Annotated in this window: 52 protein-coding genes (1 of these 52 running past the window's edge); 14 read left to right on the forward strand and 38 right to left on the reverse strand. The window is 66.7% G+C overall.

All coding sequences use genetic code 11. The annotated features are described in order from the left end of the window. Positions 1–202: 202 nt before the first annotated feature. The 13 genes from C1877_RS13745 to C1877_RS13800 form a co-directional block, all read right to left on the reverse strand. Positions 203–442 carry a 4Fe-4S binding protein gene (locus C1877_RS13745; RefSeq protein ID WP_147274563.1) on the reverse strand — a complete coding sequence of 80 codons (240 nt, stop codon included), beginning with the start codon at positions 440–442 and terminating at the stop codon, positions 203–205. A gap of 141 nt (positions 443–583) precedes the next feature. Further along, positions 584–3247: a molybdopterin-containing oxidoreductase family protein gene (locus tag C1877_RS13750; protein WP_114569425.1), complete on the reverse strand. Its 2664-nt coding sequence runs from the start codon at positions 3245–3247 to the stop codon at positions 584–586. Positions 3248–3483: 236 nt separating this feature from the next. Beyond that, entirely contained in the window at positions 3484–3687 is a 204-nt protein-coding gene (locus C1877_RS15200) for a zinc-ribbon domain-containing protein (protein WP_147274564.1), read from the reverse strand. A 146-nt stretch (positions 3688–3833) separates the two neighbouring features. Then, positions 3834–6599: a winged helix-turn-helix domain-containing protein gene (locus C1877_RS13755; protein WP_181813857.1), complete on the reverse strand. Its 2766-nt coding sequence runs from the start codon at positions 6597–6599 to the stop codon at positions 3834–3836. Between the two features lie 414 nt (positions 6600–7013). Beyond that, a complete protein-coding gene (locus tag C1877_RS13760) occupies positions 7014–7445 on the reverse strand; it encodes a GNAT family N-acetyltransferase (protein WP_114569427.1) in 432 nt (143 codons plus the stop codon). Between the two features lie 13 nt (positions 7446–7458). Next, the gene (locus tag C1877_RS13765) at positions 7459–8433 is read right to left on the reverse strand and encodes a DUF169 domain-containing protein (protein WP_114569428.1); all 975 of its coding nucleotides are present in this window, start codon (positions 8431–8433) and stop codon (positions 7459–7461) included. Beyond that, the gene (locus tag C1877_RS13770; RefSeq protein ID WP_015539681.1) at positions 8433–9791 is read right to left on the reverse strand and encodes a radical SAM protein; all 1359 of its coding nucleotides are present in this window, start codon (positions 9789–9791) and stop codon (positions 8433–8435) included. The genes C1877_RS13765 and C1877_RS13770 overlap by 1 nt, the downstream gene beginning before the upstream one ends. Positions 9792–9804: 13 nt before the next feature. Beyond that, entirely contained in the window at positions 9805–10671 is an 867-nt protein-coding gene (locus C1877_RS13775; protein ID WP_015539682.1) for a TIGR04282 family arsenosugar biosynthesis glycosyltransferase, read from the reverse strand. Positions 10672–10742: 71 nt separating this feature from the next. Beyond that, the gene (locus C1877_RS13780) at positions 10743–12974 is read right to left on the reverse strand and encodes a molybdopterin-containing oxidoreductase family protein (protein WP_114569429.1); all 2232 of its coding nucleotides are present in this window, start codon (positions 12972–12974) and stop codon (positions 10743–10745) included. Continuing rightward, positions 12971–13954, reverse strand: a complete 984-nt coding sequence (locus C1877_RS13785) for a heterodisulfide reductase-related iron-sulfur binding cluster (RefSeq protein WP_114569430.1) — start codon at positions 13952–13954, stop codon at positions 12971–12973. Before C1877_RS13785 ends, C1877_RS13780 begins: the two co-directional genes overlap by 4 nt. Positions 13955–14068: 114 nt before the next feature. Then, positions 14069–15049 (reverse strand): NrfD/PsrC family molybdoenzyme membrane anchor subunit, encoded by a 981-nt coding sequence (gene nrfD / locus C1877_RS13790; protein WP_015539683.1) that lies wholly within the window; start codon positions 15047–15049, stop codon positions 14069–14071. After that, on the reverse strand, positions 15049–15627 hold the full coding sequence (locus C1877_RS13795) for a 4Fe-4S dicluster domain-containing protein (protein ID WP_041239379.1): 579 nt from the start codon (positions 15625–15627) through the stop codon (positions 15049–15051). Before C1877_RS13795 ends, nrfD begins: the two co-directional genes overlap by 1 nt. A gap of 28 nt (positions 15628–15655) precedes the next feature. Then, positions 15656–18553: a molybdopterin-dependent oxidoreductase gene (locus tag C1877_RS13800; protein WP_015539685.1), complete on the reverse strand. Its 2898-nt coding sequence runs from the start codon at positions 18551–18553 to the stop codon at positions 15656–15658. A gap of 772 nt (positions 18554–19325) precedes the next feature. Between C1877_RS13800 and C1877_RS13805 the strand changes: the two genes are divergently transcribed. The 3 genes from C1877_RS13805 to C1877_RS13815 all read left to right on the forward strand — a co-directional run bounded on the left by C1877_RS13805 (position 19326) and on the right by C1877_RS13815 (position 21904). Continuing rightward, entirely contained in the window at positions 19326–21080 is a 1755-nt protein-coding gene (locus C1877_RS13805; protein WP_114569431.1) for an MSCRAMM family protein, read from the forward strand. 135 nt (positions 21081–21215) lie between these two features. After that, the gene (locus tag C1877_RS13810) at positions 21216–21398 is read left to right on the forward strand and encodes a type II toxin-antitoxin system HicA family toxin (protein ID WP_015539686.1); all 183 of its coding nucleotides are present in this window, start codon (positions 21216–21218) and stop codon (positions 21396–21398) included. A gap of 29 nt (positions 21399–21427) precedes the next feature. Then, positions 21428–21904 (forward strand): type II toxin-antitoxin system HicB family antitoxin, encoded by a 477-nt coding sequence (locus C1877_RS13815; RefSeq protein ID WP_114569432.1) that lies wholly within the window; start codon positions 21428–21430, stop codon positions 21902–21904. Between the two features lie 168 nt (positions 21905–22072). Here the strand turns inward: C1877_RS13815 and C1877_RS15370 are convergent, their stop codons facing one another. Then, complete coding sequence (locus C1877_RS15370; protein WP_181813858.1) at positions 22073–22219, reverse strand: hypothetical protein; 147 nt, start codon at positions 22217–22219, stop codon at positions 22073–22075. 120 nt (positions 22220–22339) lie between these two features. Here C1877_RS15370 and C1877_RS15375 point away from each other — a divergent pair, with 120 nt between their 5' ends. Further along, positions 22340–22489 (forward strand): hypothetical protein, encoded by a 150-nt coding sequence (locus C1877_RS15375; RefSeq protein WP_181813859.1) that lies wholly within the window; start codon positions 22340–22342, stop codon positions 22487–22489. Between the two features lie 255 nt (positions 22490–22744). Here the strand turns inward: C1877_RS15375 and C1877_RS13820 are convergent, their stop codons facing one another. From C1877_RS13820 to rpoN, 4 genes are all read right to left on the reverse strand, one after another. Next, complete coding sequence (locus C1877_RS13820) at positions 22745–23464, reverse strand: methyltransferase domain-containing protein (protein ID WP_015539689.1); 720 nt, start codon at positions 23462–23464, stop codon at positions 22745–22747. A 28-nt stretch (positions 23465–23492) separates the two neighbouring features. Then, positions 23493–24332, reverse strand: coding sequence for a trigger factor (locus C1877_RS13825; RefSeq protein WP_015539690.1), 840 nt, complete (start codon positions 24330–24332; stop codon positions 23493–23495). A gap of 55 nt (positions 24333–24387) precedes the next feature. Continuing rightward, positions 24388–25116 (reverse strand): hypothetical protein, encoded by a 729-nt coding sequence (locus C1877_RS13830; protein WP_114569433.1) that lies wholly within the window; start codon positions 25114–25116, stop codon positions 24388–24390. 435 nt (positions 25117–25551) lie between these two features. Beyond that, entirely contained in the window at positions 25552–26937 is a 1386-nt protein-coding gene (gene rpoN, locus C1877_RS13835) for an RNA polymerase factor sigma-54 (RefSeq protein WP_041239383.1), read from the reverse strand. A 276-nt stretch (positions 26938–27213) separates the two neighbouring features. Here rpoN and C1877_RS13840 point away from each other — a divergent pair, with 276 nt between their 5' ends. After that, positions 27214–28032 carry an MBL fold metallo-hydrolase gene (locus C1877_RS13840; protein ID WP_173014912.1) on the forward strand — a complete coding sequence of 273 codons (819 nt, stop codon included), beginning with the start codon at positions 27214–27216 and terminating at the stop codon, positions 28030–28032. Between the two features lie 286 nt (positions 28033–28318). Here C1877_RS13840 and arsS read toward each other — a convergent pair whose 3' ends face one another. Both arsS and C1877_RS13850 read right to left on the reverse strand, forming a co-directional pair. Then, a complete protein-coding gene (gene arsS / locus C1877_RS13845) occupies positions 28319–29305 on the reverse strand; it encodes an arsenosugar biosynthesis radical SAM (seleno)protein ArsS (protein ID WP_015539691.1) in 987 nt (328 codons plus the stop codon). 2 nt (positions 29306–29307) lie between these two features. Continuing rightward, positions 29308–29640 carry an arsenosugar biosynthesis-associated peroxidase-like protein gene (locus tag C1877_RS13850; protein ID WP_041239384.1) on the reverse strand — a complete coding sequence of 111 codons (333 nt, stop codon included), beginning with the start codon at positions 29638–29640 and terminating at the stop codon, positions 29308–29310. Between the two features lie 557 nt (positions 29641–30197). Here C1877_RS13850 and C1877_RS13855 point away from each other — a divergent pair. The 4 genes from C1877_RS13855 to C1877_RS13870 all read left to right on the forward strand — a co-directional run bounded on the left by C1877_RS13855 (position 30198) and on the right by C1877_RS13870 (position 33527). Beyond that, on the forward strand, positions 30198–30809 hold the full coding sequence (locus tag C1877_RS13855; protein WP_114569435.1) for a DUF2798 domain-containing protein: 612 nt from the start codon (positions 30198–30200) through the stop codon (positions 30807–30809). 606 nt (positions 30810–31415) lie between these two features. Beyond that, positions 31416–32369: a SpoVA/SpoVAEb family sporulation membrane protein gene (locus tag C1877_RS13860; RefSeq protein WP_181813860.1), complete on the forward strand. Its 954-nt coding sequence runs from the start codon at positions 31416–31418 to the stop codon at positions 32367–32369. A 61-nt stretch (positions 32370–32430) separates the two neighbouring features. Further along, positions 32431–32727, forward strand: coding sequence for a hypothetical protein (locus C1877_RS13865; protein ID WP_015539695.1), 297 nt, complete (start codon positions 32431–32433; stop codon positions 32725–32727). A gap of 140 nt (positions 32728–32867) precedes the next feature. Beyond that, positions 32868–33527 (forward strand): LemA family protein, encoded by a 660-nt coding sequence (locus C1877_RS13870; protein WP_015539696.1) that lies wholly within the window; start codon positions 32868–32870, stop codon positions 33525–33527. Between the two features lie 60 nt (positions 33528–33587). On the opposite strand, the gene rimI is transcribed toward C1877_RS13870, so the two are convergent. Then, complete coding sequence (gene rimI / locus C1877_RS13875; protein ID WP_114569437.1) at positions 33588–34985, reverse strand: ribosomal protein S18-alanine N-acetyltransferase; 1398 nt, start codon at positions 34983–34985, stop codon at positions 33588–33590. Next, positions 34933–36258 (reverse strand): MFS transporter, encoded by a 1326-nt coding sequence (locus C1877_RS13880; RefSeq protein WP_181813861.1) that lies wholly within the window; start codon positions 36256–36258, stop codon positions 34933–34935. Before C1877_RS13880 ends, rimI begins: the two co-directional genes overlap by 53 nt. Before the next feature lie 264 nt (positions 36259–36522). On the opposite strand from C1877_RS13880, the gene C1877_RS13885 reads away from it, so the two are divergent. Further along, positions 36523–37830, forward strand: a complete 1308-nt coding sequence (locus C1877_RS13885; RefSeq protein WP_114569439.1) for an MFS transporter — start codon at positions 36523–36525, stop codon at positions 37828–37830. A gap of 132 nt (positions 37831–37962) precedes the next feature. Beyond that, positions 37963–38301 (forward strand): hypothetical protein, encoded by a 339-nt coding sequence (locus C1877_RS13890; protein ID WP_015539699.1) that lies wholly within the window; start codon positions 37963–37965, stop codon positions 38299–38301. 174 nt (positions 38302–38475) lie between these two features. On the opposite strand, the gene C1877_RS13895 is transcribed toward C1877_RS13890, so the two are convergent. The 9 genes from C1877_RS13895 to C1877_RS13935 all read right to left on the reverse strand — a co-directional run bounded on the left by C1877_RS13895 (position 38476) and on the right by C1877_RS13935 (position 46854). Continuing rightward, the gene (locus tag C1877_RS13895; protein WP_015539700.1) at positions 38476–38727 is read right to left on the reverse strand and encodes a hypothetical protein; all 252 of its coding nucleotides are present in this window, start codon (positions 38725–38727) and stop codon (positions 38476–38478) included. A 234-nt stretch (positions 38728–38961) separates the two neighbouring features. Then, positions 38962–40371 carry an MFS transporter gene (locus C1877_RS13900; protein WP_041239386.1) on the reverse strand — a complete coding sequence of 470 codons (1410 nt, stop codon included), beginning with the start codon at positions 40369–40371 and terminating at the stop codon, positions 38962–38964. A gap of 272 nt (positions 40372–40643) precedes the next feature. Then, complete coding sequence (locus C1877_RS13905) at positions 40644–40880, reverse strand: zinc finger protein (RefSeq protein WP_015539702.1); 237 nt, start codon at positions 40878–40880, stop codon at positions 40644–40646. Positions 40881–40904: 24 nt separating this feature from the next. Further along, positions 40905–41162, reverse strand: a complete 258-nt coding sequence (locus C1877_RS13910) for a 4Fe-4S dicluster domain-containing protein (protein ID WP_334099493.1) — start codon at positions 41160–41162, stop codon at positions 40905–40907. A gap of 64 nt (positions 41163–41226) precedes the next feature. Beyond that, positions 41227–43593 (reverse strand): molybdopterin-dependent oxidoreductase, encoded by a 2367-nt coding sequence (locus tag C1877_RS13915; protein ID WP_041239388.1) that lies wholly within the window; start codon positions 43591–43593, stop codon positions 41227–41229. A gap of 243 nt (positions 43594–43836) precedes the next feature. Beyond that, positions 43837–44073 carry a hypothetical protein gene (locus tag C1877_RS13920; RefSeq protein ID WP_087191888.1) on the reverse strand — a complete coding sequence of 79 codons (237 nt, stop codon included), beginning with the start codon at positions 44071–44073 and terminating at the stop codon, positions 43837–43839. 333 nt (positions 44074–44406) lie between these two features. Then, positions 44407–45132: a trigger factor gene (locus C1877_RS13925; protein WP_114569440.1), complete on the reverse strand. Its 726-nt coding sequence runs from the start codon at positions 45130–45132 to the stop codon at positions 44407–44409. A gap of 82 nt (positions 45133–45214) precedes the next feature. Then, positions 45215–46009 (reverse strand): helix-turn-helix transcriptional regulator, encoded by a 795-nt coding sequence (locus C1877_RS15510; protein ID WP_244909863.1) that lies wholly within the window; start codon positions 46007–46009, stop codon positions 45215–45217. Beyond that, on the reverse strand, positions 45946–46854 hold the full coding sequence (locus C1877_RS13935) for a hypothetical protein (RefSeq protein ID WP_114569441.1): 909 nt from the start codon (positions 46852–46854) through the stop codon (positions 45946–45948). The genes C1877_RS15510 and C1877_RS13935 overlap by 64 nt, the downstream gene beginning before the upstream one ends. A 393-nt stretch (positions 46855–47247) precedes the next feature. On the opposite strand from C1877_RS13935, the gene C1877_RS13940 reads away from it, so the two are divergent. After that, a complete protein-coding gene (locus C1877_RS13940) occupies positions 47248–47574 on the forward strand; it encodes a hypothetical protein (protein ID WP_015539705.1) in 327 nt (108 codons plus the stop codon). Between the two features lie 85 nt (positions 47575–47659). Here the strand turns inward: C1877_RS13940 and C1877_RS13945 are convergent, their stop codons facing one another. After that, positions 47660–49732 (reverse strand): elongation factor G, encoded by a 2073-nt coding sequence (locus C1877_RS13945; RefSeq protein WP_041240332.1) that lies wholly within the window; start codon positions 49730–49732, stop codon positions 47660–47662. 359 nt (positions 49733–50091) lie between these two features. Between C1877_RS13945 and C1877_RS13950 the strand changes: the two genes are divergently transcribed. Beyond that, a complete protein-coding gene (locus tag C1877_RS13950) occupies positions 50092–50424 on the forward strand; it encodes a hypothetical protein (RefSeq protein ID WP_114569442.1) in 333 nt (110 codons plus the stop codon). On the opposite strand, the gene C1877_RS13955 is transcribed toward C1877_RS13950, so the two are convergent. The 6 genes from C1877_RS13955 to C1877_RS13980 form a co-directional block, all read right to left on the reverse strand. Continuing rightward, positions 50384–51151, reverse strand: coding sequence for an ABC transporter ATP-binding protein (locus C1877_RS13955; RefSeq protein WP_114569443.1), 768 nt, complete (start codon positions 51149–51151; stop codon positions 50384–50386). The genes C1877_RS13950 and C1877_RS13955 overlap by 41 nt on opposite strands. Beyond that, complete coding sequence (locus C1877_RS13960) at positions 51135–52046, reverse strand: ABC transporter permease (RefSeq protein ID WP_015539707.1); 912 nt, start codon at positions 52044–52046, stop codon at positions 51135–51137. Before C1877_RS13960 ends, C1877_RS13955 begins: the two co-directional genes overlap by 17 nt. A gap of 4 nt (positions 52047–52050) precedes the next feature. Further along, positions 52051–52887 (reverse strand): molybdate ABC transporter substrate-binding protein, encoded by an 837-nt coding sequence (modA, locus tag C1877_RS13965; protein ID WP_041239392.1) that lies wholly within the window; start codon positions 52885–52887, stop codon positions 52051–52053. A 188-nt stretch (positions 52888–53075) separates the two neighbouring features. Next, positions 53076–53285 (reverse strand): heavy-metal-associated domain-containing protein, encoded by a 210-nt coding sequence (locus C1877_RS13970; RefSeq protein ID WP_114569444.1) that lies wholly within the window; start codon positions 53283–53285, stop codon positions 53076–53078. A gap of 177 nt (positions 53286–53462) precedes the next feature. After that, positions 53463–54305 (reverse strand): ModD protein, encoded by an 843-nt coding sequence (gene modD, locus C1877_RS13975; RefSeq protein WP_114569445.1) that lies wholly within the window; start codon positions 54303–54305, stop codon positions 53463–53465. 155 nt (positions 54306–54460) lie between these two features. Further along, positions 54461–55762, reverse strand: a complete 1302-nt coding sequence (locus C1877_RS13980; RefSeq protein WP_114569446.1) for an amidohydrolase — start codon at positions 55760–55762, stop codon at positions 54461–54463. A gap of 240 nt (positions 55763–56002) precedes the next feature. Here C1877_RS13980 and C1877_RS13985 point away from each other — a divergent pair, with 240 nt between their 5' ends. Beyond that, a protein-coding gene (locus tag C1877_RS13985) for an Mrp/NBP35 family ATP-binding protein (RefSeq protein ID WP_015539711.1) crosses the window boundary here: on the forward strand, positions 56003–56753 show its 5' portion. Its footprint extends 107 nt past the window's final position; 751 of the gene's 858 nt are visible here — the first part of the coding sequence; the start codon lies at positions 56003–56005; its stop codon lies beyond the right edge, outside the window.

Here is a 56753-nt window from a genome sequence, read left to right on the forward strand (position 1 = left end):
GCATCTTGCCCTCGAACGCGAGGCCCTCCGGGTTGGGGACGAGGAACGTCGCGGCCACGATCAGCACGGCGACCGCGACGACGCCGACCTTAAAGGAAGCTTTCTCTCTCATCTTTCCCCTCCTTAAAAGGGACAGTGGAATATTTGACGAAGAAACCCTTTCGAGTCCTCCAACTATCGCGCCTTACGGCGCTTTCAGCAGTCAAACAAAGTAAATGCTGATGGAGTGGGTGGGACATGCGTTCACGCAACGCCCGCAGCCAACGCAGAGCTCCGGATGCTCGGCCTTCGCGCGGATCTCCCCGCCCACCTTGCATGCACGGAGCACCTTCCCCTCCCGTGGGCACGCCGAGACGCAGTTCAGGCACCCCCGGCAGTAATCCTCGTCGACCTTCACGCGCGGCTTGTTGCGGTAGAAGCCCATCGGCGCATACGCTCCCACGAGACCCCCTTTCCAGCGTGAGGAGAGGCGCGGCGCCCCTCCTCGAAACGCGCTTGCGCTTCCCCATACCCCCCGCCCCAGGAGGAAGGAGGTTCTGCCTTTGCCCTCCTCCCTCCGGAATGCGGCGGGAAACCTCCCCTCCTACTTCTTCAACTCCCAGAAGCCCAGGTTCTCGGCGGCCTTGTCCCACACGGTTCCGTGGGTGCCGTCGTAGAGCGCGGCCGGGATGCTGTCGTCGGCGCCGTCGGACGGGTCGATGCAGGGGTACACCTTGCACAGAAGGCCGCGGCAGTTCCACGTGGCCGTCATCTGGTCGGCCTTGTCCGGGTCGTCGTCGATGAGCACGTTCGCGGCAGCCTCGAACACGCCTTGCGACCAGGGCTCCTCGGCGGGAAGCTCGGGGTACCACCAGCTGGGCGGCACCTGCACCACGCCCTCGGGGATGTCCCAGCCCAGGTGCGCCTTCTGGCGGATACGGCCCATGGGCGTCTCGATCCACACCCAGTCGCCTTCCTTGATGTGCAGGGCGCGTGCGTCGTTGAAGTGCATCCAGGTCATGGGGTACGGCGCCACCGTTCGCGTGCCGTGGCCCGGCGTGCGCATCTCGGAGTGGTACAGCGGGCTGATGCGGCCGGCCGTGGTCAGGCGCAGCGGGTACTCCTTCGCCATCTCGGGGTTGCCGAGCGGCGACTCCGGCTCGCGGTACACCGGCAGCGGGTCGTAATCAAGCTCCTCGAGCACCGACGCGTAGACCTCGGCCTTGCGCGACGGCGTGGCGAAGCCCTGGATCTGCCCGTTCTCGAGGCGCCTGGCGTACTTGTAGTACTCGGTGGGGTACGGGAAGTACGTGCCCGCGTTCACCACGTCCTCGTACTTGAGCCCGCAGCGGTCGATACGGTACTGGATGACGTCCTCGTAGGTCTCCCACGGCCACTGCTCCTGCTGGCCCATGGCGCAACCGAGGGAGCGGAAGAAGTCGTAGTCCATATGGCGCTCGGCGTAGGGCTCAACCCCGCGGTCGCCAACGGTGATGAAGTCCATGGAGTCCTCCGACGTCGTGCACATCGGGCGCTCCATCCAGTCGCACGCGGGCATGATGTAGTCCGCCAGCGCGGCCGTCGGCGTCTTCCAGTACTCGCACACCACCAGCAGCTCCAGGCTCTTCAGCGCCTTGTAGACCTTCTTCGTGTTCGGCATCCACGCCAGCGGGTTCGAGGACCACGCGATCATCGCCGTGATGGGGTACGGCTTCTTGTCGATGATGGCGTCCAGCACGAGCGACGGCGAGCACAGCATCTGATGGAGCATGGGGCGCGGCAGGCCGAACATCTTGCGGTAGCATTTGTCGATCTTCTTGAAGCCGGGCCACGCCATGACGCGGAAGCGGTCGTTGCCGATGTACTTGGCCTGGTTCTCCGGGTCCTGCAGCTCGGAGAGCTCCATCTCGGCGTCGCGCACCGGGAAGTCCTTCTCCTTGCCCACGGAGTTCGGGTCGGCCGGCTGGCCCACGAACTCGCCGCCGGGGTTGTCGATGTTGCCGGTCATGATGCGCAGGATGGTCTTTGCTATGCCGAAGCTCGCGGCGTTGTTGCCGTGCTGGTCGCCGCCGCCGAGGCCCCAGATGATGCAGGCCGGCCCGTTCGTGGCGTAGAGCTTCGCCGCCTCCTCGATCTTGCGCTTGGGCACGCCGGACACCTTCGACGCCCGCTCGGGCGTGTACTCGGCCACGCGCCGCACGATGGCGTCGAACACGGTGATGCACTCGGCCTCGCCGCCGTCGGCGAGCTTCACCCGGTAGGTGCCGCTGAGCTGCGCATCCACCTCCACGCCCTCCTCGGTGCAGTAGCGGTTCTCGTCGGAGCACCACGCCAGCACGCCGTCGCGCTTGGCGTCCCACGCCACGAAGTCCTCGAACCTGCCGTCTGCATCGATGTCGCTCGCGCGCAGCAGCTTGTTCGTGTCGGTGCGGAACAGGAACACGGCGTTGGACCAGTGCTTGAGGAAGTCCTCGTTGTACAGCTCGTGCTCCACGATGTAGTTGATCCACGCGAGGCAGATGATGCAGTCGGTGTTCGGATAGGGCTGAAGCCATTGGTCGGCCTGGCCGGACTCGGGGATGCACACCGGGTCGACCACGATCATCTGGGCGGGCCCGTTCTCGTTCACCGTCGTGCGGCCCTTGATGACGCGCCACAGCGGCGCCTCGGGGGCGTAGGACTCGGAGCAGCGCTTGCCCCAGTTGACGATCGTGTTCGACTGCTGCGGCGAGGCCGGCATCATCGATTCCACGGGCCAGCCCACCATGGCCATGTTCAGGGAGTAGTTCCAGCACCAGCAGATGGTGCCGGGGTCCACCACGTTGCCGGGGTTGCCCAGCAGGTTCGTGAAGCGGCTGCGCGCCCACAGGTGGTCAGAGCGGTAGGTGCCCTCGGACGACACGAGCGTCTCGGGGCCGTACTTGTCGATGAGCCCCTGGAGCTTCTCGGAGATCTCCTTGATGGCCTGGTCGTAGGATATCTGCTCCCACTTGTCCTCGCCGCGCTCGCCCGCGCGCTTGAGCGGGTGGTTGATGCGCTTGGGATGGTAATGGAACTTGATGGCGCGCTGGCCCCGCTCGCCCAGGCGGTTGCACAGCACCGCACCTTCGTCGTCGTTGGGCCTCAACTCCACCAAACGGCCCGTGGCCGTGTCCACCCCCGCGAAGATGCCGCAGTTCATGTGGCACATGTGGCAGCGCGTGCGGCGCCATCGGATGCCGTTCTCGTCGACGTGGTTGTTCGGCACGCCGACCATGCTCTCGGACATGGTTGTCCCCTCTCTCTTCTCTACCTGGTTGACACGAGGCGTCGTGAAGAGCGCTTCCGGAAGCCTTCCCCTTACGATGCCCTCACTCTACTGGAGGCCCCGCCTGATTACATGACCCGAATTCGTGACATCGCGCGGGTGAGGCGCGGGGTAACGGCCGGGTAGGGGACGGGGTAAGGTGGCGTGGGCGGGCGCTCCGTTCAGGGGGTTCGATGCGCCCGCCCACGCTCCCTTGTTCAGGCGCCCGGTGCGGGCGGCGGTGTGGGGGCTCCCGGAGCGCCGGGGACCTTGGACGCAGCCGGGGCGCCGGGTGCGAGCACGACCGGCACCTGCAAGGCGGCGCCGCAGCCCAGGCACTTCGCCGCCCCGGTCGGCACCTCCGCTCCGCATTTCGGGCAGTTCTTCGGCCCCTCGACGGCCACTGGCGGTCTGAAGCACATGGCGTATCCTTTCCTCTGGGTCGGTGCCACCGGACAAGGTGGCCTCTACCTGAAGAGAATACGCAGGGGAGAAGCAGGGGTCATGACCTTCACAAGACCGAACGCGAGGGTAAGGAGCGCGGGTAAGGTGCGGGGGTGAGAAGAGCTCATTCCCTAGCCGCTGCGACAGACCCCGACGCCCCGTTCCCAACGGAGCGGTTCGCCGCATACTCCCGTAGAGCCTCCTCGCGCGTGCCCACCCCCAGCTTGCTGTAGATGTTCGCAAGGTGCTTCTTCGCGGTGTTGACACTGATGCAGAGCGTTTCGGATATCTCCTTGCGCGACAAGCCCATATTGAGGAGCTTGAGGATCTCCAGCTCACGAGGGGTAAGCGGGTCGGGCCCGTCATTGGCGAACGCGCCCGGACCGTCTATGCCCGACGGCGCCTCCGGCAATTCCCGCTCGAATTCAACCAAAAGAGACTTCACGTAAGACCGAACGGATGCACCCGCCTTGCGCGTCGTCGAGTAGTCACGTAGAAGGTCGCGCAAAGGCTCGCCTGCATCGAGGAGGCTGCGCATGAAACCGTACCGGCTTGCCAACGTCAAGAGCTCTTTCAGCTGGGCGCAGGCGCGCGACCCCTCTCCTATCTCGCGCAAAACGACCGTTTCCACCGCGAGGGCTTTCACAAGCAGGCAAACGTAGCGGCCCTTACGTGCATGCACCTCGACCGACTCGAGCGTCTCGAGGACGGTCGGACCGTCGCCCTTCTCCCAAGCCGAAAGGGCGCGCACGAGAGAAAGCAGCAGCTGGCAATACACATCCCCCTCATGCACCCGCGCGGCGAACTTCCTCTCGATGAGGAGCAGGTCGCGCAGGTTCCGGCGACGTGCCGCTATCTCCGCCTGTTGGAAGTAGGCACGCAGCAGCACGGCTCGCGGAACGTCCTTCTGCTCGCCATGCAGGATGCCCTCGACGATGACCTCGTACGCCTCGGAAAGGCTTCCCCTCGCAGCGAGCAGCCCCGCTTGGGCCATCTTGGCCTCAAGGTACATGTCGATGTGCCGGTAATGCGAGGTCCGCTTGAGCGAGCGCTCCACCAAAACCGAGGCCCGCTCTTTCTCGTTGCGCTCGAGCAGCACGCGCGCCAGCAGCGCGCAGATGGCACCGTAAAGGGCGAAATCGGAAGGGCATGTTTGCAGAAGCTTCTCGCAACTCTCGCGGGCTTCGTCGAGCTCGCCGAAGCAATGCTGCACCTCGGCAAAGTTGAACGAGTTGAACAGCAGCTGGTGCATCGTGGCGTCCACACTTGCGCTTGCCTGGGCTTGCAGGTATATCTCTTGGGCCTGCGCCATGTCACCTATACGCTCGTATGCTTCGCCGAGCGACTGGTAGATCATGCTCATAAGCGAGGGTTTAATCTCATACCCGCTGTTCAGCAGCTCGTCGCATTGCGCAAGAGCCTCTTGGCCGTCGCCCTCCATGGCAACGCACTTCATTTTAAGGCACTTCGACGAGAACTCCACGATGCTCGGATCGAGACTACCCGCATGCGCTGGCTCCTGCATGCTACGCTCGAAGCGGGCGATCCAGCTCTGCGCGTCGGCGACGCGCGCATTCGTGATGCACGACCATGCCGAGAGCATGCACAGAAGCGGCGAGGAGGCGAACTCGGCCGAGGGTATGCGACAGAGCCACAAAAGGTAGTGGATCCGCTTGTCCGAGCGGGAAAGCGAGCAGGTAGCCTCGGTCAGGTTCGCCACATAGTCGAAGTCGCTCGCCAGCAGCAGGTACTTCGCTGCCTCGTCCTGCATCCCATAATCGTGGAACCACTCGCTGGCCCGCGCACACCTCTGCCTGATCTCCTCGATTCGCAGCTGCAGAAGCTCGGTGCGCAGCCAGTCGGCGAACAGCGCGTTGAAACGGAACCACGTGCCCTCCTCGTCGCAGGGCACGACGAAGAGGTTGCGCCGTATCAGCTCGTCGAGAAGGGCCTGCGTCGAACCGGAACCGAAGACCGCCTCGCAAAGGGGGCGGCTGAACGTCTCGAGCACCGATATCTCCAGCATGAACGAAAACAGGTCCCCGGTCACCAAGCGCGTGACCTGCGCCTGGAAGTAGCGCCGCACGTTCAGAAGCGAACCGTCCAACCGCACGCCGTCCGCGCTCCGCGCGCCCGACAGCGATCGCGCCGCCAGCACGAGCCCCTGGGGCCACCCTTCGACGCAGCGGTGCGCCTTCGCAAGTGCCTCGTCGGATGGGGGCTCGTTGCAGACGGCATCCGCCAACTGCCGCGCCTCGTCGAAGGTCAGGGCCAGATCCTCCGCAGCAAGGCAGCCGAATCCCAGGCGGTAGGCGTCGGTTTGCAGGGCCCACGAGAACGCGGACGAGGCGAGCACCACATGGAAATCGGGAGGCGTCAGGGAGCAGAAGCGCAGCATCTGGGCATCGAGGCTGCGCCGGCCCGCACAGCCGTACTCGTCGATCACCAGATAGCAGGGAATACCGGGGGGCAGTGCTTCGAACAGCGCGTTGCCGATGGCCACAAGGACATCGCGGTCAAGCCCCGCACCGTGCTCAAGCTGCTCGCCTACAGGCGCTAAAGGCCCGATCGTCTCGGCCGCCTCCGCGCCGAACCTGCCCAACGCCGCCACCACATGGTCGCGGAAGCGAGCGAGGTCAACGTCCTCCTCATCCATCGTCAGCCAAGAGACAAGGCGCCCCTCCTTCGCCTTCTTGCGTGCGAACTCCACCAACAGGCCGGTTTTCCCGTAACCCATCGGCGCGCTGACCAGCGTCAGCTTCTGTCGCGCAAGAAGCTCCAGCTTTTCGAGGGGCACCGTCCTGCCCACGTACCCGATCGGCAACGTCGGCTGCGTCAGCTTTGCCCGCACGACGGCATTTCGTAGCCCCTTTTCAGTCGAAGTGCCCATCTGTCCCCTTTGAACGCACTCCTGCCGCCAACCTCTTCCCCGGCGAACGGGCACCTCGCCCGCAGTTCGATCATAGTAGAACTTTTTCCGGCCAGCTTCAATCATGAGGGCTTCGGTCAACAGCCAACATGGCAAACCTCTTCTTCGCTCGCCCTTCGATAAGAGGAATTATTATCAAAGGGCAACAATATGAAAAGATTCGTACCGGCACAAAGGCGCGGGCCTTCGAAGCGAATCGGCTGCATCTCGCTTTGCATCATGACACAAGGGCATGTTAGCTCTTCGACCTCAAGTCCAGCAAAATCTGGACATCTGGCAGAATACTATTCTGATGTTCGTGCTTTTCAGATCCCTGCGACGACATCTCCCAACCGGTGCAGTGCATCCACGGGAAGTTGGCTGCCCATTCCCCGCCTAGAGCACCTTCCGCACGGGCACCGGGCCGCATTCCTCGCGCATCTCGCAGTGGTCGCAGTCGTCCACGAGGGACATCTCGATGAGGTCCCAGCCGATGCGCTCGTAGCCCAGGGCCTTGTAGAACGGCAGGCTCCCGCCGCGCGACACGAGGCGCAGCTCGCCGTGGCGCTCGAGGGCCTCCTCCATGAGCGCGCGGCCCACGCCGAACCCGCGCCACGTCTCGTGGGTGATGACGGGGTTCACGAACGCCGTGCCGTCATCGGCGAGCGCGATGCGGACGAACCCCACCACCTCGTCGTCCTCGTTCACGGCCACGCGCACGCCCTCGATGGAGGGGATGGCGTCCATGCCCTCCAGGTTGGCGTACCCGTCGAGCACGGCCTTGTCGTCCGGCCGCGCATCGCGTATGGTGAACAGCTCGTTCGTCATGGGAGCTCCTTCCCTACATGATAGGCGGAACGTAGATCTTCATGCGCGAATCCGGGATGGCCTTCTTCGCCAGCTCCGTCAGGCCCTGCGCCACGATGGGCAGCTTGTCCACGGGCAGCCCCATGAACATCATGTCCTCGGCCACATCGGTGGCCGCGCGGCAGCCGTAGCAGCCAAACGTGATGTTGGGCTCCTGCTCCGTCAGGGGATACAGCACCGCCTCCACGCACATAGAGTTGAACCCGCTCGCGTGGAAGTCGAAGCGGTGGCCCGAGTAGTAGCTCATGGACATGCACAGCCACATCATCTGCTCGGGCGTGCCGGTCACCACCACCACCTCGGGCTTGCGCACCGTCTTCGCCAGCGGTGCCACGTAGGTGGCGCGGCGGCTCTTCGGCGGCAGCGTGGGGCGCTCGGCCACCATCTGGGCGGCGGCCTCGGCGTTCACCACCTTGTGGAACAGCACGTATATCTCGCCGGTGGCCAGCTTCTCGGGCACGCCGGTCATGCCGAAGATGGACGTGCCGTCCGGGCACGAGTGCCTATGCGGCGGCATGAGAATGCTCGCGCCCCGGCGCGCGGCCATCATGGCCTGGCAGAAGCGCTGGTTCTCGGGCGGCAGGGGCACGTCGGGCAAAAGCTCGTCCTTGTCGATGAGGCTCACGGCCACCGGCTGCCACCGCAGGCCCAGCTTCTCCATGATCACGCGCTGCCATTCCTCGTACTGCTCGTGCAGCTCGCGCGCGATGGGCTCGGCCCGCGGCTCGTCGGCAAAGGGGTCGTACACCGCATCGCCCGTGGCCTCCACGGAGAGCGCGCGCTGCGGGCAGTTGCCCGCGCAGGTGGTGCACCCCACGCAGTCCTCGATGCGCGCCGCGAAGGGATGCCCCTCCTCGTCGGCCTCCAGCACCTCGCACGGGCAGAACGCGATGCACAGCCCGCACTTCACGCACCGGTTCGGGTCGTTCACGATTCGGTAGTCGGCCATCAGCGCAGCTCCTCCTTGCACCACGGCGGGTACACGCGCCGCCCGGCGGAATCGGTCAGATGGTACGAGCAGAACGGGATGGCGCGTCCGTCGGGCACCGTCACCATCATGGAGCACTCGCGCAGGCGCTGCGTGTCCATGGACACCGCGTCCATGTAGTTCATGATGACCACGGAGAGCCCGCTCGCCACCTCGACGCCCTTCTTGTCCAGGATGTCCAGGAACACCGAGCCCTGCGGGCTGTCGGGCGAGTACCCCGCGTGGTACTCCTCCATCGTCATGGCGCGCGTGGCCGGGTAGAACCCGGACGGATGCGCCGGCACGCCCGCGGGAGGCTCGCCCTTCACGAAGAACACGCCCGTGTCGCACAGCGGGTTCGAGCACCCGAGCGGCCACACGTCGCGCGGCTCGATGAGCCCGTCTGACTGCTCGGCCAGCTGGAAGATCACGTCGCCCGAGCTCATGGGCAGGGCGCGCTCGGCGTCGAAGCGGCCCGACGTGAACGCCGGCTGCAGGGCCAAGCCTGCCACCACGTCGGCGTTGTCCAGGCAGAAGCGCAAGAGGTCGCCCAGCTGCCCGTCGTTCAGGCCCGCCACCACGGCCACGGACAGCACCACCTGGATGCCCACCTCGCGGCACCGCTCGATGACGCGCATCTTCACGTCCAGGATGTCGCGCCCGCACGTGCCCTCGTACACCTCGCCCGTGAGGCCGTCGAACGACAGGTACACGCCGGTGAGCCCCGCCCACACGAGCTCTTCCAGATACCCGTCGCGCGCGGCTATGACCAGGCCGTTCGTGTTGACCTCGATGCCCCAGAAGCCCTTCTCGCGGCCCATGCGGATGATCTCGGGCAAGTCCTTGCGACACGTGGGCTCGCCGCCCGTGATCTGCACGGCGCCGTCGGTGCCCACCGCATTCGCGATGACGTCGTACATGTCGGAGATCTCGGCCAGCGTGGGGTCTCCCTCGCCCGTCTCGGCGCTCATGAAGCACACGGGGCAATGCAGGTTGCAGTTGCGCGTGACCTCGATCTCCAGCAGCGTGCCGCGCCGCTGGTGGCGGCTGCACGTGCCGCAGCCGTGCGGGCACGGGGCCGTGGCGGCAAGGGTGTTCTGCGGCGCCGTCATCGGGAACGCGAGCGAGCGCAGCCACTGGTAGTGCTCGGCGTCGGGCCACATGCGCGTGGCCAGCCTCCCGTGGTCGGGGCAGGTGCGCTCCATCCACACGACGCCCTCGGCGTCGGCGTACACCTCGGCCGGCAGCTCGTCCAGGCAATCCGGGCAGAGCGCCGTGGTCTTGTGCAGCGGCGTGCGCTGCGCGGCCGGATCGGCCGCCGTGTTCTCGTTCGCTCCCATGGCGGCGCTCCTGCTATTCCTGGTCGATGTACTGGCGCGGGTCGTGCTCGTCGTTCGGCGGGGTGATCACCTGGATGCCCATGTAATCGACCCAGTCCAGCACGCGCTGCGGCACGAACAGGTCGGTCTGGAACACGGCCGCCTGCTTGATGGCGCGCATGCACGAGATGGCGTGCGCGAGGTCGGTCTTCTCGTCGATGTCGGCAACCGGCGACAGGAACGCGGAGGGAACGTCGCGCTCCTCCAGCTTCTCCATGTAGCCGTCGAGCGCCGGGCGGCCGTCCAGGTTGTAGTAGACGCCCTGGTGGTCCATCGGCGTGTTGTGGCTGAAGCCCACGAGCGACGTGCCGCATTCCTGGCACGGCGCCTGCACGAAGCCGGGCTTGCCGATGCTCTGGAAGTAGTCGAGCCACTGGAACGCCTGCACGATGTGCGACTTCGGCATGGTGGGGATGTCGCCGCCCACGGACACGATGTGCTCGTATCCCTGCGCGAAGATCTCCTTGAACGCGTAGTCGAAGTGGTCGTCGAACGTGGCGCCCTTGTCCGTCATGTAGTGGATCTCCATGGGCCAGGGGCCGATGGCGTCGTAGGTCTCCTTCATCAGCTCCACGTTCTCGGCGGGCGTCGTGGACACGAAGAAGTCGTACGTGACCTTGTCGACGCTCGGGTCGGCCGCCACGGCCGCGTCGTTCTCCATCTGCAGCTCCATGAGCGCGTGCATGGCAAGCTCGCTCACGTCGTACAGGCTGCGCTTGAAGAACTCGGCCGCCTGCGCCGGGCTCAGGAAACCGTCGTGCTCGGTCGTCAGGCGCGTCTTCACCATGCCCGGCACCGGGGGCTTGCTGAACAGCAGCAGCGCTTGCTTTTTCTCGGCCATAGGAACTTATCTCCTTCTCGTCGTTCTTACCAGTTGTCTCCCGCGTGCGCTCTCCGCGCACGGCAATTCGTCTATTCCCAGCTCAAAGGCTCGTCGATGCGCCGGATGACGCAGTCGATGGCGTTGTACGACCACGTGCCGATCAGCGGCTCGCCCGGCTCGCACGACGTGAGGCAGTTCACGTTCGACTCCCACATGCCGCCGAGGTCGGGGCCGCCCGGCTCCCACTCGGGATGCCACCAGCCGTAGTCCACGTTCACCAGGTCGTCGCGCAGGGGCGCGGTCTCCAGTATAAAGCGTGCCGAGCCCTTGTCGGTGGCGATCTCCACGCGATCGCCCGGTTTCAGGCCGAGCCGCCCGGCCGTGGCCTCGCTCACCTCCGCCACCGGGTGCGGCGACTTCTGGCGGAAGGCCGGGTTGTTGAAGTACATCGACGCGTTGTAGGGCTGCTTGCGCGAGCCGGTGATCATCGGCAGATGAGCGCCGCCCGCGCGCTCGGCGTCCTCCACGAGCTCCGGCGAGCACAGGGGCGCCGCCGGTGCGGCCGGCTCCGGCAGGCGCGGCCCGCCGAGCGTCGGCAGGAACTCGCTCGCCAGCTCTATCTTGCCCGTGGTGGTGGCGAAGCCCTGCGGCCGGCCGTCGGGGCCCGGCAGCTCGTGCTTGGCGTGCGCCGGCGGCTGCCAGTAGATGCCCAGCTGGCAGAACGCGTCCCAGTCCATGCCCGCGCGCGCGAGCTGCGCCGCGAACGCGTCGGCGAGCGTCTCCTCCGGCCACGCGTCCTCCTGCCCCAGGCGCAGCCCCAAGCCGCGAAACACGTCGTAGTCGGTGCGCCGCTCGTAGTACGGCTCCACGGCGGCGGGGCCGCCGTAGCCCATGTTCGCCACGCCGCCGTGCACCTGCAGCACCGGGCGCTCGATGGCGCCGGCCGCGGGCAGCACGTAGTCGGCGATCATGGCCGTGGGCGTCATATAGTAGTCCAGCACCACCAGCAAGTCCAGGCCCATGAGCGCGTCGAACACGCGGTGCGTGTCGGCATAGGTGAGCAGCGGGTTCGTGGCGTTCACGATGAGCGCGCGCACGGGATACGGCTCGCCCTCCTCCATGGCACGCAGCACGAGGTGCGGCAGCGCGGAGGTCAGGTAGCGCTCCGGCAGCGTGCGGCCCAGCTTCTCGGTGAGCTTGCGGGCGCGGTCGTAGCCGTCGTAGCACTGCAGCGGCGTGAAGGGCGTGTTCAGGCAGCGCGCGCGCCTCTCGGGCGCCAGCGCGTCGGACATCTCCAGCTCCATCTCCGACACGAAGTCCGGCCCCTCGGCCAGCACGCACGAGCCGGGCTTGTCCACGTTTCCCGTCACGGCGCGCAAACAGCAGATGGCGCGGTGCGTGGGCGCCACGTTCGCGCCCACCTGGTCCACGCCGCGGCCCGACACGAGCGCCGCAGCGCCCGCCCGCCCGAACAGGCGCGCCGCCCGCACGATGTCGTCCTCCGGCAGGCCGCACACCGCGGCCACGTGCGCGGGCGTGTAGGGACGCACGTGCTCGGCCAGCTCGTCGAACCCGTGGCACCATGCGTCCACGAACGCGCGGTCAACCAGGCCCTCCCCGATGATCACGTGTAAAAGGCCCAGCGCCAGCGTGCAATCGGTTCCCGGCCGCACGGGCAGCCAGAGGTCTGCCACGGCCGCCGCCTGCGTGCGCCGCGGATCGACGACCACGAGCGCCGCATCCGAGCGCGCGAACGCCAGGATGGAGCGCCAGAACGCCGAGTTGTCGGACTGAGCCGGGTTCGTGCCCCATATGAACAGGCACTCCGTCACCCCCGGCACGATGTCGGCCTCCACGGTCCAGCCGAACGTGAGCGCGTCCATCCAGATGCGCGGGTTCCAGCAGATCTGCCCGATGCCCATGTTGTTGGGGCTGCCGAACAGGTTCATGAAGCGGTGCAGCGGCCAGAACGAGGCATGCGGGCCGCCGATGGCGCTCGCGAGCGTCTCCGGGCCGTGCTCGTCGGCCAGCGCCCGCAGGCGCGCCGCGATGTCGTCGAGCGCCTCGTCCCAGCTCACGCGCTCCCACTCGTTGCCGCCGCGCTTGCCTGCGCGGCGCAGCGGGTAGTTCACGCGGTCCGGTCCGTCCAGCGCATCCAGGTTCATGCGCCAGCGGCGGCAGCCCGCCAGGATGCGCTCGTCGTAGGGGTAGCGCGACGGGTCGGGCACGAGGTCCGTCACGCGGCCATCCTCCACGGTGGCCAGAAACGCGCAGCAGTAGCCGCAATAGTGGCAGTTCGTGGGCTTGACCTCGGCCGTCATCGCGCCTCCTCCCGGTCGTCGCCAGGCTCGGGAGCGAGCCCCTTGAACGGGCGCGCCTCGCCGCCGTCCGCCGCCGGCTCGTCGAACAGGAAGCGCAGCTTCATGTAGGCATCGGCGGCGCGCCAGTCGATGCGCCAGTCGAACAGCAGCTCCAGGTAGTGGAACACCGGCACGCGCCACTGCGAAACGGAGAGCAAAAACGAGCAGCTCACGCATGCCGCCACGATGGCCGAGCCGCCGGCCGCCACGGCCTCGGCCCCGCGCGCCTGCGACTGCTCGAGCGCCTTGTCCGCATGCCCCGCCGCCCGCACGAGCGAGCCGCAGCACTGGGAGCTCCGGCGCGCATGCGCCGGCTCCACCGCCAGCTCGGCGGGCATGAGCGCCCGCAGGCCGTCTGCGAACTCGCCCGTGGCCCGGTCGGGGCAGGAGTCGTGCACGCTGAACCGCAGCGGCGGGCGGGCGCCCTCGGCGCACACCTCATAGAAGCCCGCTCCCGCCTCCAGCTCGGCGGCCAGCAGGCGCTTTGCCACCTCGGCGTCTACCCGGTAGCCCAGCGCCTCCAGCTCCAGGGGCAGCGGCACCACCTCCACGCCGGCCGTGCGCTCGTCCTCGGCAAGGGCGCCGCGCAAGGCGGCGACGCAGTTCGGGCAGGCAGCCACGATGCGCTCCACCCCCGCCGCGGCCACGTGCGCGCACAGCTCGTCCTCGAACGCCGCGCGCACGGCCTTGCCGTCCGGCTCGAAGCTCAAGATCTTCCCGCAGCACAGAAGCGAGATACCCTCGACGCGCTCCGCCTGCGCTAGCAGGTCGTAGACCGCCTTCACGAGCGGCAGCGCGTAGTTGATAAGCGAGCAGCCGGGGAAGAACAGGGTGCGGGCGCGCCGCGGCCCGTCGGCCGCCGCCACCCGCGTGTCAAGGCCCGGGAAGCCGCACGTCACGGTGCTTCCGGCCAGCACGTCCTCGAATACGTAGTCTTCCATGTTCCCCCCTGGATACTCGGTTAAAACGGCAGGCGGGGGCCCGACCGATAAGCCGGGCCCCCCGTCAGCGTACGCGCAGCGCGAAGCCTGCGCGCTCACGGCCTCGCGGCCGCCTTAGAACTGGTTGTCGCCGTACGTCCACTTGGTGATGAACTCCGCATCGTTCTTGGCGAGGCGGTTGTAGTAGCGGTTCTCGCCCGGGATCTCGGCGCGGTCGTCGGTGTTGACCACCATGAAGCGCAGCAGGCAGCCGCCGCACAGCACCAGGATGGGCGCCACGAGCGTGGCCGCGGCAGAGTGACCGCCGCCGATGTACATGACCAGCGGCACCACGAGGCCCAGGCCCACCATGCCGACCCAGAACAGGCCAGCGTAGGAACCCTTGACCCAGCGGCGCGCCGCCGCCTTGGCGGTCTCGTTGCCGGCACCCGCGAAGGACAGCACCATGGTCAGCAGCACGATGAGCTCGGCGATGACCAGCACGATGTCCACCACGTGCAGGATCTCCAGCACGATCTCGGACACGAACAGGCTCTCCAGCGTCATGGCCGCCGGCCAGCCGCCGATGGACAGCACGATGGCCGCGCAGCCCGTGGAGATGGCCGAGATAGTGAACAGCACGGGCAGCGCCGGGGTGGCCCAGAACGCGTGCGCCTTCAGGGTGGACAGCATGATGCCGGTGTACATCATGATGCACAGGCCGAAGAAGCCGGCCACGATCAGGAAGAAGTCCGCAGCGGGCTTCAGCAGGCCGGACAGCCCCGCGAAGATCGGCCAGGCATCGCCGATGAACGCCAGCAGGAACAGCAGCGCGAACACCGCGGCGATCACGAGGAACGTAGCGCCCCACTTGATGATGGACTTCGACGTGGTCCACACGCGCCAGAACACGCCCGGCTGCCCCAGGTCGACGACCAGGAACACGCAGCCGATGGCCACGCACACCAGCGAAACGAGCACGGGCAGCGCGAACACCTCGGCGTAGCCGGGGACCACGAAGCTGTTGAAGATGGCGGCCAGGAACAGGATGCCGCCCGCCAGACCGCCCAGGAAAAGGTACAGGGCGATAGGCGGTTCCCAATAATGATGTTTCATTATGCCTTACCTCCCAAGTCAGGAATGTAGTAGATCTGCGGCTCGGTGCCGAACTCCTCGAAGAGGCGCTCGGTCTTCACGGAGCCGATAAGCTTGGAGACCTCGCTGTTCGGATCGTCGAGATCGCCGAAGATACGGGCCTTCTGATGGCAGGTCAGCACGCAGTACGGCTGGGCAGAGGGGTCCAGCTGGCGCTTGTCGCGGCAGAACGTGCACTTGCGCACGTAGCGGTGCATGCGGTCCTCCAGGTGCGAGGCGTCGCGCATGCCGTACGGGCAGGCGTTCACGCACACCTTGCAGGACAGGCACTTCTTAGGGTCGACCCACACGGTGCCGTCCTCGTCCTGCTGGCTCGCGCCGGACGGGCAGCAGGGAACGCACTCGGGGTTCTCGCAGTGCATGCACAGCAGCGGCTGCCAGGACTTGTGGACGTTCGGCCACGTGCCCTGGGCGCCCTCGGTGACCACGGGGTTGTAGACGATGTCAAGTGGAAGCTTGTTCCACGTACGACAAGCAACCGTGCAGGAGTGACAGCCGATGCAGCGACGCTGGTCGATGACCATGACGTAACGAGTCATTTATCTATCCTTTCTTCCTACTCGGCGGCTATTCTTCGACGGGAGCATACGACATGTCGTAGTGCTTGCCCGTGGCTTCGTCGACCAGATGGCCGGTGGCGGCGTCGTAGAGCCAGCCGTAGTTGGCGTCGTGGAAGGCGCCGTTGTCGGGGTCCAGCATCCAGCCGCTGTTCGGGTCGTACACGTAGGGCTTGTCGCCCAGCGTGGCATAGCCCTTCTCCTGGTTCCAGGTCAGGTTCTCGGGCACCTCGTAAGGAGCGGCCTGGCCGGGATAGCAGCGCACGCCCGCCGCGAACACGATCTCCTCGCGCTCCATGGTGTACATCTTGCCGGTCTCGTCGTCCACGAGGCACTCGTTGGCCGCGTCGTAGCGCCAGCCGGTGTGGGCGTCGTGGTAGCCCTTCGTGCGCGGGTTGATGAGCCAGCCCGACTCGTCCAGGCGGAAGTGCGTGCCCTTCTGGTACAGCGTGTTGCTCTGCCACACCCACTCGTAGCCCTCGGGCACGGCCTCGGCCGGCTCGGGCTTCTCGAACGGGATGGGCTCGCGGGCGAGCTTCTGGTCGCTCGGCATGACCGTCACGCCCGGCTCGGACGAGGAGCCCGGGATGGAGAACTGGGTGTCCTCCTTCTTGTACTCCTTGTCGTACTCGCCGCACTTGTATACCTTGCACATGAGGCCGCGGTTGGCCCACGAGCCGCCCATGGGGTCGCAGTGCTCGTCATCGACCGAGGTCAGCACGTTGACGTTGGACTCGAGGCAGCCGAACGGGTTGTCCAGGTCGGCCGAGCCGTCGCGCTCGGGGAACCACCAGCCGCGCGGCGCGAACACCACGTTGGGATGCACCTCGGGCTCCACGTTGGCACGCATCTTGATGCGGCCGCGGCGCGTCTCGATCCAGCACCAGTCGCCGTAGGCGATGTTCAGCTTCTCGGCCAGCTCCGGGTTGATGGAGAAGTACGGGTCGGGATACAGGTAGCGGATGCCCTGCATCTGGAAGTGCTCGGAGTGGTGGTACGGCATGAAGCCGCCGCCCGTGGTGAGCACGATCGGGTACTCCTCCGCGATCTCCGGCGTGTCGATCTCGTTCTCGATGCAGCCGATGTAGGTGGGCATGCCGGGGTAGCCCAGCTCGCGCAGGATGGTGGAGTTGCACTCGACCTTGCCCGAGGGGGTCCAGAAGCCGTTGGCCTTGAACTTGTTCTGGTGCAGCGGCGGATAGTACATGCGGTAGTAGTCGACGAAGTCGTTGTAGCTCTCCACGCCGCCCAGGCCCAGGGGCTCCAGGATGTGGAAGTACGCCTCTTCCTCGGTCTCCCACGGCCAGTTCGCAGGATCCTGGCCGCAGGCCAGGCCCAGCTTGCGCCAGAACGTCATGTCCGTGTGGCGGTCGTACTTGGGCTGGATGGCGCGGCGGCCGCCCATGATGGAGTCGGTGGCGCCGTAGTGCGTGACGATGGTGGGACGCTCCAGCGCGCCGGCCGCCGGGAACACGTAGTCCGCGAACAGGGCCGTCGGGGTCATCCAGTAGTCCACGACCACCAGGAACTCGCACTGCTTGAGCGCCTGCAGCGTCATCTTCGCGTCGCCGTAGGAGTTGATGGGGTTCGTGGCGTTCACGATGAGCGCGCGCACCTGGTACGGGTCGCCCGTGATGATGGCCTTGAACACGCTCGGGCCGTGGGCCTCGCAGAACCACTCGGTGGGCAGCGTCTTGCCCCACGTGCGCTTCGCGTTGTCGGAGATCATCTGGTAGCCGGGCCAGGAGGTCAGCTTGAACTTGTTGGACCCGATCTGCTTGGCCTTCTGCTCCTCGGGCAGGCACTCGTTGAGCTCCATCTCCTCGTCGGTGAGGTAGTTGAGCGCGGGGCCCGGCATGCCGTCGCCGCCGGGGACGTCGAGGTTGCCGCAGACGGCGCGCATGAGGGCGATGGCGTGGCTGCCGGTGGTGGAGGCACGGCCGATCTGGTCCCACGTGCAGCCCCACTGGATGCAGCCGGGCGTGTTCATGGCGTACAGGCGCGCGGCCTGACGGATCTGGTCGGGCTCGAGCCACGTGATGGGCGCAGCCCACTCGGGCGTGTACTCGGCCACATGCTCCTGCAGCTCCTCGAAGCCGTCGCACCACTCGCCCACGAACTCCCAGTTGACCAGGCCCTCGTAGATGATGGTGTGCAGCATGGCCAGCGCGAGCGCGGCGTCGGAGCCGGGACGCAGCGGCAGCCACAGGTCGGCCTTGGAAGCCGTCTCGGAGTAGCGCGGGTCCACGACCACGATCTTCAGGCCGTTCTTCTGCAGGTCGGTGTAGCCGTTCATGCCGCCCAGCGTGGAGGCACCGGGGTTCATGCCCCAGAGGATGAGGCACTTGGCGCCGGCGAGGTCCGTCTCGAACGGCGACCAGCCGGCCACGCAGGTCTCGGCCATGAACGTGGGGATCCAGCACAGAAGCGCGTTGTGGAAGCCGTTCGGCGTGCCGAACTGGTTCAGGAAGCGGCGGCGCGCCCAGTCGTCGGTGCGCGTCGTGCCGCCCGCAGAGGCCACGGCCTCGGCGCCGCTCTCGTCCTTGATCTGGTTGAGGCGGTCGGCAACCTCCTGGATCGCCTGGTCGTACGGGATCTTCTCCCACTTGCCCTCGCCCTTGGCACCCACGCGCTTCAACGCGTGGTTGATGCGGGCGGGGTGGTTGACGTGCAGCAGCGCGCTCGTGCCGCGGCAGCACAGTCCGCCTTGGTTCGAGTAATCGGGATCGCCTTCGATCTTGATTACGTCGCCATCCTTAACGTAGGCGAGCACGCCGCAGTTAGCATGGCAGAAATAGCAGAGCGACTTGACCATCGTGACGCCGTCTTGATGGATGTCGACCTCGGTCGACACGGTATCCGGGCTCACAAGGCCCTTGAGACCGGTCGACGTCTTGGAAATCTCCATCTACCTTCCCCTCTTCTTCTCGTCCGTTTACCTTACCGTTGAACCCTGTCGTGCCGTTCGCATGATTATGCGCGGAAGTTCCGCTTGGCCCGAACGCTCTCACTCGCGCGGATCATGCACGCCAGTGTATAAAACGCCCGTTCCATCCACATCACACCGGAAGTTCTAAATTCCGCGAGCGGGTAAGCCCGATAGTATTAATTGATCGGACCGCGATTTTCACCCCGACCGCTCGTCTGGGCATTCCGCCGTTCGGCGGTTCGCCACCCCCTGAGCGAGCCTTGGCGTGAAACGTTCGCACCCCCTGCGCGAAATGACGTTGACAGCTCCTCCGACCGCTTCTATCGACTGCTGGCCGCCATCGAGCACCTTGCGGCCAGGACCGTTGTTCGATGCCAACCAGTAGTAGATAGAATCGGCTATTTGATTATAGCTATGCAGAGGAGCATGTGCCACCCTAGCGGCGTGTTTTTGCGGCGAATAACACGCAAAAGGAGCGGGAGGGGGAACCCGGCAGGAAGCCCTCCGGGCGGCTTCCGGGTGCCGCCCGGAGGGCTTCCTGCGAAAACGGGCTGGACCGGTGCTGGATGCGGGCAAGGACCCGACGGTCCGGGCGGCGGAAACGCGCAAGGTCCGGACGGTTCCCACGTCGGAAACGCGCAAGGTCCGCGCGACCTGCGGACGGTCGAATTACGGTCGGCGTGCAAGGTCACGGCGCTAGGATGGAGGCGCCGGGACAGACCCGGCACGAACGACGAGGAAGGGGGCCGACATGGGCCCGTCGCACACGCAGCCGCACATTCATGAGGAAAACGGTGCTGTCGAGGCAGCGCCCTGCCTGCGCCCCCTCTCCCCCTCGGGCCGCAGGCGCCGCAAGCCCGCCGCGTGCGGCGCGGCGATGCTCGCCGCATGCGCCCTCGCCCTCGCGTTGGCGCTGGCAGCTCCCCGGCCGGCCGAAGCCCTCGGGGGCATCTCGGGCACCTGCTACGTGGCCTGCACGAACGCCCATATCGACGGACCGGACGGCGGCAACGTGTTCGAGGTGACGTTCCCCGAGTACGGCATCACGGCCACCGGCTACTGCATCTCGGGCTCCGTCTACGGCACGCCGCTGCCGGGCACCTACCCGCTCACCGGCGAGCCTGCGGACGACGGCGGCTTCCAGATCACCGTGAACTGCCGGGGCGCCGGCATGTACGAGAACCATTACTCGCCCTACGGCGTTCAGAACGTCGGCGGGTTCAAGCTATACCCCTTCGGATCGGTGGAGGTGCTCAAGCGCTCCGCCGCGCCGGAGGTCACGGACGGCAACCCCTGCTACCGCCTGGACGGCGCGGCGTACGGCGTGTACGCCGACGAGGCGTGCACGCGCGAGGCGCTCTCGCTGACCACCGACTCCTCGGGGCGCGCCCGTTCGAAACGCGTCCTTGCGCCGGGGCGCTACTGGGTGCGCGAGAAGGCGGCGCCGGAGGGCTACCTGCCCGACCCGGGAACCTACCCGGTCGACCTCGCGCAGGAGGACTGCCGCACCGGCGCCGTGCCGGCCGTCCATGTGGAGGACGCGCCCCTGATCGCGCCTGTCGACGCCCTCGTGCAGAAAGCGGACCGCGAGACGGGCGTCCCCGTACCGCTTGGCGATGCGAGCCTGGCGGGCGCGGCGTTCACGGTCGAGCACTACGCGGGGCGCTACGCCTCGCTCGAGGAGATCGCCGTGGCGGGCGCACGGCCTGCGCGCACCTGGGACGTCATCACCGACGAGCAGGGACGCGCGACCGCGGGCGCGGGCGACCTGCCCGGGAACGGGCGCGGAGCCCATGGCCTGCCGCTCGGCACCGTGGTCGTGCGCGAGGTGCGGCCGCCCGCCGGCTACCTGCTGCCCGACCCGCCGACCCTCGTGCGTGCGGTCGAGCCCTCCCCCGATGAGCCGAACGCCGCCGTGTACCGCGTCCCCACCGTGGCCGAGCAGGTGGTGCGCGGCGACGTGGCGCTGCTCAAGCTCGGCGCAGGCACGGGCGGGGACGGCGCTGCGGACAACGCGGGCGGTGGCGGCGCCAACGGCGCTTCGGCGGACGCGGCAGGCGCGACGCCCCAGATCCCGCTCGCCGGCGTGGCGTTCGATATCGTGCACCTCTCAACGGGCGAGGTGGCGGCCCGCCTTGTCACCGGCGAGGACGGCCGGGCCTCCACCGAGGGGCTCCGCCCCGAAGGCCTCGACGGCGCACTGCCCTACGGCCTCTACGAGGTCCGCGAGGACCCCGCCACCACCCCGCCGGGCTACCGCACCGCCGAGCCCTTCGCCGTCGCCGTCGAGGGCAACGCCCGCACCTACTACTACGAGGTGGTGAACGAGCTGGCCAGCGCCCCCGAGGAGCCGCAAGCAGGCAACGGGCCCGCCGAAGAAGCACCCCCGGCCCCGCTCGCCGAGACGGGCGACGCCCTCGCCCGCGCGCCCCGCTGCACCGCGCTCGCCGCCGTGGTCAGCGCCACGCTCGCCGCCGCGTTCGCCCTACGCCGCCAGCGCCCGTAGGCGCGCCTGGCGCAGGGCGACGGGCGCTGGGGACACACGACCCCGCGAAACCGATACGGAGCAACGCCCGCCTCCCTCCCCTTTCGCACTTGATTAATTCTTAATTATAGTTTATAATTTTTAGGAAGGACGACCATGGTCAAGAGACGCGACCTTGTCAAGGAAGTCGAAGCCCAAGGGCTGAAAAACTACGGCGGGGCGAGCCACGATATCTTCAAGAAACCGGGATTCACGACATCGATCCCACGGCACAGGGAAATCGACGAAAACATGGCGAGGGCGATCAGGAAGCAAGCGGGCATCGAGGGAAAACGCTAGCCTGGTTCGAAAATGGAAGGAATTGATCCATGCTGCATGTCTACGAATTCGAAGTTTTCAAGGGGCAGGACGGTTGGCTACTCGCCTTTCCGTTCGACTTCGACGGAGGAACCCAAGGGGCCGACTTGGCTGAAGTCTCGGCTATGGCGGCTGACTGGCTCAAGCTCGAAATAGAGTTTCGCCTCATGGACGGCAGGGATATCCCCGAGGCAACATTTGGCCACGAGCCGACGCATGAGGACGGTCGCATCCTGCTCGTAGCCGTGGAGGCGAGCCTCGACACCGTCCCCGCCGTGACGGCATCCGAGGCGGCGGAGCTTCTCGGGGTGTCCCGCGCACGCGTCTCCCAAATGCTGAAGTCCGGCCTGCTCATGGGCTTCCGCAAAGGGCGCGACTCGTTCATCACGCGCTACAGCGTCGACGCCCGCCTGCGCGAGAAGCCCAAGGCGGGACGGCCGAAGAAGGCAGCGTCGAAGCCCAAGCCGAAGGCGGCGGAAGCCCGCTAGGAAACGAGCGGAGGGACGGGCTCGCGCCCGCCCCTCCAGCGGCCTCCACGCGCAGGCCGCTCCGCTCACTGCCACGCCCATCCTTGCCCTTCCATCTGCGGCACGGTCGCGCACGGCCACGCCTCCCCGTCCCGCGGCCGACAGCGTCGGCCGCGGGACGGAAGCGGGCTACCAGGTGGCCGAGCAGTCGCAGCCGGTGCGGACCTGGCCCTTGCCGTTGGCGCGCCTGCGCAGCTTGCCGACATCCCAGCGCTCGAAGATGAGGGCGCGGTGCGCGCGGTAGATATCGAAGGCGCCCTCCAGCTCCATCCCCACGCACGTAAACGAGCCGTTGATGGCGCCGTAGAACTCGGCGGCGTGCTCGTTGAAGCTGTTCTCGGCGAACAGTAGACGTTGGCCGCGTGCCCGCGGCCCTGCAGCGGCACGAGCAGCTCGTTGCCGTTGCCCTCGATGAAGATGCCCTTGTTCTCCAGGCGCACGCCGCGCACGGCCTTCTCGGCCTCGAAGCGGTCGGCCCAGGGCTCCTTGTTCATCTTCGCCCAGTACGCCCAGGCGTTCTCGAACCGGCAGGCTTCGTCGTCGTAGATCGCCTGGAAGAACCCGCGGCAGTCCTCCGCCGCCTCCAGATGCCCCTTGGGCCGGGGCCACACCCCGCCCGCGATGCTAGCCAGGGCCAAAAGTTCCCGGTAGTCCTTCGCCTGCGCTGCAGGCACCGCCTCTACCTGCGCCTTCAGTTCCTCGTACTGCATTGGTCCTCCTCCTTCGAGCCGCCGGCGCACGAGCGCGCGGCAGCGTTCCTTCTCCTTGCCCGGGCGTCCTGCGCGCCCGGTCCCCGCGCGCCTAACGGCGCGGCTTGTCGATGCGCGCCGTGGTCTTCACGAAGCGCACGTCCTCGCCCGTCTCGGCCACCGGCACCTCGAACCCGCCCTTGTAGCCCGTCTCGGGGCGGACGTCGGACTCCTCGTAGTAGTCCGGCCGCGCAAAGCCGATGCGCGCCATCATGGCCTCGAACTCCTCGCGGGCGGGCGCGGCCTGCACGGCGTTGCCGAGCTCCCGCGCGCGGGCCACCGTGGCCGCGTCGCGCTCCCCGGCCGCCACCACGCCGTCGTACACCAGCACCCCGCCGGGGCGCAGCACGCGGAACGCCTCGCGGAACACCGCCTCGGGGCAGAAGTCCACGTTGACGCTGCTGTTGGCGAACACCAGGTCGAACGAGCCGTCCGCGAGCCCGGCGGCGGCGAGGTCCTCCGGATAGGCCACCAGGTACTCCATGTTGTTCTCGGGCAGCCCGTTGCGGCGCCACGCGTCGTCCTGGTAGGAGCGGGCGATCTCTATCCACTCGGGCGTCGGGTCCACCCCCACCACATGGCCGCGCGGCCCCACGTAGTCCGACAGCTTGATGACGCCCTTGCCCCGCCGGCAGTCGATGTCCAGCACGCGCTTGCCCTTGATATCGCCCAGAAGCGTCATCTTGCACTGGCTCGCGAACCCGTACTCGTTGGGAAGCTGCCCGTAGTACGCCCGCAGCGCCTCCGGATCGATCGCTTTCTCCGCGCCCATGCCCAAGCCTCCGTCCCTGACCGCGCCGCTACTTGTACGACACGCGCGAGTTGTTCACCAGCCACGAGAGCGCGGCCTCGCGGCGCGCGAACACCCGGGCCTCGTCGCCCAGCCCCTGGTCTTCCAGCTGCTGGCGGATCTTCTCGCGCTGCTCGGCATCGTTGCCGGGCATCTGCGCCGTGATGTCGGCGTCGGAGAGCTCGATGTCCAGGTGGTCGGCGAGCGCGTCGATGGCGCACGTGATGCGCAGCGCGTCCAGGGGCTGGCCCGGCAGCAGGTCGGCCGGGTCAGGATCTTCCACCAGGCGCTTCGCCAGCTCGTCCAGCACGAGGTCGGGGAACTGGGCGTCGTTCTTGGCCATGTCGGGCAGGCCGAACTGCTTGGCCACGCCCTCGCGGAACTCGGCCACCGTCTTGGCGGGCTCGAAGTGCTCGGCCACGAACGCGTCGGTGAGCTCCGGCGTACGGCAGCTTAAGATCTTCTCCACCGTCACCTGCATGGTCAGGCGGGAGGCGTCGCCGTCCTTCGCCAGCGGCAGCTTGATCTTCGCCTCGGCGTCCTTCGTCTCGCCCGGCACCATGCCCACCAGCTCCTCGTCGAACGTGCGGGGCATCTCGCCGCCGCCCACGTGGTACAGCGAGTGCTCCAGCACGAAGTTGGAGGCCGGGTTGCCGTCCAGGCGCGCGTCCACCGTGGTCACCACCACGTGGTCGCCCATGGCCACGCCGCGCTCTTCGGCAATCTCGTGGTACTCGGCCATCGGCTCGAGCAGCTTCTCTATCTGGGCGTCCACGAGGCTCGCGGGCACCTGGGGCTTCGGCAGGTCGAGTTCGACCGGATCGTACGAGGTGAGCGTGTACTTCTTCATGTTCTCTTCTCCTTTTAGGTTGCTTGCGTTTCGCTTGCTTCTACCTGGCTTGCTTCTACACGTCGAGGTCTTCCACGCGCCGGCGCAGCTCGCGCTGGCGGTCCGACAGGATCATGTCCTGGTTGTGCGCGAAGTAGGACTGGCTGCCGTACTGGGCGATGTAGCGCGCCGAGCTGGTGCGCGACGTGAGCTCCGTCGTGAACACCACCATCTCCTGCGCGTCCCCGAACGAAGCCTCCACGAAGGCGAACGCACGGGCGAGCCGCTGCTCCACGCCGGCCGCGCGCTCCTGCAGCGCCGCCGCCCTGGCGGCGAACGCCTGCGACGCGAGCGCGAAGGCGTCCTCTGGCGCGGCGCCGTCGACCGCCTGCCGCAGCGCCACGAGCACGTCCAGCTCGGCCTCCGCCGTCGCGCGGCGGCCCTTCGAGAGGTTGCCTGCCGCCACGCCCAGCTCCAGCTGCGAGGTCCGGGTCCGCTCCAGCTCGTCCAGAAGGCCGCGCACGTCGCCCCCCTCCTCCGCGGCGGGCTTCAGGCCCCGCAGGTCGTCGCGCAGCGCCACGAGCACGTCGGTCTCGGCCACGATGTCGGCCATGTCGCCGCACACGGCGTCCAGCAGAAGCCCCACGAGCGACAGGCGCTCGTCGAACTCCGCCTCGGTCGCCCGCTCGATTATACCGGCAACGTCGCCCCCGGCAAGGATCTCGTCGATGCGGTAGTCGTCGCGGTACTTGTTGAACAGGTCGTAGTACGCCGCGAACTCGCGCGCAATCGCCTCGTTCTGCACGTAGGGATGACAGCTCGTCGACCTTTCCCCCCGATAAGCTGCACACCCGTTCACTTGGCCGATCCCTTTTCAGCCCAAACCAAAGACGCCTCGTAATCATCGATGCAAGAACCGTGCCACTTTCTCTCGGGAAATACCGGCAGGTCACGAGGTTGCGCGCACGCAAAAGCCGCAGACAGGCGCGCCGAGCGAGCGTCACAATATGAGAACGCATGAGAATTTGTTTAGAAATAAGACGAGGCGCACCGAGGGAAACGCTGATCAACGCAACCATGCTCTTCTTGGTTGCACCAGGTTTGCGGCATTTGCACACGGCCCCTTTTTTAACATGACCGATTGAGTCATGGACTAAATCGGCGGACGCTAGGGAAGCGCCATTAATCAGTGCTTCCCTCGGTGAGACAGCGAGACGGGACTACTGTCTCGCTGTCGCGATCAGCTGCGGCGGCGCGCGGCGCGGGCCGGGATGCCCAGCTCCTCGCGGTACTTGTTCACCGTGCGGCGGGACACGGACACGCCCTCGCGCTCAAGCGCCTCGGAGATGGCCTGGTCGCTCAACGGGTTCGACGGGTCCTCGCAATCCACGAGCTCGCCTATGCGGTGCTTCACGCTGATGGACGACACCACGCGGTCGGTGCCCTGGTAGGCCGAAGAATGGAAGAAGAACCGCAGCTCGAACACGCCGCGGGGCGTCTGCATGTAGTTGCCGTTCGACACGCGGCTCACCGTGGACTCGGACACGCCCGTGGCCTCGGCCACCTGGGCCATGGTGAGGGGGCGCAGGCAGTCGTAGCCCTTCTCGAAGAACTCCACCTGCATCTGCACCATGCAGCACGCCACCTTGTAGAGCGTGGCATGGCGGAAGTTGATGCCGTCGATGAGGCTCTCGGCCTCCTTGAGCTTCTCGCTCAGGTACGTCTCGGTCTCGTGCTCCTTCACGTTGGATGCCATGGCCCGGTACGTGGGGTTGATCTTCAGGTGCGGCAGGTAGAAGTCCTGCAGGCTGACCTCGTACGTCCCGTCGTCAACCGCCGTGACCACCACTTCGGGCCAGATGGGGCGCGATGGGCGGCCGAACTGGCTCGCAGGACGGGGGTTGCACGTGCGGATGACTTCGAGCGCCTCGCCCAGCTGGGCGAGCGAGATGCCCATGTCGCGCGCGATGGCGGCGGGGGTCCGCGTCTCGAATTCGGCGAGATGGCTTTTTATGAGGCGCTCGAGCAGCGGGGTGAGCTTGCCGGCCTTCCCCAGCTGCAAGAGCAGGCACTCGGCCAGGTTGCGCGCGGCCACGCCCGTGGGCTCGAACTGCTGGACGAGCGCGAGGACCTGGGACACCTCCTGTTCGGACACGCCGAGGGAGGCCGCCGCCTGGTCCACGGCGATGCGCAGGTAGCCGTTGCCGTCGATGTTGCCGATGAGGTACTCCCCGATAGCCTTCGCGCGCGGGCCGTCGGCCTGCAGGCGCAGCTGCTCCAGCAGGTGCTCGTCGAGCGTGTCGCCCTCGGTCAGGAAGCGGTCGAACGAGAACGAGCGCTGGGACAGGTCGCTGCGCTCGGCATCGAACGTCTCCGGGCTGCCGTGGCCGCGCTTCTCGAAGAGCGCATCGGCGCTCACGTCCTGGGAGTACCGTTCGGGCGCGAGGGGGTGGCGCGGCTCGACCCAATCGTCATCGTCGAAGAACGGGTTCTCCTCCACGCACTTCCGCGCGTACTCGGAGAGCTCCTGCGCCGACATGCGCAGGATGGCGATGCCCTGCTTGAGCTCGGTGGTGAGGTGGAGGTGCTGTTGCAGGCCGAGATCGGGCCTCTGGTCGACGTTCACGAAGCCGCCTCCGCCCCATCCGGCACGCGAGCGCCCCGGGCATGTCGATGATCTGCCGGTAAGCCTTGCCGCATGACAGCCTCTTCCCCCGTCGGAAACCGCCTACCGAGGATGCGGGCCCCTCTCGGACGCCCCGCCTCGGATCGAATGGTGCCTATAGTAGCACGATCGGGCGGAAAGACGATGACTTCTTCGGTCGGGAGTTTCGCAACCCGCTCCTGCGAAAAGCGCTATCATGGGAGAAAAGACACGGCATCGACCACCGAGGAGACCGCGATGGAGCACGGAAAGCACACGTTCACGTTCATGGGGACGGCCGCCGGATGCGGCGTGCCCGCCTTCTTCTGCGACTGCCCCGCCTGCAACGAGGCGCGGCGCGACCCGCGCGCACGGCGCGGCGACTGCGGCGCCCTGGTACGCGGCACGAACGCCGACGGCTCGCCCGGCAGGAACGTGCTCATCGACACGCCCCCCGACCTGCGCCACCAGCTGCTGCGCGAGGACGTGCGCCGCGTGGACGAGCTCTTGTACACGCACGCGCACTTCGACCACCTGGGGGGCCTCGGCGAGCTGGAGTACCTGGTGCAGCTCGTGCGCAAGGCCCCGCTGCCCACCTATGGCAGCGCTGCGGCCCTCGAGGGGGCGGGCATCGAGTTCCACTACATGACGTACTGCCTGGACATGCGCGAGCTCGCCCCCTTCGACGAGCTGGAGCTCGACGGCGTGCGCTACACGGCGCTGCCCGTGACGCATGCACCGGGCACGTACGGCTACCTCATAGAGACACCCGAAACGCGTCTGTTCTACGCGTCGGACACCGGGAAGCTGCCACCCGAGACGGCCGAGCGCGTGCGCGACGTGGACGTCATGGCCATGGACGCCACGTTCTGGAAGCGGAACTGGTCGCCCGACGCGCACCACAGCGTGCAGGAGTGCATCGAGGAAGGCCTGGAGCTGGGCGCCAAGACGCTCTACCTCACGCACCTGGCCATGCACTACGACGAGCCCGTCACGCTCGCCGAGCTGGAGGAGTACCTGCAGCAGTACGGCGGCCGCGTGAAGCCCGCCGCCGACGGCCTGACGATCGACATCTAGGGCCGGCCCGCGCGGGACGCGCAAGGCGATCCGGCGCAGGAGGGACGCAAGCACCGCCAGCGAACGCGTAGAGCGACCAGTGCGCAACGCGAGAAAAGACGCGCAGAACGGCCGAACGGCGCGAGATGCGACTGAGCCGGTGCCGCGCCCCCCTCTTCTACCAGCCGGCTGACCTCGGCGCGCGCTCCCGCCCGGCTGGTAAAGGAAGTGCCGCTTCCGCGAACGGAAGCGGCACTTCGTCAGCACCAGCATCGCTTAACGGCGCAAACTACGCCGTGGAGCCGCCTCAACTGCTGCCGGCGCCGGCGCAGCAGGCGTAGCAGTGGTTGCCGAACGCGATGTCGCGCTGCAGCGGCAGCGACGGGTCGGCCGCCAGCTCCGCGATGGTCAGGCCGTTTTTGCAGGGCAGGCCGGCCGCCTGGTTGAAGTCGCAGTCGTACAGCGTGCCGTCCCAACCCACGGAGAGCTGGCTGCGGCACATCATGGCCGGCACGGTTTCGGGGTTGAACGCGCCCACGAGCTTGTTCATGTAGCGCTCCAGGTTCCCCGTCTTGTGCAGCAGGTTCCCGAAACGCCCGAGCGGGTTGTTCGCGATGGCGAACACGTGGTCGAACACGATGCCGTAGTCCTCCGCCAGCTTCGCGCGGTACTCGCGCTCCAACGCCTCCTGGTCGGGCGGCAGGAACGCACCGCTCGGATTGAACACGAGGTTCAGCACGGGCCCTTCCCCGCCCGCGCCCTCGGACGCGCCGTAGCCGAGCGTGTTCAGCTTCTGCAACATGGCTATGACGCCGTCGAACGTGTCGGCGCCGCGTTGCTTCTCCACCGGCTTCGCCGTGTAGTGGGGCAGCGAGGCGAACACGGTGACCCCCAGCTCGGCGAACACTTCGGGCAGATGGCGGTAGGGCCCGTCCAGCAGCACCACGAGGTTCGAGCGCACGATGACGTCCAGGCCGCGGGATGCCCCCTCGCGGACGAACCATTCGAAATCGGGGTTCATCTCGGGTGCGCCGCCCGTCACGTCGAGCGTCTTGAAGCCGCGGCCCGCGGCCACGTCCAGGCACTGCTGCAGCGTCTCGCGCGCCATGACCTCGGTGCGCGCGGGGCCGGCGTCCATATGGCAGTGGCGGCACGCCAGGTTGCACAGGCGGCCCACGTTCACCTGCAGCACGTCGAGCTGCCCGCGCGTGCGGCGCGTGGCCTCGTCCGTTCGCTCGTAGAACGGCGGGAACGAGTCCATGACGGCCTGGGCCTGTTCGCTGGTTTGCGGCATGGCTACATTTCCAGCTGCTTGACCACGTTCTTCATCTGCACGCCGTGCACGAGCGCGGCGCCGCCGCGGATGGCGTTGGCCACGTGGAAAGCCTCGGTCATCTGCTCCTCGGTCACGCCCTTCTCCAGGCACGACTGCGTGTAGGAGTCGATGCAGTACGGGCACTGCACGGCGCCGGCCACCGCCAGCGCGATGAGCGCCTTCTCGCGCGCCGTGAGCGCGCCCTCGGCGAACACCTTGCCGTAGTAGGCCATGTAGAGGTCCCAGAGCTCGGGGGCCTCCTCGCCCATCGTCGAGAACTTGTCGAGGTCTTCCGGGTTGTAGTAGGTCTCCATGGCCTTCGTCCCTTCCTGCATGCGTCGCCCGGGCACGCTGACCGTCCCGGTAATGATAGATTACGTCTTATACTAGATTATCACCATTATCGCGGCTTGGCTAGCTAGCCAGACGAAAACGCGCATCGTGCTCGGCGGATGCGCGCAGAAGGAAGGTCGCGCGCGTCGCCCGTGCCCCGCGGCGCGCGGCCGATCGTGCGGCCCCGCACGCCCCGAGCCGCGAGCGGCCGACTGTGCGCGGCGGGCGGTGCAGGGCGCCTGATGCGGTGAAAAGTTAATGGTGATGAACTTACATGCCGGCACCGGTGAGGCGCGGTGCCGTATACTAGGTGCATCCGATGAGTTCGGATTCGTATGCGCTTAACGCGCTGCCCGTTTTTTCATCATCGACGACATCTACGATGCAGCCCCGGCGCCCGGCGCCCGCTGTCGGTCGTCCTGCGTCGGCGGAGACACCCTCGCCGAGCTCGCGTCAAACGCCTGTGCCGCCTGCCGCGGCCCTGCACGACGCATGAAAGAAACGACAAGAGAATACGCACCACGACCGAAAGGACCCCATGTCTCTGCATGCCGTACGCCCTCTGCCCGACAACGCCTACACCCGCGCCCTCCGCGGCGCCGTCCCCGTGCCCGCCGGCGGGAAGGACAAGCTCGCGTTCCAGGTGCTCATGGTGTTCTGCATGGTCACGTGCATGGTGACGCTCAACTGGCTGATCCACGCGTCCGACCGGTCGCTGGCCGCGTTCTCGGAGGTGCTCTACGAGTACTCCCTCACGTTCGTAGCCGCGCTCTTCGTGCGCACGGTCGTGACGAACCCCCTCGTCGGCCGCCTGGCGCGCGCCGTCGTGCCGGCCGGCCTCGCCGGTTTCAGGCGCACGGTCGCCATGACGCTGGTGAACGTGTCGGTCATGGTGACGTTCATGACGTTCTTCGGCGTGCTCATCTCTAACGGCCCGGCCGGCTTCACCTGGCTCGCCTACGCCGAGAGCCTGCCCCTGTCCTACCTGCTGGCGTTCTCCGTGAACCTGCTGGCCGTGGGTCCCTTCGTGAAGGTCGCCTACGCAGCCGCCGTGAAACCCGGGCTGCTCTGGGCGTCCGAGAAGGCCGCCGAGCTGCGCGCCGCCGCCCGCGCCGCCATACCCCGCACCCTGTTCGGCCGCGGCGAGTAGCGCCCCTCGCCCGTCTGCCTGAAGCGTCGGCCAGCCGCCTTTGATCAACGAACAGATGTTTCACGTGAAACATCTGTTTCGACCCGCACCCCCTATCCTGACCATGCGACGAAATCCCCGTTTCGTGGCCGCTCTCGACAGACAAGGTTTCCCGCGCGCGCCGGACCGGCAACCCGACCAGAGGAGGGCGCGACGCCCCCCCTTGCCGCCTTCCGCCCAACGCTTGCGCCGCGATGGGGCCGCAAGACGGAGACGGCAATTCCGCAGAACGACGTGAATTTTCGGTTAGCGAAAAAATCATCTCTGCGGGTATTGCCTAATAGTAGATATCATCTTATACTGGAAGAGGTCTGAAACACAGGAGCCGGAAACGTGCCGCGTTTCCGGCTCTCCTGCTTTCCAGCGCTTTCGCCATCCTTCCCCATCAGCATTCCCACCTGGGATTTTCCCAGCAACGCAGCACGATTCATCCCCTCGTGTGGACGAAAATCAACAGGGGCTAGTACGCACGGGTCGATACCCTCCCCCTCGCGCGCCGGTACAATGGCGGCGTCTCGCGCTTTCGCGCACGTCACGTTATCGGAACCTACAGGGGGTATTGCTTCGATGAAAGCCTACAAGACCGTGATCTACAGTTTTCTGATCGGCGGTGTGCTCGCACTCATCGCCCAGGCGCTCGTTACCGTGTGGACGAACGTGCTCACCGGCACGCCCATGCAGTTCTTCATCGGCGGATCGACGCTCATCAGCATGGGCATCATCGGCTGCATACTGGGCGGCTTCGCCAACTACCAGCTGGTCGAGGAATGGGGCACGTTCGGCGCGCTGCTGCCGTTCTCGGGCTTCGCCATGGCCGTGGGCATGAAGATGGTGGGACCCTGGACGAAGCAGAACGCCACCGCGGGCAAGGCGGTGTGGCAGGGCTTGTGGCTGGTCATCTGGTTCAACGCCGTGGCTGCCGCGTTGAGCATCCTGTTCGGCTTCATCTGCGGCTCCATGGGCACGGAGCCGCTCGTGGTTGTTGAGAAGAACACGACCGCGATGGTGTTCCCGCTGGCCTTCCTGGTGGGCGGCGGGCTGTGCGCGCTGTTCCAGGTGGTGTATTTGGTGGTGAAGGGCATCACGCCGAAGTGCCAGCCCGTGTGGATCCTGCTCACGGCATGGTTCTGCGGCGCCATCCTCGCGCCGCTCGGCGTGTCGGGCGCGCTTACAAACTTCGCCGGGCAGGGCTTCAGCGTCATGATCCCCGTGGGCGGCTACAACATGTACAATGTGGGCGTGTCGTTCGCGATGGGCGAGATGGGCGAGGGCCTCGCTCACTTGGGATCGTTCTTCCTGGCGGTGGCGGGCCTGTTCTTCACCGGCTTGGCAACGTTCCTCATCTACAACGCGAAGTTCGGCCGCACGCCCATCCATGAGGTGCATCGCATGAAGGCACAGCACCTCATGGACGAGCTCGACGACATCGTGCCCGGCGCAGCCGGCACGCTCCTCGTCGCATCGGCCGGGGCGGTGCCCATGGCCGTGGCCGAGGAGGCCGTGGACCGCTCGATAGGCTAAGGCGGCAGGCAACGGCCCCGGACGCACCAGGCAGACCGGTTCGAGGGAGAAGGAGGCCCGCATGGGCAAGAAGGGCAACGGGCGCATCGAGAAGGCGCGCGCCGAGATCGAGCGGCTCAAGGCACGGCGGCGCCTCGACCTCATAAAGATATTGGCAGCCCTTGCCGCCATGATGCTCATCTTGCTGGGAAAGCCGATGCTCGAGAACGCCGGCATCATCGAGGCGGACAACATGGTGGTGAACGGCGCGATGTGGATCTCGGCGTTCATCCTGGCCATCTTCGCAGGCTCGGCAGGCCGAGACTTGTCGAAGTGCGGCCGCAGCATCGACGAGGTGCGCACGCGCGCCGGGCTCTAGGCGATCACCGTGCCGGACGAGCATCCCGGCACGGGCGCCACGGTGCCACTTCATACTCCAGAACCATACCAGAAGTGGTAGGGTTTCCCCGGGCCCCCTTCGTATAATGGCGGCGTCAGCCGACTCCGAAGGGGGCCATCATGTCTATCATGCCGATTCTCGTGCCGTTCGTCGTACTCGCCACCGGGTTCACCACCATCATGATCCTGCTCTACCGCAACCTGCAAAGGCTCGACGAGGAAGCCGGCGACGCCTGGCGACGCGTGCAGGAGCAGCGAACCGCGCGCTTGGATGCCTCCCTGCGCCTCCTCGATGCCCTGGATGCAGCCGGGGAGCTTGCAGACGCGCCCACCGCCGACATCCGCCAAGCCCTGGCCGCCTGCCGGGGAGCGGACGGGCCCGAAGCAGCCACCGAGGCCGACAGCGCGCTTGCCCGGGCGTGGCGCTCCTTCTCCGCCGTGGCCGACATGCGGCGCATCGCCGCGCTCGACTGCGCCCATGAGGCGATCGGGCAGCTGCACGAGGCCGACCGCCTCCTGCCCACTTGCGAGCGCCTGTACAACAACGCCGCCACCATGTACAACAACGCCGGCGTGACGTTCCCCGCCCTGCTCGTGGCGAGGCGCGCGCATTACGCCCCGCGGCCGCCCTACCGGCCACAGCACCTGCGCAGCGCGAGCGAGGTGGCCAGCGCCGCCGACACCGAGACCCTGGCCGACAAGTCGCCGCGCATCATGAACGCCTACATGCTGTGGGCCGTGGGCATGTCGGACACCATCACCGAGGAAGCCGGCCGATAAACCCGCTGCCGCCGCCTAGGAGACGGCAGCGCGCCGAGCCGAATAGCGCGCCCGCGGCGCTCACTCCAGCGGGAGCGCCATGACCACGGCATCGTCGGGCGGGTCCTCGTAGTAGGCCGGCCGCACCGCCACCTCCTGGAAGCCCAGGCGCGCATAGAAGCCGCGCGCCTGCGCGTTGCCCGCGCGCACCTCCAACGTGAGGACGCCGTGGCCGCCGGCACGGGCGTCCCGCACCGCCTGCTCCACGAGGGCGCGCCCGACGCCCGCCTTGCGCCGAGCGGGGTCCACGGCCACGCGCACGATGGCGGCGCCCTCGGGAGCGCCCCACCATCCCAGGTACCCCGCCAGCCCGCTCTCGGTGAAAGCCGCCGTGTAGTGCGCGCAGGGGTTGTGGCGCAGGTCGAGCGCGAACGCGAGCGGCGTCCACGGGTCGCGGAACGAGGCTATCTCGATGGCCATGACCGCGCCGAGGTCCTGCTCGGCGAGCGGGCGGACGGCAACAGCAGGAGCGGGCGGCCGGGCGGACGCCTCCGCGGATGCAAGCGGCGGCCCGTCGCACGGAAGCGCTTCCGCTTGGGCGTCGTGCATCTTGGGAAGCGCCTCGGGCGCCGATCCGAACGCGGGGCCGGCGTACTTCCAGGGCGGGGCCCCTTCCTGCGGCTTCTGGCCGATGGCCACGAACGACTGGGTGACGAAGTAGTAGTCGTCCTGGTCGAACAAGGCACCCCAGGCATCCGCAAGCGCGCGGATCTCTTCGGCCACGTTCCCGTCAACGCACGCGGGCACGTTGCGACGGAAGTAGACGCAGCGCTCGAACAGAGCGCGGCGCTCCTCGCGCGACTTGCCGCACGTGTCGGCCGCGAACTGCCGGACCGTCACGTTGCCCAGCCCCGCGCGCCTCATGAGCGTGTAGCACTTCTCGCCGTTGTAGCGGTCCGTGCAGGCGGTGTGCGGGGTGTTCGGCAGCACGTGGCGCTCGTAGAGCCCGAACAGCCGGCGCATGACCTGCTCGTGATCGGGGTACGACAGCTTCGCGGCATCGTCGGTGGTCTTCACCACCACGAAGCCGCCGGGCGCGAGCAGCCGGCACGCCTTGGCGAGCGCGGCCTGCGCGTCGGGCAGGTGCTGCAGCACGTGGGAGAAGTACACCAGGTCGAAACGCTCGCCCGCCTCGGGCTCGTAGTCCTCGAACGACGAGCACGCGAACGAGAACCGCGCGTCGCCGGCCGCGCGCGCCGCCGCCTCGGCCACGGCCTCGGGCAGCGGGTCCACGCCCACGACGCGCGCCACGCCCGCATAGGGCGCGAACTTGAGGTAGGTGTTGAACCCGTCGAAGCACCCCACGTCCAGCACGCGCACGCCGTCGCGCCCGGCCAGGCTCACGGCCTCGAACGCGGCGTAGTCCTCAGGCGCGGTGCGCAACGCCTGCTTCGCGATCTGCCCTTTGCCCCACGCCATCGGCGCTCCTCTCCCTCGTCTCCCCCACGGCGGCCCCCGCCAAGGCCGGCTCCGCCACCCCGTACTTCTCCTGCAGCCGCACGTTCGCCGGCTTGCACAGCGCGCCGCATAGAAGCGACAGCAGCGCGAAGGCGGGCACGATGACGAAGAACGCCTCGTAGCCGCCCGTCCACTCGAAGAGCGCTGCGGCCACCAGCGGGAACACCAGGTTGAACGGCGCCAGCACCACGGCGCTGATGCCGGTGTTCATGGCCAGGTCGCGCTGTCCGAACGTCGTGCGCATGTACGAGGTGTTGATGGCCGCGTACATGCCGTACAGCAGCCCCTCGACGAGCAGGAACGGCGCGAACAGCCACGGCACCTCGAACCAGTACGCCGCCGCCATGCCCACCGACACGGCCAGCGCCAGCGCCGGGAGCACCACCAGCGTGCGGTTCTGCCCGATGCGGTCGTACAGGATGCCGCCGAGCGGCCGCCCGAACCCGTTGCCCAGCCCGAGCGCGCCCACGGCCGCCGTGGCAAACGCGACGGACGACCCGATGCCCGTCATCATGACGGACGCCTCGGCGATCACGGCGCCGCCCGCCCCCATGACCACGCTGCGCCAGATGCAGAACAGCCAGAACGACGGCTCGCGCACGGTGCGCGAGCCGGGCAGGCTCACGCCCACCGCATCGCGCTTCGGCTTGAGCGCCGCGATATGCGGCGGCGGCTCCTGGATGAAGCTGACGGCCACCAGCGCTTCCACGAGCGCCAAGGCGGCGATGGCCACGAACGCCAGGCGCCAGCCCAGCGGCGAGTAGATGAGCGCCGAGGCCAGCGAGCCCAGCACGAGCGCGCCCATGCCGAAGCCCATGACCAGCACGCCCGAGGCGAACCCCACTTTGTCGCCGAACCAGGCGAGCGTGTTCGTGGTCCACACCGTGTAGCTCATGCCCGAGCCCAGCCCGCAGCACACGCCGTAGAACAGGTAGAGCTGCCAGAGCTCGGTGATGAACTGGCACGAGAACAGCCCTGCCACGATGAGCGAGGTCGAGGCGACGAAGCAGGTGCGCAGCGAGAGCACCTTCGAGAGCGGCCCGATGGACAGCATGCCGAAGGACAGCCCGATCATGGCGACGGAGAACACGAGCGACGTCTGGCTGCGCGTCCAGCCGAACTCGGCCTCGAGCGGGGGGATGAAGATGGACCAGGCGTAGATCGTGCTGAACATGAGCATGGTCAGGATGCCGCACACGAGGATGGCGTAGCGGTTCTTGCGTATGTCGGCCACGCTCATCGCCTCCCCCGACGTTTCCGGGCGGAGGTGCCGACGCCCCCGGACGGAAGCTGCGCGCAACCGCGCGCCCGCGTTTCAACTCGTCCAGCAACCTACCACCGGCAAGCGGAGCGCCCCTACTGTGAGGAGTATGAAAACGGGTCCATCTAGTACGGACGACTATACGCGCGCCCGCGCGCGCACGGCACAATATACGATGTCGCACGGCATGCCCGCGCTGTTCGTGCGCGCGTGTAACCATTGAAAGAGAGGGGATCCATGCCTGACCTTACCGTCGGCCAGATAAAGAGCAAGCGCATGCTCTACCTGGCCTTGTCCACGCTCACGCTGCTGTTTCTGGGACTGATCTACGCGTTCTCCATGTTCGCCGGCCCCATCTGCACCACGTTCGGCCTCGAGAAGGCCGCCGTGGGGCTCACGTTCAACATCATGATGATCACGTTCTGCGTCGGCGCCGTCATCGGATCGCAGATCGAGGCCAAGATCGGCGTGCGCAACACGCTGTTCGTGGCCGCGGCGCTGTTCTTCTGCGGCTTCGCCGGCACCGGCCTGTTCGGCAACGGCAGCATCACCGTGGTGTACCTGTGCTACGGCGTGCTGGGCGGCCTGGGCGTGGGCGTGGGCTACAACTCCGTCATCGCCACCACCAACGTGTGGTTCCCCGACAAGGTGGGCTTCTCGTCGGGCGTGCTCATGATGGGCTTCGGCCTGGGCTCGCTCATCTTGGGGACGCTCTCGGTGAACCTGGCGCCGACGCTCGGCCTGGGCACCGTGTTCGCGGCCATCGGCGTGATCACCGCGCTCGTGGTGGTCGTGCTGGCCTGCACGCTGCGCCGCCCGCCGGCGAACATCGTGGCCCTCATGGCACCCGAGAAGGCCACCGCGTCCGGCTACGACCCGGGCGAGCAGGACACGCCGCTCAAGTCCTCCACGTTCTACGTGTACTGGGTCTGGGCCATCATCGTCATCGCCATCGGCCTGGCCACCATCGGCAACTGCGCCTCCGACGCGCAAGCCGTGGGCTTCGACGCCGGCTTCGCCACGCTGCTCGTAGGCCTGGTTTCCACCTGCAACGGCCTGGCGCGCGTGCTCATCGGCATCATCTACGACAAGACGAACGTGAAGGTCACCATGCTGGTGGACGGCCTCATCGCCGTGGCCGCCTGCGCCTGCATCATCGGCGCGTTCACCACCGGCATCTCGGTGCTCTACGTGGTGGGCGCGTTCTGCTGCGGCTTCTGCTACGGCGGCGTGCCCGTGGTGGCCTCGGCGTTCGCCCGCCAGCGCTACGGCGCCAAGAAGTACCCGCTCAACCTGTCGCTGGCGAACTTCGCCATCGTGTTCGGCTCCATCCTGAACATCGTGGTGCAGGGCGCCGTGGGCGGCGACAACCGCCTGGCCGTGTTCATGGTCATGGGCGTGCTGTCCCTCGTGGCCGCGGCCGACGTGCTGCCGTTCTCCAAGAAGTGGAACAGCGACATGAAGATGCTGGAGGGCCGCAAGGCGAAGGCCTCCGGCAGCTCCGCCGACGTCGAGGCGCCCGAGGCGGCTGCCGCCGCCTCGTAAGCGAGCGCCTTCGCGGGAACCGGCGGCCTGACGCCTCCTCGGGCCGCCGGTTCCCCGTATGCACGGCCTCTTCCGCACGAGAGGCCGTGCATACGGGGATCACGCGATCCTGATCAGGGGAAAGGACACGTTATGGGCAGAAGCATGAGCCAGCGCAAGGCGAAGGCGTACGAGGACATCGAGCGCCTCAAGGCGAACCGCCGCAAGGACCTCATCAAGTGCGCGGCCGCCCTCGCCGCCATCGTCGTGCTCGTCACGGTGAAGCTGGGGCTGGAGACGAGCGGTATCCTGGAAGTGGGCAACATGGCCGTGGGAGCCGCCATGATGATGGCCGGCATCGGCCTGGCCATCCTGGGCGGCACCTCGAGCGTGGACTTCACCCGCTCGGGCAACGAGATCAGGGGCATCCAGGCGAGCGTGGGCATCACGAAGCAGGACATCAAGGACTACGAGCAGGCGAAGCGGGGGTAAGACGGAACGGGCACGCAGGGGGCGCACTCGCTCGCTAGCCGCAGGCGAACAGGCGAGTGCGTCCCTATGCGGCGGCCGCATGGGCGGAGGCTCGCCTGTTCGCTCCGCCGCCTTATAGAAGGAGAACCCCCGCACGGTGCGCACGCAGGACGCCCGGAAAGCCTCTCGCTCGCTCTAGTGGCCGGTAACGCCGTTGCCGGTGAGCTCGGTGGCCAGCACGAAGGCCGCCAGCAAAAGTCCCAGCACGATCCAGCAGAATATCTTGGCGGTCTTCGTGGACACGGGGCCTATCCGGTCGCTGCGCGGGTCGTTGTCCACCGTGAAGGCGGCAGCGCGGATCTCCTTGGTGAAGCGCGTGCGGCACTTCGTGCAATGGTCCTCGGAAGCAGATTCCTTGCCGCAGAACGGACAGATGATAGCGCTCATCGCGAACCCCCTTGTATCGATTCAGCTACCCGGCACCGGTGCGTCGGTCGGGTTTGCCAAGGCGGTTCGCCGCGGTCGGTTGCATCCTGCGCGCGACCAGCAACGCTAAGGGGACGCGGCAACCCGCGAACCGCCCTGGCAAACCCGACCGACGAGGCCCCCTTTCGGGAACCCCGTCGGCCAGTCGAACGTCAATCCTCGCACACCCTTTCAGGATGGGCGATAAAGCAGTGCTTACGCCTTGGCGTCGGCAGCCTCATCGGCGATGTCGTCGATGTTCATGCCCTTGGCGCCCTTGGGAAGCAGGAAGCCAGCCAGGAAGCCGAACGCCATGGGGGCGGCCAGCAGGGCGATCAGCGGAGAGAACGCCCAACCCGCAGCCTTCAGGCCGCCCAGGATGATGGGCGACAGGATGCCGGCAGACTTGCCGAGCGCGACGATGGTCGCAACACCGGAGTTGCGGAACTCGGTGGGATAGGACTCGGACATCATCGGCTGGGCAGCGGTGATGGCGTAGTTCAGGGCGAAGCCCATGAACACGAACGCGATCAGGTACGGCCAGAAGCTCGTCTCGGCGGGCAGCTTGACCACCTGGGACACGATGAGGCAGGCAACCACCGACAGGCCGTAGCCGAAGATGAGGTTGCGCTTGCGGCCCATGGCCTCGGAGACGAAGCCGGTGGTGCAGTTCGCCACGACGGACGCGGCGTTCTGGGCCATGGCCAGCATGTACGACGCGGTGACGGCGCCGCCCGTGGCCTCGAGCATCAGGGCCGGCAGCCAGGCGTTCACGCCGTAGATGCTGAAGTTGCCGGCGAAGTAGATGACAACCAGCGCGATGGTGGTCTTCAGGTACTTGCCCTTCCACACCTCGGCCGGGCTCGACTTGGCGGAAACCGGCGGCACGAGAAGGTTCTCGGCCTTCAGCTCGTAGGGAATCTCCTTGCCCGCACGCTTCTCGATGCGCTGCAGCACCTTGGCAGCTTGGTCAAGCTTGCCGTGCACGGCGCACCAGTGGGCCGATTCCGGCGTGAACTTGCCGAAGATGAACGCATAGAGCACCGGCAGGGCGCCGATCGCGTAGCACATGTGCCACGTGGCGATCTGGACCATGACCGTGCCCACGAGGGCGGCCATAACCCAGCCGACGATCATCCACGCCATACCGAACGTGATGAAGAACGAACGCTGCTTCGTGGGGGTGAACTCCGTGAACAGCGTGGTGACGATAGGCGTGCACACGCCCAGGAACAGGCCGGCGAGCACGCGGAAGACCGCGAAGACCTCGTAGTTCGGCGCGAAGATGCACGGAATGGTAAGCAGGCCGTACATGAACGTGCCCATGGTGAGGATCTTCTTGCGGCCGAACTTGTCGGACAGCGGGCCGGCTGCGAACGAGCCCACCACGATGCCGATCGTCGACCAGGACGACAGGGCGCCCTTGAGGGCGTCGTTGCCCGCAGGACCGAAGAACTCCTGCATGATCTGGGTGTTGGTATAGGAGATGATCATGTAGTCGTAACCATCGAACATCATCGCTATGCCAACGAGGAAGAAAATGGAAATGGTAAACTTGCTGACTCCAAGGGAGTCGATCGCCTGGGAAATAGTGAACTTCCCGGGCGACTTAGCAGCTGCACTCATAATCCGCTCCTTGGAACGTTCTCCGGCCCTTATGAGCTGTTTTTAAGCCGGAGAATCCGATAGGCGGCCGTCGGACAGTGCGGATCCCGCGCAAAAGAAGGCGTTCCCGCTTCATGCGCTAGCCTTGGATGAGTAGACTCGGATCGAGGCTTCGTCTTCTTTTGCTCTTTCAGCATTATCCCCATGAAAACGTTTCGACCCTGCCAGGCGGCCATGTAAAGACGGAGGGGACCCCAATCTCTCGACAGAGATCCCCTCGCCGTTGGAACTAACTACTCCTCGCCGAGAATCTTCTCGACGGCCTTCTTGTCCTGGTTCAGGCGCTCGGAGTCATCGATAGGCTTGAACGTCGCGCTCTCGATGGACTTGTCGGCAACCTTCTCCTTCTCGGCGCCGCACTTCTTGCACGCCGTGGCATCGGCCGCGTTAAAGGTACCGCACTCGGTGCACTTCCACAGAATTTTCCCCAGCGGAGGCGGACGGAATCCGCCTTTCTCCTGACGAGCCATAGCTCTACCTCCTTCGTTCCAACATTACTTTGCGAAAAGCACCTGATTGGGCTTCTCAGCCAACTTAGCGGACAGCTCCTCGAGCGTGCCGTAGTACATGATGCCAGCCTGGCAGTGATGCACGCAGCTCGGAAGCCTGCCCTCGGCCACGCGGTCGGCGCAGAGGTCGCACAGATCCGTGGGCAGGGGAAGATAGGTCCACTCCCACTTGCCGTTGATGTTCTTCACCGGGCCGTACTCCAGCGTCTTGATGCCGTACTGGCCGATCGGAAGATCATGCACTTTCTTGCAAGCAACTTCGCACGTATGGCAGTTGGTGCAGAATTCGTAGTCGATCAGCAGACCGTTAGTCGCCTTCGAACCGGGTGTAGTCATAGCCACCGAAGCCACCTCCCTTGGTCACAATCTCGCTAGGCGAGCAATCATTTTCAGGCGTCACCTTGTAGCACTTGCAGAGCGTGCTCTTGTACGGGGCGCCGTAGTGCGTCGGGCCGTACACGCCCATCGTGGTCAGGTTGTTGCCGTTGCAGTCGAACACGCCGTACAGGTTCGGCTCTGCCGCCTCCTGCTCGGGGAACCACCAGCCGTGACGGGCACGGACGAGGTTCGGCATGAGGCCCGGAGCGATGTGCGCCTGCTGCTTGCACTTGCCGCGACGGTTCTCGAACCACACCCAGTCGCCTTCCTTCACGCCGATCTCCTCGGCGATCTCGGGCGAGATGTCGGCGATAGCCGTGGGGTGCACTTCGCGCATGGTCGGCAGCTGGCGATGCTCGGAGTGGAACAGGCCGATGTGACGGTGGCCGGACGTGTAGATGTACGGGTACTCCTTGTACAGCTCAGGCGTACGGTACGGGCTCTCGAACGGCTCCATGTGGTGCGGCAGCGGATCGAAGCCCCACACGTCGAACAGCGGCGAGGAGATCTCGTACATACCGGTAGCCGTGACGAAGCCGGGCTGGCCGTCCTCGCGGAGCAGGCCCTTCTCGTACTTGTGGTACGTCTCGTTCCAATCCCAGTAGTCGTACACCGTGTGGGTGAGGTCCTCGAACGTGTACGGAACGCCGTTGCCGTCGTCCTGGATCATCCACGTCAGGAAGTCGCGCACGGTCTCGAACTGGTTGAAGAAGTCCGGGTTGAAGCGCTTGCCCAGATAGAACACCAGCTCTTCGTCCATCATGCACTCGTAGTAACGGCCGGCTGCGGCGGTCATCGTGCGCAGCGGCTGCCACCAGGAGCGGAAGGAGTCGCGCTCGACGGACATGGCCACGGGGAGCACCAGGTCGGCGAAGGCGACGGCGGTCGGGGTCAGGTAGTAGTCGACGACGACCGTGTAGGGCACGTTCTGCCACGCGCGGTAGATGCGCGGGGCGTCGCCGCCCATGTTGGCGATCGGGTTCGTGCCATGGACCCACATCATCTGGGGCGGATACGGCACGCCCGTCTCCATGGCCTCGAGCAGGAGGTCAGGCGGGATGAACGGCGTGTAGCCGGCCTTGTGGATGGGCGACTGGTCGGTGCCGATACGGCGGTCGAGCATCTCCTGGGAGATGAACTCGAGGCCGCAGCCGTACTTCTTGGAGCTGTTGTAGGCGTAGCGCACGAGCACGTTGCCGCCGGGGACGTCGAGGTTGCCGCACAGCGCCGTGATGTCGGAGATGGCGAACGAAGCCTCCATGGCAGCGATCTGCATGTCGATGGCGAGGCCCCACTGGATGGCGCCGGGCTTGGCAGCAGCGAACATGCGGGCAGCGTCGTAGATCTGCTGCTCGGGGATCCAGCAGATCTCCGCGACCTTGTCGGTCGGGTAGTCCTGCAGGCGCTCGACGAGCTCGTCGAAGCCGTAGCACCAGTTGTCCACGAAGTCGTGATCGTACAGGTCCTCGTCGACGATGACGCGCAGCATGCCCATGGCGAGCGCGCAGTCGGTGCCGGGACGAACCTGGATCCAGATGTCAGCCTTGGAGGCCAGCCACGTGAGGGCCGGGTCCATGACGATGAACTTCGTGCCCATGCGCATGAGGTCGATCAGCCAGTGGCCGACGAAGCCGTCGGGGTTGGACGCGAGAGGCTCGTTGCCCCACACGATAACAACCTCGGGCTGCTTCCACTCCGGGTTGTCGTAACGATCCGGGTGCAGCTGGGAGGCGTCCAGGATCCAGCAGTCGCCGTCCTTCATGAGGTTGGCGGTCATGCGGGGCTGGTAGCAGGAGTCGGCAGAGAGGAAGCCGAACGACATGTTCGGGCTGCCGAAGACGGCGCGGAGGCACATGGCGCCATGCCACATGGCGTTACGGCCGGTGCCGGACAGGGCGACGATGCCCTCGGGCCCGATGCCGTTGTACTCGTCATGAATGGTCTTGCAGATCGTCTTGTAGGTGTCCTCGAGCCAGTCGAAGGCCTCTTCCCACGTGATGCGCTTCCACTTGTTCTCGCCCTTTTCGCCGTCGCGGAGGAGAGGCCACTTGAGGCGGTCGTTGTTGTAGATGTTCTCGACCATGTTCAGGCAGCGCAGGCACAGACGTCCCTGGTTGTACCCGAAGTTGGGGTCGCCCTCGATCTTCTCGAGCTTGCCGTCTTTGACGTACGTGAGCACGCCGCAGCCGTTGTGACACCCAGGTCCGGTCCAGACCGAGGTGCGGGTCACTTCATAACCATCCTCGTACCAACGCCAGTCTGTTTTGTACAGATCATGGTTGTATTCGTTGATCATGAAAAGCCCCCCTTTCATAAAAGAGATACCGATAAGATGAACTCTTATTCTTCAGAAACCCCGAAGCACGCTTATCTCGGGTCGCGCGGCCTCCTCAAACCTCGCTTCCCGCCTTCCCCGTGTCCGCTCGGTCTCCTCTTCCGCGCGGAGGATCGGGGTTTCTTAAAGACTTGCAATGACCCTCGTGCCGACGTGCATGCGGCCTCTCTCAAGCCGCTGCCGGAAGGATCGACCCGCTCCTGCTTACGCAGTAGGCGGCTTCGGCGCGCCAGGGGCCTTGGGGGCGCTCGGCGCAGCGCCGGGAGCCTTGGGGGCGCCGGGAGCGCTCGGGGCAGGGGCGTTCGCGCCCGTGCCGGCAGCATCCGCAGCGGGAAGCTCGGTGCCGCACTTCTTGCACTTGTCGTTCTCGGGCGGGTTGAAAGAGCCGCAAGACGGGCACTTCTTCATCATTTCGTCGAACGACGGCGGTCTGAAGCACATATCGTGGTTCCTCCTCTTCCTCATTGAATCTCGGTGGACAAGGTCTGTTCGCAAATACATTGGGGTGCATTCACAGCGCATAAGCTACCACGCGGCAAATCGGCGAAACTACCTTCGCGGGTATGAAAAAGGGCGATCTAGTACTGGCAGTCATACTCACTACTACGCGTGTATCGAGGCTTTTACCAGGGGAAACGAAAATCGGTCATGCAAAGGGGACGATACGGGGTATGAGGCCCCCAACATGCGGAAGGGCCCGCATTGCGGGCCCTTCCGAAGCGGCCGATGCCGGGAAGCGCGGGCCGTGGCGCCGGATGGCGCAGAGAAGCCGGGCTAGGCGGCGGGGGCGTCGTCCTCCGTCTCCACGACCGCCGTGTCCACCACGCTGCGCATGACCTTGACGCGTGCGGCTGCGCGCTGGGCGTCCGCCATGCGGCCGTTCGCCTCGATCTCGGCGAGGAACGCATCGGGGTCGTCCGTGGACAGATACTCGGTGAGCTCGGAGGGCGCGACCTCGGTCCCCGTGGCCTCGATCATCTTGTCGAGCGCCGCGTTGAGCTTCAGCTGGAACACCACGTCGTCGCGCAGCTTCTCCTCGAACTGCTCCGGCGTGAGATGCTCCTCGCGCAGGTAGCGCTCCTTCGTGGACCCGAACGACTTGAGGCGCTGCTCGTACTGGGCGTGCGAAGCCTCGATGTTCGCGGCGACGACATCTGCGGGCAACTCGCCCTCCAGGCGCGCCACGAGGGCGTCGGAGCACTTCTGGAACTTCGTGTTGTTCCAGGCCACCATGCCCTGGCGCTCGAGGTCCTGCTTGATGCCCGCGCGCAGCTCGGCCATGGTGCTGATGCCGTCGAACTGGCTCTTTACCCACTCGTCGGTCAGATCGCCGATGGAGCGGATGGGCGAATGGTTCGTGGCCGAGGCAACGTAGACGAACAGCTGAGCGTCGATGTCGTCGTCGGTGGCGACGGGCTGCGGCGGCATGACGATGTGCACGCTGTCGTGCGAGGAGAGCGCGAACGCGCTCAGGTCGAGCTGGGGTGTGGATTCTTGCATAGGGTGCTCCTTACGGTTGGCGGGGCGTCGCCCCTGATGGACAGCAAAACGGCGCGCCGTGGCGCGCCGAGATGGGCCGATGTCAGTCTTGCTCCTGCGATTTGATGTCTTCCTCGCGGAACGTCTCTATCAAGCTGAGCATCTCCTGCGACGAATGCACCCCGAGTTTGTGGTAGATGTTCGCTATGTGGGTCTTGGCCGTGTGCATGGAGATGACCAGCTTCTGCTGGACGTACTCGGCGTTGCGGCCCTTGGCTATGAGGAAGAATATCTCGGTCTCGCGCGGGGAGAGCTTGTAGAGCTCGGCGATGCCGCGGCACGTGCGCCGCCAGGGCGTGTCGGCGCGCTTCGGCTCGCCGGAGGGCTTCGACGACAGCGCGGGCTTGGACGGCGCGGGCTCGTCGCGCGGGGCGGGCGCCGAGGCGGCGGGCGCCGATTCGGCTGCGGCCTTCCTGGAGGCGGCGGGCGCGGGCGCGCCGGAGGCCGGGGCAGCCGCGGCTCCGGCCTCCGAACCGGCCGCGCCGCCCGTGGCGGCATCGCCGGATTCGGCGGACTCGGAGGTCATGCACGCAATCTGCGCCTCGAAGGACTCCTGCTCGCGGAACGGCGTGAGCACCGTGGCCACGAGCATGGTGATGGCGGCCCCGCACAGCGAGTAGAGCACGAGCGAGGGGTCGGCCACGCCGAACCCCGTGACCACGCACTTGCCCACCACCAGGCCCACGGCCAGGCTCACGTACACGAGCACGCGGCCGCCGTCGACGAGCAGCAGCGAACCGGGCTTAAGCCGCCGCGCCAGCCCAACGCCGAGTATCAGGCCGCCGAAGTCGAACAGGTTGAATCCTGCCAGGATAACCGTTTCGGATGCGAGGAGCACCCCCCCCCCCCGCCCAAGAAGGAAAGACCCACGATGCCGAGGACGAAGAAGAGCAGCGAGAAGCGGTGTATCGTGTCGATGTCGGCATTCGTCTCGGGCGCCTCGGGTATGAAGAAGATGACGATGCCCGCCAGCACGATACCCACGAGAACCACGGCGTTGCCCGCCATGAGCAGCGCGATGCCGCTGTTGATGAACCCGCCCTGCAACAGGCCGAACACGAACGCGTACACCGTGGTGGGCAGCAGCGTCTTCAGCGAATGGCGCAGGATGCTCTTGCGGGGCGGCTTGACGGCCGGGGCCGGGGCGGCCGCGTCGACCGGCTCGATGGTGCGCCAGTTCGCGATGAGCGACACGGTGGCCACCGCCGGCATGCACAGGGCCACAACGTAGCTGAGCGGCGGCACGAAGCTGCACGTGAGAAACGCGATCACGCCGCCGGCCATCATGTCGACCGCGAACGAGCGGAACAGGTGCCCCGCCGCCGCTTCCATATAATAGTGGAGCCACAGGAACATGAGGAACGCCTCGGAGAAGCCCAAAAGCACCACCGATGCGATGCGCCACGGCATGTCGGCCGAGAGCGTGGCCAGCGACAGCACCGAGGCCACCGTGGCGAGCAGGCCTGCCGCGCCCAGCAACAGCGTGGACGGCGCGGTCTTGTTGCGCTTCAGGAAGAAGCGGCCCACGCCCACGAGCGCCCCGAAGGACAGGGCCAGCGTGAGGTACAACGTGAACTGGCGCTCGAGGAAGAACGCGAACGACGGGTTGTCGGTCGCGCCGATGAAGATGGGAGAGAACAGTACCAGGTAGTGCCAGCTCAAGTTGACCTTGAACCCGATCATGGTCAAGGTCTTCGCATGGGAAGTCTTACCCTCTGATCGTTCCGGCACAGCTTGCGTCATCCGACACGCCCCTTTCCCCCTGATGAAAAGAAACGAGCAGTGCGTCGCTCGTCCTTCTCAAACCTTACCCGTTTTACCCGGAAAGGCCTATAGCCTACAGTACCAGAGCTGCTCATTTTCATACCGCGATAGGTACAAGGCTTATCAGGCCCCGTGCTAGGTTGATAGTTGCGCATGCGCGGCCCCGATCGCTCGACCATGCGCGTGACCTGCACGATCACTTCTCCCGCTTCGGCGCGCTCGTCTTCGCCCGAACCGGTCACGACCCTAGTATAAAGCATAACGTAATCGATCGAGTTAGATTATCGACCAACGACAGAAAGGACGGCCGTCATGCCGGGAGGATGCTGGATATGCAACCCGCTGTGCGGGAAATGCCAGCCCGCGCCCAAGAAATCGGGGAAGTGCCCCTCTTGCGGCACCTGCACCATCTTCGATCGCACGGAAGTGACGGCCGGGGCACCGCTCTTATGCAAGAAATGCGGCGAGGACCTGACAGCGCTCGTGCGCCCCGCGCCCCTGCGCTGCAACTACAGCGGCCTCGTGTGCGCCTACCCCTGCGGCAAGGGCGCGAGCGCGCATCCCGAGCACGGCTACCAAGTGTGCCGCCGCAACACCCCGCCAACCGAGGAGTGGCTGGCAGCGCACCCGGAGGCGTAGGAGCGAGACGCCATCCCTGTGCCCGTGCCCCACGACAAGAACGCCGCCCTTTCGGGCGGCGTTCTTTATCTCATCGCTCAACTTGCTAGTTGCCGGCGGCTCGGGCGGCTTGGTAGGCTTCCACGAGCCTCTTCGTCACGTCGGCGGGGGCGGGGTCGTATCCCTCGAGCTCCAGGGTGTACGAGCCGGAGCCGCGCGTGAGGGAGCGCAGGTCCTTCGTGTACGTCACCACCTCGGCGTAGGGCACGCGCATCATGATGACCGTCTCGCCCGCGTCGTTGGAGTCGGTGCCCACGATGCGTCCGCGGCGCGTGGAGATGTCGCCCATCACGGCGCCGGCGTACTCCTCGCCCACCGTCACGTTCAGGTTGGCCATAGGCTCCAGGAGAATGGGGTCGGCCTTCTCGCACGCGGCGCGGAAGCCGATGCGCGCGGCCGTCTTGAACGCCATCTCGTTGGAATCGACCGAGTGGTACGAGCCGTCGTACACGGCGCACTTCACGTCCACCATGGGATAGCCCGCCAGGAAGCCCTCGGCCATGGCGTCCTGCACGCCCTTGTCCACCGCGGGGATGAAGCCGCGCGGGATCTTGCCGCCCACGATCTCGTCCAGGAACTCGTAGCCGCCGCCGGGGTTGGGCTCCAGGCGCAGCCAGCAGTCTCCGAACTGGCCCGATCCGCCCGTCTGCTTCTTGTGGCGGCCCTGCGCCTCGGCCTTCTTGCGGATGGTCTCGCGGTAGGGGATGCGCACGGGCACGAGCCTCGCCTCGACGCCGGTCTGCTCCTTCAAGCGCGCGAGCAGCGTATCCACCTGGGCGTCGCCCATGGCGGTGACCACGGTCTGGTGCGTTTCCTCGCTGCGGTTGACGCGGACGGTGGGATCGGTCTCCACCACGCGGGCCAAAAACGTGCCCAGCTTGTCCTCGTCCTTCTTGTTCACGGCCTCGATGGCCACGGGGTACTGCGGCTCGGGCAAGGGCAGCGGGTCGATGGCCACGGTGCCCGACTTCGACAGCGTGTCGCCCGTGCGCGTCTCGGTGAGCTTGGGCACGACGACGATGTCGCCGGCCTTCGCGCTCTTCACGTCGTTGGTCTCCTTGCCCATCATGACGTAGAGGTGGCCCAGGCGGTCCTTCTTGCCCGTGCGAGCGTTCACCAGCTCCATGCCCGGCTCAAGCACGCCGGAGATGACCTTCATGAAGCTCAAGCGCCCCACGAACGGGTCGGACACGGTCTTGAACACGAAGCCTGCGGGCTCGCCCGTCTCGTCCACGAGCGTCTCCTCGCCGTTGGCCAGGCGGAAGCGGCCGTGGTGGCGCGGATGCGGGAAGTAGGTGGCGATATCCTCCATGACGCCCTGGATGCCCTGCTCGATGATCGTGGAGCCCACGAACACGGGGATGAACAGCTCCTGCGCGATGGCCTTGTCCAGCAGCTGCTCCAGCTCCTCCTGCGTGAGCTGCTCCTCGCCGTCGAGGTACTTCATCATGAGCTCGTCGTCGGCCTCGGCCACGAGGTCGCACAGCTTGTCGCGCGCGGCCTGCGCCGTCTCCACGTAATCGGCCGGGATGTCCTCGATGCGCTCGGCGTCGCTGCCGGGGTCGAAGTAGCGGGCCTTCATGCGGATGATGTCGATGACGCCCTTGAAGTCCGCGTCCACGCCGATGGGGATGGTCACGGGGCCCAAGCGCGAGCCGAAGCGCGCGTGCAGAAGCGCCATGGCGGTGTCGAAGTCGGCGTTCTCGCGGTCGATGTGGTTGATGAACACGGCGCGCGACAGGCGCATGTCCTCGGCCTCGCGCCAGAGCTTGGTGGTCATGACCTGCGGCCCCGCCACGGCATCGACCACGAACAGCGCCATCTCGGCCGCCTGCATGGTGGCCAGCGTGTCGCCGATGAAGTCGGGGTGGCCGGAGGTGTCGAGCAGGTTGATCTTGTAGTCCTTGTAGGGGATGGGGGCGATGGACGTGCCGATGGTGAACTTGCGCCGGATTTCCTCCTCGTCGTAATCGAGGTAGGACTTCCCGTCGTGGGTCGTGCCCATGCGGGGCGTGCGGCCCGAGACGTGCAGCATCGCCTCGGCGAGCGATGTCTTGCCGGCGCCGTCTTGGCCCACCAGCACAATGTTCCGTACGTGTTCGGTAGCAGGAGCTGCCATGTTGACCACCAACTTTCCTGTTGAGTGGCCCACGCCGTTGCCGTCTTCGTCAAGGCGCGAACCACAGTCGAGCCTAACCTACGAACTTCAAACGCGAACATGAAACCTTGACCTATAGTGTATCGCAAATGGCCGCCTCCCACACCCACAACGCCGGAATTCGACCGCTCGGGCGAAGCGCGGGACTCGCCTGCAGACGAAGCGCGGGTGGGTCTCCTTTGGAGAAGCCGCGGACAACACGTTACCGAACGGTGACGAACCCGTCGCCCGCGCCCTGGGGCCGGGCGCGGGCGAGCCGCAGCCCGTATAATCGGGACCGAGAGCGGCGCGAAGCCGCACCCCACGTAAGCGAGGAGACCATGAGCGACCACAGCCCCATCATCGACGTCGATCCCGTTGCCAGCACGAGCGATGCCGCGCGAGGCGCGCGCCCGTCGGAAGGCGATGCGTTCCGCGCACCGTCGTATGGAAAGGGTGCGGCGCAGGCCGCCGTCAACGCCACCATCATCGACGGCGGCACCGGCGCGAAGAGGAAGCCGAGCCGCATCGGCGGCGCCGTGCAGACCGCCGTCGGCGGCGCCCTCATGCTCGTGGGCGTGCCCATGCTCATCCTGCCCGGCCCCGGCCTGCTGGCCATCGGCGGCGGCGCCGTCATCGCAGCGGGCGGCGTGAAGAAGATGAGGGGGAAGTAGCGGAACCCGGATAGCGCAGGCCCAGGAACGTCTGCACCTCGGGCTCGAGGCCTTCCGGCTCGAACAGGGCGCAGGCTTCCCGCACCGCGCGCAGGCGGCCGTCCAGCACCACGCCCACGCGGTCGGCCAGCGTGCGGGCCTCGTTGAAGTCGTGGGTGACGAACACGATGGTGCAGTCGAACCGTGCATGCACAGCGCGCAGCGTGGCGTACAGACGCTCCTTCGTGGCCGGGTCCAACGCCGAGAACGGCTCGTCGAGCAGCAGTATCTCCGGCTCCAGCACCAAGGCGCGGGCCAGCGCCGTGCGCTGCGACTCGCCGCCGCTGATGATGCCGGGGTACCGTTCGGCCAGATGCCCGATATCGAACAACGAGAGCATGGCCTGCACGCGCTCGTCGCGCTCGCGCGGCGGGCAGCCGTTCATCCGCAGGCCGTAGGCGATGTTCTCCCGCACGGTCATATGCGGGAACAGCGCGTAGTCCTGGTACAGGATGCCCAGGTGGCGCTGCTGGACGGGCAGCGACTCCACGTCCTTGCCGTCCAGCAGGATGCACCCTCCGTCAAGGAGGAACGCGCCTGCTATCGACTCCATGAGGACGGTCTTGCCCGACCCGGTGGACCCCAAGATGGCGAACACCTCGCGCGGCCTGACGGACAAGCGGGGCACTTCGAGCACGAACGACCCCCGCTCCACGCGCAGGTCACGCACCTCAATGCTTCCGGCCATGCCAGGCTCCCCTCTTCGCCGCCTTGCGGCCAGGCCCGACACGGGTCGCCCCCACCGGCCGGTTCAGCAGGTTCGCCACCACGAGCGTCGCCGCCGACAGCAGGAGCATGATCATGGCCGTGGCCATGGCCGTCTCGTTGTTGCCGGTGGAGATGCTCAGGTAGATGCTCCCGGGCAGCGTCTCGGTCTTCATGCGCGTCACGCCCACCAGCATGAGCGTGGCGCCGAACTCGCCCATGCCGCGCGCCCAGGTGAGGACGAACGTGCTGATGAGCGCGTTGCGGCACTGCGGCAGAATGATGGTGCGGAACACGTCGCCGGGCGTGGCGCCCAGCGTCTTCGCCACGAACTCCATGCGCGGGCTCACGTCGGCGAACGCCGTGCGCACCATGCGGATGGCGAACGGAAGGTTCACGATGAGCTGGGCGAACACGATACCGGCCGGTTCGAACACCACCGCGAGCCCGGCCTCTTTGAGGGCCTTGCCGAACGGCGACGAGAAGATCAGCAGCAGCGCGAAGCCCAGCAGGATGTAGGGCAGCGACAGCGTGAGCTCCATGAGCACCTCGGCCACGCGTTTGAACGGCATGTTCGTGCGCGACAGCGCGTAGGCGGTCGGCAGCGCCAGCACCAGGCAGAGCACGGTGGAGATACTGGACGTGACCACGCTCATCCTAAGCGAGAACAGCACCTCGGCCGAGGTGACGGCCTCGCCGAAATGGGCGATGCCGCCGGCCACGATGGCCACGATGGCGCTGCCCACGAACAGCAGCACCACCGTGGCCACGGCCATGGAAACGCCCGAGAACACGTCGTGTTTCCGGCCGCGGTGCCGCCGCTCGCGGGCCGCCGCGCCGGGCCGAGTTCCCGGCATGGCGGCCTCGCGTGCCTCCATGGTGCTACACTCGCTCGTAGCCGTAGGCGGCCCAGATGTCCCACGCCGCGTCGGTCTGGAGGAACTCGCTGAATGCCTTGGTGGCCTCGGCATCCTTGGCGCAGGTCAGCTGCGCGGAGGGAACGGTCTTCACGAACGCGTCCAAATCGGGGGTGTCCACGATCTTGACGCCGTCGCCCTTCACGTTCTCCTTCCACACGATGCCTGCGTCGCCCTCGCCGTTGGCCAAGGCGGTGGCGATCTGCGGTGCGGTGGTCGTGGTGGTGAGGACGTTCGCTGCCATGAGCGAGTCCCACAGGCCCGCCTTCGTCAGCGCGTTCTTGGCTATCTTGCCGATGGGGGTGGACTCGGGGTCGCCCACCAGCACGCGCGAGGCCCCGGACAAATCGGCCAGGCCGGCGACGTTCTGCGGATTGCCGGCGGGCACGGCCAGCACCGGGATGTGCTTCACCAGGTCGGTGCTGGTTTCCACAAACGCCTCGACGGGCTTGAGCTCGTCGGCCGAGCCGGCGATGAAGAAGTCGCCCTGCTCGGTGGTGGTGATCTGCGTCTGGATCTGCGCCGCGTTGGCGAACGTCACGTTCACGGTGCAGCCCGTCTCGGCCTGGAACGCGTCGGCGATCTCCTGGAACGGGTCGGTCATGCCGGCCCCGCAGTAGATGTCGAGCGTCTTGCCCTCGAGCGCCTTCTCGGCCGCTGGCTCCGGCTGGCCCTCCGACTCGCCTTGCGCGGGCGACGAGCACCCGGCGAGCATGCCGGCTGCCAGCATGGCGCACAGGCAGGCGGCTAACGCGAGAACCCTCGCAATCCCCCGGCGATGACCTTTCGATAGTGCATTCATGATACCCCTCCTCGATTACCCTTTTCTTTTCCCAACGGCCCAGGGCCGAATTATTCCAATCTTATAATATTTCTAATCGGAAGTATATATGTTTAAGGTTAATATATTGAATTGAGGATAGGTAGTACGGGGAGCGAACCGGCGACGGGAACGCGCCGCCGGCATCTTGAACGCCAGGAGGGCCGGCGTCAGTCCTCTACGACGAAGTCCTCGGCGGCGATGGCGGCCTTCACGGCGGCGAGCGTGGAAGGCTGGCCGTCGTACGCGAGCTCCACCTTGTCGGCCTCGAAATCGGCTGCAACGGACTCCACGCCGTCGATCGCCCTCACGGTCTTCTCCACGCGGGCCGTGCATTTCGGGCAGTGCATGCCCGTCACCTTCAACGTTTCCTTGATCATGATCTTGTTCCTTCCCTTGTCGCATCCGGGCGGCCTTCGCGCCCGGCGATTCTTTTTTCGCCGATGGACGATGCGTCTCGTTTTCGGTCCCACTTATCGTACAAATGTTTCACGTGAAACACGGGCGGCAGGCGGCCCCGTCCGCGGCCGCCTCCCGGCCGCCGCAGCGCCGCCCTCTCACAACCGGCGCATGCGCACGCTCATGTCCAGCGGCTTGGCGGCGAAGGGGGCCGTGGTGGCCAGGCCGTCCACGCCGGTGGCGGCGTAGGCGGCGGCGTTGCCCGGGTTGATGCCGCCGGCCGCGACAAGCGTGACGTGCGGGTCGATGGCGCGCAGCTCGGCCACGAGGGTTGCCAGCTCCTCGGGCGGGATCTTGTCGAACTGGATGCCGTCCACGCCGGCGGCCGCGAGCACGCGGGCGCGTTCGGCGTCGGCCTCCACGAACAGCTTCTTCTCGATGCAGCGCGCCTTCACGGCCGGCAGCTGCTCTACGAACGCGTCGAAGCCGCCGAAGAACGTGAGGTGGTGGTCGAACACGAGCACCGTCTCGGAGAGCCCCAGCCGGTGCGGGAACGCCCCGCCCGCCATGACGGCGCCGGTGAGCAGGTCCTTCGCGCCCGGCTGGCTCTTGCGCGTGGTGAGCACCTCGCAGCGCGGGTTCGCGCCATGCGCCGCGTCCACCATGGAGCGCGTCTTCGTGGCCACGGCCGAGCAGTGGTCGAACACGTTCAGGCATACCTTCCACGCCGCATGCAGGTCGGCCGACGTGCCGCGCACGGTCATGAAGGTGCCGCCGGCCGCCACGCGCGTGCCGCTCGGCTCGGCCGATTCCACCTCGCAGCCCAGCTTGCCCATGATGCGCCGCACCACCTCGGTCCCGGCCAGCACGCAGTCCTCCCGCGTGAAGTAGTCCATCTCGCCGGGCTCGTCGCCTATCCCCAGCACCGCGCACGTCAGGTCGACGTAGGGCACGTCCTCGGCGATGAAGCCGTCGATGCGCGCATCGGAAATTCGCAGCATGCTTCCCCTTCCCTCTTCATAATGATAGCCATACCAGAATAAACCAACACGCGCCCCGCGCCTAGCGGTACTTTGCGTACAGGCTGGCGCGGGGCGCGGTTGCGTGCGGCACGCGGCGTCGGGCGGGGTGCCGGGGCGGGTTTTGGCGGCAGGGGTTACACCTCGGAGATGATGCGCTTCGTGCGGGCCTCCACCTCGGCCTTCGCGCGCTCCACGTCGATACCGGGGTAGGTGCCGTCGCGGTAGACCACCGCGCCGTCGCTCATGGTGAGCACGACGTCGGAGCCATGGCCGGCGTACACCATGTTCACCAGCGGGTTCGTGCGCGGCGCCCAGGAGGGGCCCGTCACGTCGAGCACGGCGAGGTCGGCCTTCATGCCCTCACGCACCAGCCCGCAGTCCTCGCGGCCCTGCGAGAGCGCGCCCATGCGCGTAGCGGCGGCGAGGGCCTGCTTCGGCGTGACCACCGACGGGTCGCCCGTGGAGCCTTTGTACAGCAGCGCCAGCAGGTACAGGTCCTGCATCATGTCGTGGTTGTTGTTCGAGGCCATGCCGTCGGTGCCCAGGCACACGTTCACGCCGGCCTCCAGCATGGCGGGGATGGGCGCGTAGCCGCTGCCCAGCTTCATGTTCGAGGCGGGGTTGGCAGCTGCGAACACGCCCTTCTCCACCATGAGGTCGAAGTCGGCCGGCTCGCACCACGTGCAGTGGGCGGCCGTGGTGGGCACGTCCAGCACGCCGATGCTCGCGAAGTACTGGAGGGGCGTCAGGCCGTCGTGGCGCTGCTTGCACTCCTCGTGCTCGCTCTTCGTCTCCGAGGCATGCAGGTGCATGCGCAGGCCCTTCTCCTTCACCACGGCGGCGATATCCTTGCACGTCTGCGGGTTCGACGTGTACTCGGCGTGGATGTTGTAGTCGATGAGGATGCGCCCGTCAGCGGCGCCATGGTACTTCCGCACGTATTCCTCGACCGCCGCGCAGCTGGCGTAGTCTGCGAACGGCTTGGGCTCGAAGTACAGCTCGCTCTCGCAGATGTTCGCCTTCAGGCCGCTTTCCACCACGGCGCGCACGCGTTCGTCGGTGGCGTAGTACATGTCGGAGAAGCTCACCACGCCGTAGCGGGCCATCTCGGCGCAGGCCAGAAGCGTGGCCCAGTAGTTGTCCTCGGGCGTCATCTTCGCCTCGAACGGCCACACCATGTCGTTGAGCCAGGCCTGCAGGGGAAGGTTCTCGGCGTAACCGCGCAGAAGCGTCATGGGCGCATGGGCATGGGCGTTGTAGAACGCCGGCACGAGCAGCTTGCCGCGACCGTCGTACACCTCGCCGTATGCCTCGGCCTCGGCGCCGGCGGGCGCCTGCTTGCCCAGGTAGGCGATGCGCCCGTCCCTCACGCCCACCCAACGGTGGGTCTGCAGGTCCAGGTTCTCGTCCAAGATGTCGATGTCTGCGAACAGCATGCGCTCTCCTCGCTCTCGGGGCGCCCCGCAGGGCGCCGCTCTCGTTTCCGGGCGCCCCCGCAGGGCGCCTCCGCCGCCGGGCGCTGCGGGCGCCCTTCCATTCCCGTCCATTATAGGACTACCTCTAGTAATAGCTACTGGCAATCTTTCTTGACGCAACCTTATATATGCTATCATGCCGAAAGAGACGAGACGACGGGCCGCCGAGACCGAGGCGGCCTCTCGAGGAAAGAAGGAGCCATGGCAGAAGAAGAATGCACCCACGAATGCGGCAGCTGCGGCGTTGCCGGCTGCGGCGACCGCGAGGACGCGGGCCCGTCCACGTTCCCGACGAACGCCCGCACGAACATCAAGCACGTCATCGGCGTGGTCTCCGGCAAGGGCGGCGTGGGCAAGTCGCTCGTGACCAGCCTCTTGGCCAGCCAGATGCAGAAGAAGGGCTTCAGCGTGGGCATCCTTGACGCCGACGTGACCGGCCCGTCCATTCCCAAGACGTTCGGCATCACGAACCCGCTCACGGCCGACGCCGACGGCATCGTGCCGGCCCAGACGGCCAGCGGCATCAAGGTGGTGTCGGTGAACCTGATGCTGCCGAAGGACGATATCCCGGTGGCCTGGCGCGGCCCGGTGGTGTCCGGCATCATCAAGCAGTTCTGGGGCGAGGTGAGCTGGGGCGACATCGACTACCTGTTCGTCGACATGCCTCCGGGAACCTCCGACGTGTTCCTGACCGTGTTCCAGTCGCTGCCGGTCGACGGCATCGTGACCGTGTCGGCGCCGCAGGAGCTCGTGGCCATGATCGTGGGCAAGGCCGTGAACCTGGCGCACGACCTGAAGGTGCCCGTGGTGGGCCTCGTGGAGAACATGGCCTACTTCAAGTGCGACGAGTGCGGCAAGAACCACCACATCTTCGGCGAGCCCCAGGGCGAGGCCGTGGCCAAGCGCTACGAGATCCCCTCGTTCGCCACGCTGCCCATCGACCCGTCGTTCG

Source organism: Gordonibacter pamelaeae, assembly GCF_003340385.1.
Lineage (GTDB): Bacteria > Actinomycetota > Coriobacteriia > Coriobacteriales > Eggerthellaceae > Gordonibacter > Gordonibacter pamelaeae.

Excerpts from the sequence above, each read along its gene's own strand:
- C1877_RS13865 (WP_015539695.1), top strand. The coding sequence starts at position 32,431 with ATGGGCAAGAAGGGCAACGGGCGCATCGAGAAGGCGCGCGCCGAGATC.
- C1877_RS13795 (WP_041239379.1), bottom strand. The coding sequence starts at position 15,627 with ATGACTCGTTACGTCATGGTCATCGACCAGCGTCGCTGCATCGGCTGT.
- C1877_RS13915 (WP_041239388.1), bottom strand. The coding sequence starts at position 43,593 with ATGATCAACGAATACAACCATGATCTGTACAAAACAGACTGGCGTTGG.
- C1877_RS13755 (WP_181813857.1), bottom strand. The coding sequence starts at position 6,599 with ATGGGCACTTCGACTGAAAAGGGGCTACGAAATGCCGTCGTGCGGGCA.
- C1877_RS13805 (WP_114569431.1), top strand. The coding sequence starts at position 19,326 with ATGGGCCCGTCGCACACGCAGCCGCACATTCATGAGGAAAACGGTGCT.
- C1877_RS13765 (WP_114569428.1), bottom strand. The coding sequence starts at position 8,433 with ATGGCCGACTACCGAATCGTGAACGACCCGAACCGGTGCGTGAAGTGC.
- C1877_RS13780 (WP_114569429.1), bottom strand. The coding sequence starts at position 12,974 with ATGACGGCCGAGGTCAAGCCCACGAACTGCCACTATTGCGGCTACTGC.
- C1877_RS13850 (WP_041239384.1), bottom strand. The coding sequence starts at position 29,640 with ATGGAGACCTACTACAACCCGGAAGACCTCGACAAGTTCTCGACGATG.
- C1877_RS13815 (WP_114569432.1), top strand. The coding sequence starts at position 21,428 with ATGCTGCATGTCTACGAATTCGAAGTTTTCAAGGGGCAGGACGGTTGG.
- C1877_RS13920 (WP_087191888.1), bottom strand. The coding sequence starts at position 44,073 with ATGTGCTTCAGACCGCCGTCGTTCGACGAAATGATGAAGAAGTGCCCG.
- C1877_RS13820 (WP_015539689.1), bottom strand. The coding sequence starts at position 23,464 with ATGGGCGCGGAGAAAGCGATCGATCCGGAGGCGCTGCGGGCGTACTAC.
- C1877_RS13980 (WP_114569446.1), bottom strand. The coding sequence starts at position 55,762 with ATGCTGTTCGCAGACATCGACATCTTGGACGAGAACCTGGACCTGCAG.
- C1877_RS13970 (WP_114569444.1), bottom strand. The coding sequence starts at position 53,285 with ATGATCAAGGAAACGTTGAAGGTGACGGGCATGCACTGCCCGAAATGC.
- C1877_RS13950 (WP_114569442.1), top strand. The coding sequence starts at position 50,092 with ATGAGCGACCACAGCCCCATCATCGACGTCGATCCCGTTGCCAGCACG.
- C1877_RS13750 (WP_114569425.1), bottom strand. The coding sequence starts at position 3,247 with ATGTCCGAGAGCATGGTCGGCGTGCCGAACAACCACGTCGACGAGAAC.
- C1877_RS13785 (WP_114569430.1), bottom strand. The coding sequence starts at position 13,954 with ATGGAAGACTACGTATTCGAGGACGTGCTGGCCGGAAGCACCGTGACG.
- modA (WP_041239392.1), bottom strand. The coding sequence starts at position 52,887 with ATGAATGCACTATCGAAAGGTCATCGCCGGGGGATTGCGAGGGTTCTC.
- nrfD (WP_015539683.1), bottom strand. The coding sequence starts at position 15,049 with ATGAAACATCATTATTGGGAACCGCCTATCGCCCTGTACCTTTTCCTG.
- C1877_RS13940 (WP_015539705.1), top strand. The coding sequence starts at position 47,248 with ATGCCGGGAGGATGCTGGATATGCAACCCGCTGTGCGGGAAATGCCAG.
- C1877_RS13760 (WP_114569427.1), bottom strand. The coding sequence starts at position 7,445 with ATGACGAACGAGCTGTTCACCATACGCGATGCGCGGCCGGACGACAAG.
- C1877_RS13960 (WP_015539707.1), bottom strand. The coding sequence starts at position 52,046 with ATGGAGGCACGCGAGGCCGCCATGCCGGGAACTCGGCCCGGCGCGGCG.
- C1877_RS13925 (WP_114569440.1), bottom strand. The coding sequence starts at position 45,132 with ATGCAAGAATCCACACCCCAGCTCGACCTGAGCGCGTTCGCGCTCTCC.
- C1877_RS13770 (WP_015539681.1), bottom strand. The coding sequence starts at position 9,791 with ATGGGAGCGAACGAGAACACGGCGGCCGATCCGGCCGCGCAGCGCACG.
- rimI (WP_114569437.1), bottom strand. The coding sequence starts at position 34,985 with ATGGCGTGGGGCAAAGGGCAGATCGCGAAGCAGGCGTTGCGCACCGCG.
- C1877_RS13775 (WP_015539682.1), bottom strand. The coding sequence starts at position 10,671 with ATGGCCGAGAAAAAGCAAGCGCTGCTGCTGTTCAGCAAGCCCCCGGTG.
- C1877_RS13800 (WP_015539685.1), bottom strand. The coding sequence starts at position 18,553 with ATGGAGATTTCCAAGACGTCGACCGGTCTCAAGGGCCTTGTGAGCCCG.
- C1877_RS13905 (WP_015539702.1), bottom strand. The coding sequence starts at position 40,880 with ATGGCTCGTCAGGAGAAAGGCGGATTCCGTCCGCCTCCGCTGGGGAAA.
- C1877_RS15200 (WP_147274564.1), bottom strand. The coding sequence starts at position 3,687 with ATGTGCTTCAGACCGCCAGTGGCCGTCGAGGGGCCGAAGAACTGCCCG.
- arsS (WP_015539691.1), bottom strand. The coding sequence starts at position 29,305 with ATGCCGCAAACCAGCGAACAGGCCCAGGCCGTCATGGACTCGTTCCCG.
- C1877_RS13870 (WP_015539696.1), top strand. The coding sequence starts at position 32,868 with ATGTCTATCATGCCGATTCTCGTGCCGTTCGTCGTACTCGCCACCGGG.
- C1877_RS13900 (WP_041239386.1), bottom strand. The coding sequence starts at position 40,371 with ATGAGTGCAGCTGCTAAGTCGCCCGGGAAGTTCACTATTTCCCAGGCG.
- C1877_RS13855 (WP_114569435.1), top strand. The coding sequence starts at position 30,198 with ATGTCTCTGCATGCCGTACGCCCTCTGCCCGACAACGCCTACACCCGC.
- modD (WP_114569445.1), bottom strand. The coding sequence starts at position 54,305 with ATGCTGCGAATTTCCGATGCGCGCATCGACGGCTTCATCGCCGAGGAC.
- C1877_RS13955 (WP_114569443.1), bottom strand. The coding sequence starts at position 51,151 with ATGGCCGGAAGCATTGAGGTGCGTGACCTGCGCGTGGAGCGGGGGTCG.
- C1877_RS13890 (WP_015539699.1), top strand. The coding sequence starts at position 37,963 with ATGGGCAGAAGCATGAGCCAGCGCAAGGCGAAGGCGTACGAGGACATC.
- C1877_RS13810 (WP_015539686.1), top strand. The coding sequence starts at position 21,216 with ATGGTCAAGAGACGCGACCTTGTCAAGGAAGTCGAAGCCCAAGGGCTG.
- C1877_RS13860 (WP_181813860.1), top strand. The coding sequence starts at position 31,416 with ATGAAAGCCTACAAGACCGTGATCTACAGTTTTCTGATCGGCGGTGTG.
- C1877_RS13935 (WP_114569441.1), bottom strand. The coding sequence starts at position 46,854 with ATGATCGGGTTCAAGGTCAACTTGAGCTGGCACTACCTGGTACTGTTC.
- C1877_RS13825 (WP_015539690.1), bottom strand. The coding sequence starts at position 24,332 with ATGAAGAAGTACACGCTCACCTCGTACGATCCGGTCGAACTCGACCTG.
- C1877_RS13895 (WP_015539700.1), bottom strand. The coding sequence starts at position 38,727 with ATGAGCGCTATCATCTGTCCGTTCTGCGGCAAGGAATCTGCTTCCGAG.
- C1877_RS13840 (WP_173014912.1), top strand. The coding sequence starts at position 27,214 with ATGGAGCACGGAAAGCACACGTTCACGTTCATGGGGACGGCCGCCGGA.
- C1877_RS13885 (WP_114569439.1), top strand. The coding sequence starts at position 36,523 with ATGCCTGACCTTACCGTCGGCCAGATAAAGAGCAAGCGCATGCTCTAC.
- C1877_RS13945 (WP_041240332.1), bottom strand. The coding sequence starts at position 49,732 with ATGGCAGCTCCTGCTACCGAACACGTACGGAACATTGTGCTGGTGGGC.